57 protein-coding genes, 1 other RNA gene and 1 pseudogene (2 of these 59 only partly in view) are annotated in these 57,671 nt (G+C 35.2%); 6 read left to right on the top strand and 53 right to left on the bottom strand.

Annotation, left to right across the window (positions count from 1 at the left end):
* A protein-coding gene (locus H9D55_RS05080) for an ABC transporter ATP-binding protein (RefSeq protein WP_186077445.1) crosses the window boundary here: on the bottom strand, window positions 1-1,726 show its 5' portion. Its footprint begins 101 nt before the window's first position; only the first 1,726 of its 1,827 coding nucleotides appear in the window; its start codon is at window positions 1,724-1,726; its stop codon lies off the left edge, out of view.
* The gene (locus H9D55_RS05085; protein ID WP_208454735.1) at window positions 1,719-3,920 is read right to left on the bottom strand and encodes an ABC transporter ATP-binding protein; all 2,202 of its coding nucleotides are present in this window, start codon (window positions 3,918-3,920) and stop codon (window positions 1,719-1,721) included. Before H9D55_RS05085 ends, H9D55_RS05080 begins: the two co-directional genes overlap by 8 nt.
* 149 nt (window positions 3,921-4,069) lie before the next feature.
* Between H9D55_RS05085 and H9D55_RS05090 the strand changes: the two genes are divergently transcribed.
* On the top strand, window positions 4,070-5,017 hold the full coding sequence (locus tag H9D55_RS05090; RefSeq protein ID WP_186077446.1) for a MarR family winged helix-turn-helix transcriptional regulator: 948 nt from the start codon (window positions 4,070-4,072) through the stop codon (window positions 5,015-5,017).
* 27 nt (window positions 5,018-5,044) lie between these two features.
* On the opposite strand, the gene H9D55_RS05095 is transcribed toward H9D55_RS05090, so the two are convergent.
* Entirely contained in the window at window positions 5,045-5,938 is an 894-nt protein-coding gene (locus H9D55_RS05095) for a CvfB family protein (RefSeq protein WP_186077447.1), read from the bottom strand.
* A 90-nt stretch (window positions 5,939-6,028) separates the two neighbouring features.
* Between H9D55_RS05095 and H9D55_RS05100 the strand changes: the two genes are divergently transcribed.
* Window positions 6,029-7,633 (top strand): ABC-F family ATP-binding cassette domain-containing protein, encoded by a 1,605-nt coding sequence (locus tag H9D55_RS05100; RefSeq protein WP_186077448.1) that lies wholly within the window; start codon window positions 6,029-6,031, stop codon window positions 7,631-7,633.
* 204 nt (window positions 7,634-7,837) lie between these two features.
* Here H9D55_RS05100 and H9D55_RS05105 read toward each other — a convergent pair whose 3' ends face one another.
* Both H9D55_RS05105 and H9D55_RS05110 read right to left on the bottom strand, forming a co-directional pair.
* A complete protein-coding gene (locus H9D55_RS05105) occupies window positions 7,838-8,038 on the bottom strand; it encodes a cold-shock protein (RefSeq protein ID WP_186077450.1) in 201 nt (66 codons plus the stop codon).
* A gap of 81 nt (window positions 8,039-8,119) precedes the next feature.
* Entirely contained in the window at window positions 8,120-8,440 is a 321-nt protein-coding gene (locus tag H9D55_RS05110; RefSeq protein WP_186077452.1) for a DUF1033 family protein, read from the bottom strand.
* 111 nt (window positions 8,441-8,551) lie between these two features.
* On the opposite strand from H9D55_RS05110, the gene H9D55_RS05115 reads away from it, so the two are divergent.
* Window positions 8,552-9,262, top strand: coding sequence for a 5-bromo-4-chloroindolyl phosphate hydrolysis family protein (locus tag H9D55_RS05115; RefSeq protein ID WP_186077454.1), 711 nt, complete (start codon window positions 8,552-8,554; stop codon window positions 9,260-9,262).
* Window positions 9,234-10,427 (top strand): toxic anion resistance protein, encoded by a 1,194-nt coding sequence (locus H9D55_RS05120; protein ID WP_186077456.1) that lies wholly within the window; start codon window positions 9,234-9,236, stop codon window positions 10,425-10,427. Before H9D55_RS05115 ends, H9D55_RS05120 begins: the two co-directional genes overlap by 29 nt.
* Window positions 10,428-10,460: 33 nt before the next feature.
* On the opposite strand, the gene brnQ is transcribed toward H9D55_RS05120, so the two are convergent.
* From brnQ to H9D55_RS05270, 29 genes and pseudogenes are all read right to left on the bottom strand, one after another.
* Window positions 10,461-11,783 carry a branched-chain amino acid transport system II carrier protein gene (gene brnQ / locus H9D55_RS05125; protein ID WP_186077458.1) on the bottom strand — a complete coding sequence of 441 codons (1,323 nt, stop codon included), beginning with the start codon at window positions 11,781-11,783 and terminating at the stop codon, window positions 10,461-10,463.
* A 111-nt stretch (window positions 11,784-11,894) separates the two neighbouring features.
* On the bottom strand, window positions 11,895-12,095 hold the full coding sequence (locus tag H9D55_RS05130; protein ID WP_186077460.1) for a DUF6501 family protein: 201 nt from the start codon (window positions 12,093-12,095) through the stop codon (window positions 11,895-11,897).
* 63 nt (window positions 12,096-12,158) lie between these two features.
* Complete coding sequence (gene odhB, locus H9D55_RS05135) at window positions 12,159-13,391, bottom strand: 2-oxoglutarate dehydrogenase complex dihydrolipoyllysine-residue succinyltransferase (protein ID WP_186077462.1); 1,233 nt, start codon at window positions 13,389-13,391, stop codon at window positions 12,159-12,161.
* Window positions 13,392-13,402: 11 nt separating this feature from the next.
* On the bottom strand, window positions 13,403-16,189 hold the full coding sequence (locus tag H9D55_RS05140; RefSeq protein WP_186077464.1) for a 2-oxoglutarate dehydrogenase E1 component: 2,787 nt from the start codon (window positions 16,187-16,189) through the stop codon (window positions 13,403-13,405).
* Between the two features lie 92 nt (window positions 16,190-16,281).
* Window positions 16,282-17,643 (bottom strand): sensor histidine kinase, encoded by a 1,362-nt coding sequence (locus tag H9D55_RS05145; RefSeq protein ID WP_186077466.1) that lies wholly within the window; start codon window positions 17,641-17,643, stop codon window positions 16,282-16,284.
* Window positions 17,640-18,308: a response regulator transcription factor gene (locus tag H9D55_RS05150; RefSeq protein WP_186078188.1), complete on the bottom strand. Its 669-nt coding sequence runs from the start codon at window positions 18,306-18,308 to the stop codon at window positions 17,640-17,642. Before H9D55_RS05150 ends, H9D55_RS05145 begins: the two co-directional genes overlap by 4 nt.
* An 81-nt stretch (window positions 18,309-18,389) precedes the next feature.
* Window positions 18,390-19,016, bottom strand: a complete 627-nt coding sequence (locus H9D55_RS05155; RefSeq protein WP_186077468.1) for a GNAT family N-acetyltransferase — start codon at window positions 19,014-19,016, stop codon at window positions 18,390-18,392.
* Window positions 19,017-19,056: 40 nt separating this feature from the next.
* A complete protein-coding gene (locus H9D55_RS05160; RefSeq protein WP_186077469.1) occupies window positions 19,057-19,689 on the bottom strand; it encodes a phosphatase PAP2 family protein in 633 nt (210 codons plus the stop codon).
* Window position 19,690: 1 nt separating this feature from the next.
* On the bottom strand, window positions 19,691-20,761 hold the full coding sequence (locus H9D55_RS05165) for an undecaprenyldiphospho-muramoylpentapeptide beta-N-acetylglucosaminyltransferase (protein WP_186077470.1): 1,071 nt from the start codon (window positions 20,759-20,761) through the stop codon (window positions 19,691-19,693).
* A 73-nt stretch (window positions 20,762-20,834) separates the two neighbouring features.
* Entirely contained in the window at window positions 20,835-22,397 is a 1,563-nt protein-coding gene (locus H9D55_RS05170) for a S41 family peptidase (RefSeq protein WP_186077471.1), read from the bottom strand.
* Window positions 22,398-22,421: 24 nt separating this feature from the next.
* Window positions 22,422-23,135, bottom strand: a complete 714-nt coding sequence (gene deoD, locus H9D55_RS05175; protein WP_186077472.1) for a purine-nucleoside phosphorylase — start codon at window positions 23,133-23,135, stop codon at window positions 22,422-22,424.
* 12 nt (window positions 23,136-23,147) lie between these two features.
* Window positions 23,148-23,369: a YozE family protein gene (locus tag H9D55_RS05180; protein ID WP_186077473.1), complete on the bottom strand. Its 222-nt coding sequence runs from the start codon at window positions 23,367-23,369 to the stop codon at window positions 23,148-23,150.
* Between the two features lie 9 nt (window positions 23,370-23,378).
* Window positions 23,379-23,804 (bottom strand): peptide-methionine (R)-S-oxide reductase MsrB, encoded by a 426-nt coding sequence (gene msrB, locus H9D55_RS05185; RefSeq protein ID WP_186077474.1) that lies wholly within the window; start codon window positions 23,802-23,804, stop codon window positions 23,379-23,381.
* Window positions 23,804-24,325 (bottom strand): peptide-methionine (S)-S-oxide reductase MsrA, encoded by a 522-nt coding sequence (msrA, locus tag H9D55_RS05190; RefSeq protein WP_186077475.1) that lies wholly within the window; start codon window positions 24,323-24,325, stop codon window positions 23,804-23,806. The genes msrB and msrA overlap by 1 nt, the downstream gene beginning before the upstream one ends.
* Window positions 24,326-24,330: 5 nt before the next feature.
* On the bottom strand, window positions 24,331-24,894 hold the full coding sequence (locus tag H9D55_RS05195) for a DUF2140 family protein (protein ID WP_186077477.1): 564 nt from the start codon (window positions 24,892-24,894) through the stop codon (window positions 24,331-24,333).
* A 4-nt stretch (window positions 24,895-24,898) separates the two neighbouring features.
* Complete coding sequence (locus H9D55_RS05200) at window positions 24,899-25,372, bottom strand: dihydrofolate reductase (RefSeq protein WP_186077479.1); 474 nt, start codon at window positions 25,370-25,372, stop codon at window positions 24,899-24,901.
* Window positions 25,373-25,381: 9 nt separating this feature from the next.
* Window positions 25,382-26,335, bottom strand: a complete 954-nt coding sequence (locus H9D55_RS05205; RefSeq protein WP_186077481.1) for a thymidylate synthase — start codon at window positions 26,333-26,335, stop codon at window positions 25,382-25,384.
* Between the two features lie 207 nt (window positions 26,336-26,542).
* Window positions 26,543-26,980, bottom strand: a complete 438-nt coding sequence (locus tag H9D55_RS05210; protein WP_186077483.1) for a BrxA/BrxB family bacilliredoxin — start codon at window positions 26,978-26,980, stop codon at window positions 26,543-26,545.
* Window positions 26,981-28,086, bottom strand: a pseudogene (locus H9D55_RS05215) (virulence factor).
* Window positions 28,087-28,107: 21 nt separating this feature from the next.
* Window positions 28,108-28,278 (bottom strand): zinc-finger domain-containing protein, encoded by a 171-nt coding sequence (locus H9D55_RS05225; protein WP_186077489.1) that lies wholly within the window; start codon window positions 28,276-28,278, stop codon window positions 28,108-28,110.
* Window positions 28,279-28,287: 9 nt separating this feature from the next.
* Window positions 28,288-28,680 carry a ribonuclease HI family protein gene (locus H9D55_RS05230; protein WP_186077491.1) on the bottom strand — a complete coding sequence of 131 codons (393 nt, stop codon included), beginning with the start codon at window positions 28,678-28,680 and terminating at the stop codon, window positions 28,288-28,290.
* Window positions 28,680-29,555, bottom strand: coding sequence for a 5'-3' exonuclease (locus tag H9D55_RS05235; RefSeq protein WP_186078190.1), 876 nt, complete (start codon window positions 29,553-29,555; stop codon window positions 28,680-28,682). Before H9D55_RS05235 ends, H9D55_RS05230 begins: the two co-directional genes overlap by 1 nt.
* Window positions 29,542-30,399, bottom strand: a complete 858-nt coding sequence (locus tag H9D55_RS05240) for a sulfurtransferase (RefSeq protein WP_186077493.1) — start codon at window positions 30,397-30,399, stop codon at window positions 29,542-29,544. The genes H9D55_RS05235 and H9D55_RS05240 overlap by 14 nt, the downstream gene beginning before the upstream one ends.
* A gap of 1 nt (window position 30,400) precedes the next feature.
* Entirely contained in the window at window positions 30,401-33,751 is a 3,351-nt protein-coding gene (locus H9D55_RS05245; RefSeq protein WP_186077494.1) for a dynamin family protein, read from the bottom strand.
* A complete protein-coding gene (locus H9D55_RS05250; RefSeq protein ID WP_186077495.1) occupies window positions 33,741-34,871 on the bottom strand; it encodes a THUMP domain-containing class I SAM-dependent RNA methyltransferase in 1,131 nt (376 codons plus the stop codon). The genes H9D55_RS05245 and H9D55_RS05250 overlap by 11 nt, the downstream gene beginning before the upstream one ends.
* Window positions 34,872-35,021: 150 nt before the next feature.
* Window positions 35,022-35,395, bottom strand: an RNA gene (rnpB, locus tag H9D55_RS05255) — RNase P RNA component class B.
* A 3-nt stretch (window positions 35,396-35,398) separates the two neighbouring features.
* Window positions 35,399-35,719 (bottom strand): cell division regulator GpsB, encoded by a 321-nt coding sequence (gene gpsB / locus H9D55_RS05260; protein ID WP_186077496.1) that lies wholly within the window; start codon window positions 35,717-35,719, stop codon window positions 35,399-35,401.
* Window positions 35,720-35,735: 16 nt separating this feature from the next.
* On the bottom strand, window positions 35,736-36,275 hold the full coding sequence (locus tag H9D55_RS05265; protein WP_186077497.1) for an SLOG family protein: 540 nt from the start codon (window positions 36,273-36,275) through the stop codon (window positions 35,736-35,738).
* A complete protein-coding gene (locus tag H9D55_RS05270; RefSeq protein WP_186077498.1) occupies window positions 36,272-36,598 on the bottom strand; it encodes a hypothetical protein in 327 nt (108 codons plus the stop codon). Before H9D55_RS05270 ends, H9D55_RS05265 begins: the two co-directional genes overlap by 4 nt.
* Window positions 36,599-36,692: 94 nt before the next feature.
* On the opposite strand from H9D55_RS05270, the gene recU reads away from it, so the two are divergent.
* Window positions 36,693-37,301, top strand: a complete 609-nt coding sequence (recU, locus tag H9D55_RS05275; protein WP_245202345.1) for a Holliday junction resolvase RecU — start codon at window positions 36,693-36,695, stop codon at window positions 37,299-37,301.
* A gap of 4 nt (window positions 37,302-37,305) precedes the next feature.
* The gene (locus H9D55_RS05280; RefSeq protein ID WP_186077499.1) at window positions 37,306-39,708 is read left to right on the top strand and encodes a transglycosylase domain-containing protein; all 2,403 of its coding nucleotides are present in this window, start codon (window positions 37,306-37,308) and stop codon (window positions 39,706-39,708) included.
* Window positions 39,709-39,773: 65 nt separating this feature from the next.
* Here the strand turns inward: H9D55_RS05280 and nth are convergent, their stop codons facing one another.
* The 19 genes from nth to aroC form a co-directional block, all read right to left on the bottom strand.
* A complete protein-coding gene (nth, locus tag H9D55_RS05285) occupies window positions 39,774-40,442 on the bottom strand; it encodes an endonuclease III (protein ID WP_186077501.1) in 669 nt (222 codons plus the stop codon).
* A 4-nt stretch (window positions 40,443-40,446) separates the two neighbouring features.
* Window positions 40,447-41,046 (bottom strand): DnaD domain-containing protein, encoded by a 600-nt coding sequence (locus H9D55_RS05290; RefSeq protein ID WP_186077503.1) that lies wholly within the window; start codon window positions 41,044-41,046, stop codon window positions 40,447-40,449.
* A gap of 57 nt (window positions 41,047-41,103) precedes the next feature.
* Window positions 41,104-42,393 carry an asparagine--tRNA ligase gene (gene asnS, locus H9D55_RS05295; RefSeq protein WP_186077505.1) on the bottom strand — a complete coding sequence of 430 codons (1,290 nt, stop codon included), beginning with the start codon at window positions 42,391-42,393 and terminating at the stop codon, window positions 41,104-41,106.
* A 9-nt stretch (window positions 42,394-42,402) separates the two neighbouring features.
* Window positions 42,403-43,596, bottom strand: coding sequence for a pyridoxal phosphate-dependent aminotransferase (locus H9D55_RS05300; protein ID WP_186077506.1), 1,194 nt, complete (start codon window positions 43,594-43,596; stop codon window positions 42,403-42,405).
* A gap of 29 nt (window positions 43,597-43,625) precedes the next feature.
* A complete protein-coding gene (locus H9D55_RS05305) occupies window positions 43,626-46,136 on the bottom strand; it encodes an exonuclease domain-containing protein (RefSeq protein WP_186077507.1) in 2,511 nt (836 codons plus the stop codon).
* Between the two features lie 15 nt (window positions 46,137-46,151).
* The gene (locus H9D55_RS05310; protein ID WP_186077508.1) at window positions 46,152-46,916 is read right to left on the bottom strand and encodes a biotin--[acetyl-CoA-carboxylase] ligase; all 765 of its coding nucleotides are present in this window, start codon (window positions 46,914-46,916) and stop codon (window positions 46,152-46,154) included.
* Window positions 46,894-48,075, bottom strand: coding sequence for a CCA tRNA nucleotidyltransferase (locus H9D55_RS05315; protein WP_186077509.1), 1,182 nt, complete (start codon window positions 48,073-48,075; stop codon window positions 46,894-46,896). The genes H9D55_RS05310 and H9D55_RS05315 overlap by 23 nt, the downstream gene beginning before the upstream one ends.
* Window positions 48,068-49,213, bottom strand: a complete 1,146-nt coding sequence (gene bshA / locus H9D55_RS05320) for an N-acetyl-alpha-D-glucosaminyl L-malate synthase BshA (protein WP_186077510.1) — start codon at window positions 49,211-49,213, stop codon at window positions 48,068-48,070. Before bshA ends, H9D55_RS05315 begins: the two co-directional genes overlap by 8 nt.
* Window positions 49,214-49,301: 88 nt before the next feature.
* Window positions 49,302-49,994 (bottom strand): zinc metallopeptidase, encoded by a 693-nt coding sequence (locus H9D55_RS05325; protein ID WP_245202371.1) that lies wholly within the window; start codon window positions 49,992-49,994, stop codon window positions 49,302-49,304.
* Between the two features lie 63 nt (window positions 49,995-50,057).
* On the bottom strand, window positions 50,058-50,642 hold the full coding sequence (locus H9D55_RS05330) for a DUF1405 domain-containing protein (protein WP_186077511.1): 585 nt from the start codon (window positions 50,640-50,642) through the stop codon (window positions 50,058-50,060).
* A gap of 53 nt (window positions 50,643-50,695) precedes the next feature.
* On the bottom strand, window positions 50,696-51,481 hold the full coding sequence (locus H9D55_RS05335; RefSeq protein ID WP_186077513.1) for a menaquinol-cytochrome c reductase cytochrome b/c subunit: 786 nt from the start codon (window positions 51,479-51,481) through the stop codon (window positions 50,696-50,698).
* A gap of 24 nt (window positions 51,482-51,505) precedes the next feature.
* The gene (gene qcrB / locus H9D55_RS05340; RefSeq protein ID WP_186077515.1) at window positions 51,506-52,180 is read right to left on the bottom strand and encodes a menaquinol-cytochrome c reductase cytochrome b subunit; all 675 of its coding nucleotides are present in this window, start codon (window positions 52,178-52,180) and stop codon (window positions 51,506-51,508) included.
* Window positions 52,181-52,195: 15 nt separating this feature from the next.
* Window positions 52,196-52,699 carry a QcrA and Rieske domain-containing protein gene (locus H9D55_RS05345; RefSeq protein ID WP_186077517.1) on the bottom strand — a complete coding sequence of 168 codons (504 nt, stop codon included), beginning with the start codon at window positions 52,697-52,699 and terminating at the stop codon, window positions 52,196-52,198.
* A 140-nt stretch (window positions 52,700-52,839) separates the two neighbouring features.
* Complete coding sequence (locus H9D55_RS05350; protein WP_186077519.1) at window positions 52,840-53,268, bottom strand: DUF2487 family protein; 429 nt, start codon at window positions 53,266-53,268, stop codon at window positions 52,840-52,842.
* The gene (locus H9D55_RS05355; RefSeq protein WP_186077520.1) at window positions 53,249-53,731 is read right to left on the bottom strand and encodes a YpiB family protein; all 483 of its coding nucleotides are present in this window, start codon (window positions 53,729-53,731) and stop codon (window positions 53,249-53,251) included. Before H9D55_RS05355 ends, H9D55_RS05350 begins: the two co-directional genes overlap by 20 nt.
* Window positions 53,721-54,992, bottom strand: a complete 1,272-nt coding sequence (locus tag H9D55_RS05360) for a tetratricopeptide repeat protein (protein ID WP_186077522.1) — start codon at window positions 54,990-54,992, stop codon at window positions 53,721-53,723. Before H9D55_RS05360 ends, H9D55_RS05355 begins: the two co-directional genes overlap by 11 nt.
* Window positions 54,989-56,278, bottom strand: coding sequence for a 3-phosphoshikimate 1-carboxyvinyltransferase (aroA, locus tag H9D55_RS05365; RefSeq protein ID WP_186077524.1), 1,290 nt, complete (start codon window positions 56,276-56,278; stop codon window positions 54,989-54,991). Before aroA ends, H9D55_RS05360 begins: the two co-directional genes overlap by 4 nt.
* Window positions 56,275-57,318, bottom strand: a complete 1,044-nt coding sequence (locus H9D55_RS05370; RefSeq protein ID WP_186077526.1) for a 3-dehydroquinate synthase — start codon at window positions 57,316-57,318, stop codon at window positions 56,275-56,277. Before H9D55_RS05370 ends, aroA begins: the two co-directional genes overlap by 4 nt.
* Window positions 57,318-57,671 carry the 3' portion of a chorismate synthase gene (gene aroC, locus H9D55_RS05375; protein ID WP_186077528.1) on the bottom strand. Its footprint extends 813 nt past the window's final position, so only the last 354 of its 1,167 coding nucleotides appear in the window; its start codon lies off the right edge, out of view; it ends in the stop codon at window positions 57,318-57,320. The genes H9D55_RS05370 and aroC overlap by 1 nt, the downstream gene beginning before the upstream one ends.

Raw genomic sequence — 57,671 nt, forward strand, 5'->3', positions numbered from 1 at the left:
CCATTACTAGAATCACATCTGCATTTCTAATTGTAGATAGTCTATGGGCAATCACAAAACTGGTACGGCCTTCCATTAACTTATCCATCGCGCGTTGTATTAATATCTCAGTACGTGTATCCACGTTACTCGTAGCTTCATCTAAAATTAAGATTTTTGGATCAGACAGAACTGCTCGCGCAATCGCCAGTAATTGTTTTTGTCCGAGTGATACGTTAGATGTTTCTTCGTTGATGACCATATCATATCCATCTGGTAGTGTACGTACAAAGTGATCGACTTGAGCGTCTTTTGCTGCTTGGATCACTTCTTCATCTGATGCTGTTAAGTTGCCATAGCGAATATTTTCCATGATTGTACCGTTAAATAACCAAGTATCTTGGAGAACGATACCAAATAATTTCCTGAGTTGATCGCGCTTAATGTTACGGATATCCATACCATCTATTTCAATCGATCCTGTAGTCACATCATAAAAACGCATTAATAATTTAATCATCGTTGTTTTACCAGCACCTGTCGGTCCAACAATTGCGACTTTCTGACCCGGTTTAATTGTGGTAGTGAAGTTATTGATTATCATCGTAGATTCATCATAACCGAAGTTTACGTGGTTAAACGAAACCGTACCATCAAAGTATTTTTTCGTCTCAGAAGCATTCACTTGGTTGTACGCGACATCAATCGCTTCTTTTCTATCTTCAACTTCACCAATCTCATCAATAATTTCAAATACACGCTCAGTTGCTGCGCCAGTAAGTTGTAATGTGTTTGAAATACTCGCAAGTTGTGAAATCGGTTGGTTAAACGTTCTGACATATTGAATGAAGGCTTGTATTCCACCAACTGTCATATTTCCTTTAACTGTATAGTAACCACCTAGGATACAGATGATTACGTATGAGATGTTACCAACAAACATTGTGACTGGCATGATTAGACTCGATAAGAAGTTAGCTTTCCACGCTGATTCATACAGCGTGTCACTATATTCGTTGAAGGTTTCAATAGAACGCTTTTCTTTGTTATATGCTTTAACTACCATATGGTTGGCCAGCATTTCTTCAACGTGACCGTTTACGTCACCTAGTGATTTTTGTTGTTTTTTAAAGTGGACTTGCGATTTTTTCATGATAAACACAACAGCTAGCATCGAAAGAGGTACCGATAGAATCGTAACTATCGTGAGTTGCCAACTGATCGTTAGCATCATTACTGTAATACCGATGAGTGTCACTACAGACGTGATAATCTGAGTTAAGCTCTGATTCAATGTTTGAGTAATCGTATCAATGTCGTTCGTGATACGACTTAAGATATCCCCTTGTGAATGCTTATCATAATACGATAAAGGTATATTATGTAGCTTGCTATAAACATCTTCACGTAGTTTATACGTTACTTTTGCGGTAACACCTGACATGAAGAAGCCTTGTAGATAAGTGAATATACTACTAATTACATATAATGTGAGCAAGATGAGTAACGTTTGTGATATCCTTTGATAATCAATTTTACCAGTACCCTCAATTTGAGCGAGAACACCACTAAAGAGGACGTCGATAGCTGTACCGAGAATCTTAGGACCAACGATCGCGAATATTGTTGATACGATTGCCATGAGTAATACGAACAAAATCATTGGCTTATAAACTCCTAGATACTGAACTAAACGCTTCAAGGCCTTCAAAGTGTTTTTTGGTTTGTCTTGAATCGGTCTAGGCATCTAATTCCTCCTTTGTCAGTTGTGATGATGCGATATCGTAATACACATCACAATTTTTTATTAATTCGTTATGTGTTCCAAGACCAACAATTTCACCTTGGTCTAGTACGATGATTTGGTCTGCGTTTAAAATTGAAGTTACACGCTGTGCAACTATGAATGTAGTAACGTCTTGACCATTCAATAATGAGTTTCTAAGCTTACGTTCAGTAGATAAGTCTAGTGCACTAAAGCTATCATCAAAGATTAAGAACTCTTTTTCTTTTAGGAGTGCACGAGCGATAGAGATACGTTGCTTTTGTCCCCCGCTTAAATTACTACCACCTTGTGAAACGTGTGATTCAATGCCATCTTCTAACTTATTCACGAACTCCATTGCCTGAGCATCTGTTAAAGCTTCGATCACTTTTTCATCGGATGCATCTTCATTACCAATACGAACGTTTGAAGCGATTGTACCTTCAAACAGTGATGCTTTTTGTGGAACAAGTGCAAATTTATCACGAAGTGTGCCAATATCAGCATCTCTAACATCTAAATCATCTACTAATACTTCACCACTACTCACATCGTAAAGTCTTAGTAGTAGGTTTACGAATGTAGACTTACCGGCACCAGTAGAACCAATCAATGCTGTTGTATGACCGGGTTCAATCGTTACATTTATATCTTTTAGTGCATATGCTGATGCATTTTCATATCTAAATGAAACATTATTGAACACGATTTTACCATCAGTATTATTGAAGTTTTTCGTTTTATCTTTATTTTCAATAGTAATATTGGTATTTAGAATTTCTGAAAGCCTACTTGCAGATACTGCTGCTCTTGGGATCATAATAAAAATCATAGACATCATTAAAAATGCCATAATTATCTGCATCGTATATTGAATGAATGCCATCATGTCTCCAACTTGCATCGATGCACCAGCAATTTTATGAGCACCAATCCAAACGATTAAAATAGAAACGCCATTCATAATGAGCATCATGATGGGTGGCATTAAAGCCATCGTTCTGTTGATGAATCGTTGTGTTTTCGTAAGATTGTTGTTTGCTTCTTCAAAGCGTGCTTTTTCATGATCACCTGTTCTAAATGCACGAACGACCATGAGACCACTTAGATATTCTCTAGATACTAAATTAACTCTGTCTATTAACTTTTGAATTATTTTGAACTTAGGAATTGCAATAATCATGAGTAATATGATGAGTAATAGTAAAAATACTACTGCCAAACCGATGATCCAGCTCATTGAAGCAGCTTTGTTCATCGCCATGATTACCCCACCAACACCTATAATTGGTGCGTAACACAACATACGAATACCAAACATGAAGAAGTTCTGGATTTGTATGATGTCGTTCGTTGAACGTGTTATTAATGAAGCGGTTGAGAATTTATCTATTTCGTTAAATGAGAACGATTCAATTTTAGTGAATACATCTTGTCTGATATTTCTTGAAATACCAGCTGCGATTCTAGATGATAAAAAGCTGACCATTATTGTTGCGAAACCTCCGATTAGTGTAATACCTAACATGATTAGCCCCATTTTAATAATGTACTTTGTCTGAGTAGTCGTGATATCAATACCAAGTTCTTCCATAAATGATTTATTTATGGAAATCCCCACTTGGTCTTCAGCGATTTTATTTTCATCACCCATTAAATTGTTTTTAAGGAGTTTATTTTCAGGCATTTCATCTAAAATAGGTTGAAGTTCGTAGGCTTTTGCCATATCGAGTTTTGTTCGTTCCACAGGTTCGTCTATACTTTTTGCATCCTTATATAATATTGATAATAAACCCAGCATATCTATAGATGCTTGGTTAAAAATAGAATCAAGTTTGGATAACTCATCAGTATTTATTTCTTTTAATACATATAGTCTACCTGCTGATTTAGGATATGCATTCTTATATTCACCGGTAGGAACTACAATTTTGAATTTTGATTCTACATAAGCTTTGTCTTTGTTCGTCATGAACGTAGTAATAAACCTAAAACCATCCTCACTTACGGCGTTTGGAGTCGAATGATTTACACCATTTTGTTGTATTCCGACGTCGACAATATCAGACATATAATTAGGTAAGCTTAAGTCACTATACGCTTGTACAAATAACAGTAGAATTGCGAGGATTAGTGGCATAATAAACGCCTTTAAATATATAAGTATCGTTCTCAATCGTGTCCCTCCCTAGCACAAAATTAATATTAATATATGATGCCTAAATAGCATTTTATTAATGTAAAATAAGATAAACTATATAGTTGATACATGCAACTAAAAAAGGATATAATTGCCTTAGTCAATCATTTAGAAAAGGTGATTATATGGACAAGTTGCAATCGTTATTAGCATTCGATATTTTTTACAAAGAACAGATGACGCTGGATATGAATGAACTGTCTTTATCTGAGGCAGAGTGCGATGTACTCTTACTTCTAGATCAACACGAGTCTTTAATTGCGCGTAAAATTGAATCGTATTTAAAAGTTGACCGAGGCTACTTAAGTAGAATTCTGAACCGTCTAGGTCAGCATAAATTAATCGAACGTATTCAAGACAAAAAAGATAAACGTGTATATCATATAAAGCTTACTAAAAATGGTAAGGAAAAGCTAAGCGAAGTTGAAGCTGAACTATTTAAAAATATGGAAGAAAAGTATGCGCATTTAAGCAGAGATGTTATTGTAGCCATCTCAGAAAAACTTGAACAAGTCATGGATATTTACAATAGGAATACAGTAGAAGATGCATTTATTAACCAAACAGCTGAAAACATAAACAATGTTGAAACTTTTACTGTTAGACCAGGAACAACTGGAGATGCCGGCTTTGTACTTACTACTCATAGTGATTATTATCAAGATGTACACGACTTTAATGATTTATTTGTATCGCGTTTATTAGAAGAAATATCAGAGTATAATAAAGGTAGATTTAACTCAGAGCTATTTATTCTTTGCAAAGGAGATAAACGTATCGGTTCGATCATTGTAGTGATTGATTCATATAACAATGCACAGCTCGGGTGGTTCATTGTTAAAGATGAATATGACACTATAGAAAATAAAGAAAAGTTACTCAAGTATGCGCTTGATTATTGTAAAGAAGTAGACGTGAAGCATATTTTTACTACCCTACTCATTGAATCACCAGAACTAGAATCATTACTTAAATCATATGACTTCACACTAACGAGTAAACAATTCAGTAAAAAGTGGAAAGAAGCAGGCACAACAATTAAGAGATTTGAAACGAATTTAAAAGTACAATGATAAGTATTGCATGAAAAAAGCACAGAATTAATTCTCTGTGCTTTCTTTATCTTTCTTTTCTATTATATACGTACCGTTTTTGTCTTGGGTAACTAATTCTTTTTTCATTAGACCACCAAGTGCTCGTTTAAAAGATGCTTTAGACATATTAAAAGTCTCACGTATATCATCTGCTGCTGATTTGTCGTTAAATGTCATCGTTCCACCGTTCAGTAAGAGATACTCATAAATGTCGTCGGCGTCATCGCCACGCTTTTTATAAGCTTTTTCAATGAAGCTACCATTTATTTCCCCTTTGTCATTAAATCCTATAACGCGGAATTTAATTTCTTGCCCAAGTCTTGGCTCTTCTGTGCGTTCTGATTCGTGTACAAAGACTTTGTATCCTTCTTCTGTAATTAGGAACGTTCCTACTTTTAGTAAGCGGTATGGTCTACCGATAAGCCATGTATTACGAATCTTTTTAAATGTTTCTTCATCTATTTTTTCAGTAAATGATTCCACTTCTGTTTCAGAAACTAATTTACCAAATAATTGGTTATCACTTTCAGCACGTAAAGTAGCATAAACTTTGTCACCGACTTTTGGCCATACAGATTTTAATTTTGGTAGATCAATCCATGGAATTAAAAATTCACGTGGTGCGCCAATATCTATATACGCGCCATCTCTGTTTACATCACTTACAGTTGCAAATCCAAATTTGTCTCTGTTAATTGGTGGGATCATTGGTGTAGCAAAAAGTTCTCCACGTACGTTTGGATATATAAATGCTGGAATCTCTGTACCTACTTTATATTCATCGTCTGCTACCGAACGGTTCATTCTAATCGTGTCACCATCGTCTGTTTGGAAGATATATGTTGAGCCTTCCATCTCTTTTAATATTAGAAACTGTGTAGATCCTGATATATTATTCATAATTTCACCTTTGTCCATCTATTTCATATGTTAATTTTACCATAAAAAATGGTATAATCGATAAGGAATATAATTAGAGGAGAAATGACCATGTTACAAGTTAGTGACGTGAGTTTACGTTTTGGTGATCGTAAACTTTTTGAAGATGTCAATATAAAATTTACACCAGGTAACTGTTACGGCTTAATAGGGGCAAATGGTGCTGGTAAATCTACATTCTTAAAGATTTTATCAGGTGAAATTGATGCACAATCGGGCCACGTGTCTATGGGTAAAGATGAACGGTTGGCTATCCTTAAACAGGACCACTTCCAGTACGAAGATGAAACAGTACTTGATGTCGTTTTAATGGGACACGAAGATCTATGGAATATCAACAAAGAAAAAACTGAAATATATATGAAACCAGACTTCAGTGATGAAGATGGTATTAAAGCAGCAGAGCTTGAAGCACAGTTTGGTGAAATGGGTGGTTACACTGCTGAACTAGACGCAGAGAGCTTACTTAACGGTCTAGGTATTAAGAATGAACTACTTCACAAAAAAATGAGTGAGTTAGAAAACTCACAGAAAGTTAAAGTGTTACTTGCACAAAGTTTATTTGGGTCTCCTGACGTATTATTACTAGACGAGCCTACGAACGGTCTAGATATTGAAGCAATCCAGTGGTTAGAAGAGTTCTTAATCAACTTTGAGAATACAGTAATCGTTGTATCACACGATAGACACTTCTTAAACAATGTATGTACGCATATTGCGGATTTAGACTTTGGTAAGATAAAAATCTATGTTGGTAACTATGACTTCTGGTATCAATCAAGTCAACTTGCATTACAACTTGCAAGTGAGCAAAACAAGAAGAAAGAAGAACGTATTAAAGAACTTAAAGACTTTATAGCACGCTTCTCTGCGAACGCTTCTAAATCTAAACAAGCAACGTCTCGTAAGAAGATGTTAGATAAGATCGAATTAGATGATATTCAACCATCATCACGCCGTTATCCATTCGTTGGATTTAGCCCCGAACGTGAAATCGGTAATGAACTACTACAAGTTGTCGGATTAACACATTCAATCGATGGTGAGAAAGTATTAGATAACGTAAACTTCACATTAAATCCGAATGATAAAACAGTCGTTGTTGGTGAGAGTGAAATTCAAAAGACTACTCTACTTCGTATATTAGCCGGAGAGATTGAACCAGATGAAGGTGAAGTAAGATGGGGAGTAACAACAAGCCAAACATACATGCCTAAAGATAACTCTGATTACTTTGAAGGAGTAGAACTACCTCTTGTAGAATGGTTACGTCAATATGCACCACCAGAAGAGCAAACAGAGACATTCCTACGTGGGTTTTTAGGTAGAATGTTATTCAGTGGTGAAGAAGCTAAGAAACATGCGAACGTACTCTCTGGTGGAGAGAAAGTACGTGCAATGCTCTCCAAAATGATGTTATCTAAATCAAACGTTCTAATCTTAGATGAGCCTACAAACCATTTAGACTTAGAGAGTATCCAATCAGTGAACGATGGCCTTAAGAAATTCAAAGGATCTATTATCTTTACTTCTCATGACTTTGAGTTTATTAACACGATTGCAAACAGAGTATTAGAACTCCGTGAGTCTGGTGCAATAACAAAAGAAATTTCATATGAAGAATACCTTATCGATAAAGGTGTACTTAAAGCATGATAACTTAAATAATATCTGTAAAAAAGTCTGAATAATTTCAGACTTTTTTATTTTAGGAGAATACAGCATAAGTATATTAGCGTTAATTGACGTATCTGTTAATTATCAGGTCGCTCCAATAAATGAATAAAATAAAAAAGCAGATCGTTTGATCTGCTTTTTTCGTGTAACTTATATCGTTAACATTTAGTTTTTAGTCAGAAATTATAGTTTAACAACGTTTGTAGCTTGTGGGCCACGGTCGCCTTCAACGATTTCGAACTCTACTTCTTGCCCTTCTTCAAGTGATTTATAACCTTCTTGACTGATCGCTGAGAAGTGTACGAATACGTCGTTCTCTCCTTCGATTTCGATAAATCCAAATCCTTTTTCTGCATTAAACCATTTTACTGTACCTTGTTTCATTGATGAATCCTCCAAAAATCTATAATTCAATATAACCTATTGATACCTTTATTATAGAACAATGAAACCGTTTTTTCAAATTTATTTTAGAAAATTTAAATATTTTACATGTTCTTCACATAGTTTACCATCAATAAGCATTAACGGTGTGTGATAGATTTGTACATCGTCATCACAGTCATCACAATATCTAATATCACATGTATTATAAAAAGAAGTGATACCGTATTTTCCAGTCTGTTTTACCTTATACTTTTGATCGAGCAATTTGCACATTTTAATATACTGTAGTTCCATTTCCTTATATGATTCGCAGTTAATTGTCACTTGAACATGTTCTTGCCAATCTGAAAAGAACCACCATCCTTCATAATCGGCAGTTAATAAGACAACTTTAAACATTAAAAAGCCCCATTCCCTGTTACTAATGGAACTATTATAGACTCGCATTGCTTTTAATATCAAGTATAAAGATTTATAATAAAGGTATTGAAATTAGAATGGAGCATTCATATGAAAGATAAAATATCCCATCTCTACGGTTCGTTGATTGCAGGTCCCATCAGTATAATTACGTGGATCGTTTCCATGGGAGTATTCGATTTAACAGCCTTACTTTCAATTGGTGCAGCTATTATTGCATTCTTTATTTCTTATATTCCAACCCAGCAATTATCGTATCAATCGATATTAAATAAATATGGTCTTACGCGAAGTGAACATAAGTATATAAGCAGTGAATTAAAAGCGGCCAAGGAAAAACAGAAACGTTTAATTAACAGTTATAAAAACATTCGCTCAATCAACGATATAAAGCTTCTATTTGAAATAAATAGAGTTGTTAAAGCGATTATTAAACGTGTGGAAAACGAACCTAAGTTATTTTACCAAGGCCTTCAGTTTTTCCATTCAAATCTAGACTCAGCAGTAAATATGACAGAGATGTATTTACACCTATTTAAACTACCAGGAAAGTCTAAAGAAGAAAAAATAGAGCTTCACACTACTCGACTACGCCTCGTTGATCTAAAACGTAGCCTCGAGTTGGACTTATCAGAAATAAATAAGAGAGATTATGATAACCTTAGATTTGAAGGCAAAGTATTGAAGGAGACAGAAGCTAGACGTAAGGGACAAATGAAGTTAGAAAATAAGCTAGAATCCGAAAAAATCGGTAGAATAAAAGTAAAAGAACATGAAGGTGAGACTATTGACAGAAACTAATAATATTAAAGATCAGTTGTTATCAGATCCATTTAAAGAAATCAACGAGTTAGAGCCGGAACAAGAATTAGAACGTGTTCCGTCAGCAAAATCAGAATCAGTTCTCTCGACATATGAAAATGAATTTAGTGATGCAGATTTAGAGAAAATACGAAATATTAAAGAACAAATTAAACCTTTAGATAACGATGCACTGATAGCGTATGGTTCAAACGCCCAGCTTGCCCTATCTAAGTTTTCACATCAAATGCTAAATGAAGTACAGTCTAAAGACGTAGGTCCTATTGGTGACACTTTAACTTCACTCATGAAGAAGCTTAAAGAAATCGATCCGGACGAACTCACAAAACAAAATAGGAATGTATTTACAAGGCTATTTGGTAAGGTACGGAGTTCAGTAAATGAATTAGTTGCGAAACATCAAGGTGTAGCGTCTCAAGTAGATAGAATTAGCATTCAGCTTGAACACGCTAAAGAAGTACTTGTAAGAGATGTGAAATTGTTAGATAATCTTTACGATGAAAATAAGGATTACTTTGAAGCATTAAACATCTATATTGCTGCAGCTGAAATGAAAAAGGAAGAGATTGAAAAAGTAGTTCTTCCCGATTTAAGAAGTGTTGCTGAAAATAGCAATAATCAAATGGCTACACAAGACGTCAACGACATGATGCAATACGTGAACCGCTTAGAGAAACGTATTCATGACTTAAAGCTATCTAGACAGATTACTCTACAGTCCGCACCTCAAATTAGAATGATACAGAGTATTAACCAAACACTTGCAGAAAAAATTCAAAGCTCTATTCTAACGTCAATTCCGTTATGGAAGAATCAAATGGCGATTGCACTTACTTTACTTCGCCAAGAGTCAGCCTCTAAAGCACAACAAGCAGTCACTAATACAACAAATGAATTACTCACTAAGAACAGTGAGATGTTGAAACAGAACGCTCTACGTACTGCAGAAGAAAATGAACGTGGAATTGTAGATATTGAGACACTTAAACTCACTCAAGAGAACCTTGTACAGACGATAGAAGAAACGCTTAGAATCCAAGAGGAAGGATCTACTAAACGTAAACAAGCTGAAGCTGAGTTAATTACAATGGAAGCAGAATTAAAAGATAAATTACTAAACTTAAAAACTAGATATAATAAATAAAAAGCTGACTCCTAGGAGTCAGCTTTTTATTTATTATGTGTATGTTACTTTTTCGCCTTTAAGTCCAATGATATAACCAAGTACAAACCCAATAATCATAATTGGAATCCATTCAAATTGTGATTCATATAAAGGAAGGTTCTGCAAAAATGAAAGTGCTGATCCACCAAAGAATCCGTTACGCTCTATAACAGTTAAAATAGAAACAATCGACACTACATAAACTGGTAGTTGTAATGCAAGTTTCGGACTTCTTACGAAATAAGTAACGATGAGTAACGTTAGAACAGTCATTGCGATTGGGTAAAGTACAAGCAATACTGGTACTGAACCTTTAATGATTGTGCTTAGACCTTGGTTCGCAAGAACAAGTGATACGAATGTAAAGATAAACACCCATGTACCATAATTCACTTTTGGAATAAGTTTTGAGAAGTGTTCAGAAACTGCTACTATGAGCCCTACTCCAGTTGTGATACATGCAAGAAATACAATGATACCAAGTAAGTAACCACCGAAACCGCCAAGTGTGTCATTAGCAATAAATGTTAATAAGAATGTACCAACTTCACGGTCACCTATTACAGAATTTCCGATGTCTACTTTATTGCCTAGTACTCCAAGCGCAACATAGATGACACCAAGTAATAATGCAGCGAGTCCTGCTGACTTCATTGTTCCGAATAATAAGTCACGTCTGTTAGTAATTCCTAGACCACGAATAGAGTTAAGAACTACTACACTAAATACAATTGCTGCGATTGCATCCATTGTAAGATAACCTTCAGTAAATCCTGTCGAGAATGGTGATGCACTGTTAAACCCTTCAACCACAGGGTTACTAGGATTTGAGTTATAAGCCACGATACCTACTACAATAAGAAGTAACATCGTTACGAGTAGCAATGGTGTTAAGATTTTACCAACACTGTCAATGATGTTTCCTGGTTTAATACTTAAGAAAAATACGATTAAGAAATACACGACACTAAAGATCACTAATGATACTGTACCAGGTCCTTCAATGAATGGAAGAATTCCCATTTCGTAAGCGGTAGTAGCTGTTCTTGGAATGGCAAAAAACGGACCAATCGTTAAGAAAATTGCTACTAAGAATACAACTGAAAACCATGGACTAATGTTTTTGAGTGATTCACTGTAACCTTCTTTAGATATTGCACCAACGATAACACCGATTAACGGAAGACCTACCCCCGTGATTACAAATCCTAAGATTGCGAGTGGGAAATATTCACCTGATGAGAATCCGAGTGCTGGTGGGAAAATTAAGTTACCAGCACCGAAGAACATCGCGAATAACATAAACCCGACTATAAAAATATGCTTTGTTTTCATATAAAGATGCCTCCAAATATCTGTGTTATAAATTTAACATAAATCATATATTACACGATAAGGAGGCATACGTCCACATAATTTTTAAAATTATCAGAAAATATAGAAAATCTATATTCTTTCGAAATACGCTTTGTAATAGCCCCCTACTTTACCTGAATTATCAATTACAAAAATGTATTCTTCAGTTTCGTTTACGATTGTATAGGTTTGATTAACTGTAAGCATATCAGACACTTTATATTTTTTTGCATCTACATTTACTACTTTTACTTCACCTAGATTATTGTCTTGCCAAGTTTCATGTAACATACTTTACACTCCTTTAAAATAAATAAAAGATAGGTGGATACCACCTATCTAATATCATATAATTTAACCTTCAAGAAGTAAATCTTCAGGGTTTTCAATTAATTCTTTAATTGTCTTTAAGAATCCAACTGATTCAGAACCATCGATAATTCTGTGATCATAGCTCAATGCAACATACATCATCGGACGAATTTCAATATCGTCACCGATAGCAACTGGACGACGTTGGATTGTGTGCATTCCTAAGATCGCAGCTTGTGTACCATTGATGATTGGTGTTGACATTAATGAACCAAATACACCACCGTTAGTGATTGTAAATGAACCATTTGCCATCTCATCTAATGTGAGTTTCTTTTCGCGTGCTCTTGTAGCAAGATCCGCGATATCTCTTTCAATCTCAGCGAAGTTCTTTCTGTCACAATCTCTTACGATCGGTACAACGAGACCTTCATCAGTTGAAACAGCAATTGCGATATCATAGAACTGTTTGTAAACAAGATCAGTTCCATCAATCTCAGCGTTAACTGCTGGATATTTCTTAAGAGCTGCAACTACAGCTTTAGTGAAGAATGACATGAAGCCAAGCTTAGTACCATCATTACGCTCGATGAAAGCATCTTTTTTACGTTTTCTTAAATCCATAACTGCAGTCATATCAATTTCGTTAAATGTTGTAAGCATTGCAGTTGATTGTGATACATCTAATAGACGGTTAGCAATTGTTTGACGTCTACGAGACATTTTTTCACGAATCACTGGTTTTTCAGGTTTTGCATTAGTTTCTTTAACAGCTGGCTTATCTTGATTTTTAGCTGCTTCAGCTGGAGCATTACCATGATTATTTACATCATGTGAACGTACAAGTCCACGTGGATCTGCTGCATTCACATCTTTAAGGTCAATTCCTTTTTCACGAGCTAATTTGCGTGCTGATGGCGTTGCAACGATCATTGATTGCTCAGTTTCTTCATCGTTTGACTCGACTGCAGAGTCTTTAGTAACTTCAATCGTTTTCTCAGTCATTTCTTCTTTAGGAACATCTGTTTTTGGTGCTTCAGCACCTTCGCCTACTATAGCGACTACTTGCCCTACCTCAACAGTGTCTCCTTCTTCTGCTTTTTGTTCTTGTAAAGTTCCGTCTTCTTCACTTACGATTTCAACGTTTACTTTGTCAGTCTCTAGTTCAAGAACTGCCTCACCTTTTGATACACTATCCCCAACTTGTTTAAACCAAGTCGCGATAGTACCTTCGGTAATTGATTCAGCTAATTCTGGAACGATAATTTCAGCCATTGTGCTGCCCCCTATTTTTTGAATGCTTCTTCTAAAATATTTTGCTGGATAATCTTATAAACCCCAGCGTATCCTTCTGCAGGTGAAGAACTTTCTTGTCTTCCTACGAAAGTGAACGATTGATTGTCTGCTTTCATTTCTAAGAACTTAGGTAATACGAAATGATATGCCCCTTGGTTTTTAGGCTCTTCTTGTACAAAACGAATTTCCTCTAGGTTTGGTAGTGTCTCAAGAACTTCAGTGATATTACGTTTAGGGAACGGATAGATTTGTTCTAATTTAATTAATAGGAACGAATCATCTGGTTCTTTAGCAAGTTTCTCTTCTAGTTCGATTGCCATTTTTCCACTCGCAACTAATACAATTTTTACTTTTTCTGGTGTATTATTGTTGAATAAAATCTCGTGGAATTTACCACCAATAAATTCAGATAAAGGTCTAGATGCCGTATTATTTCTAAGAAGACTCTTAGGGGAAGCAAGTACTAATGGTCTCATCTTGTCCGTATTTAAGTTTTCTGCTTGTCTTCTCAGTAAATGGAAGTAGTTTGAACTCGATGATAGATTAGCAATTGTCATGTTGTTTTCCGCACATAACTGTAAAAAACGTTCAATTCTTGCACTTGAGTGTTCCGGACCTTGTCCTTCTTGAGCGTTTGGTAATAATAATGTTAAACCAGTTTGTTCTCCCCACTTCGCATTTGAAGCAGCCATAAATGTGTCAAAAATTGGTTGTGCCATATTTGCGAAGTCACCATATTGTGCTTCCCAAATAGTTAATACTTCATTGTTTTCGACGTTATATCCATATTCATAAGCAACAACTGCGAGCTCTGATAATGGTGAGTTATAAAGATCGAATGATGCTTTAGCAGTATCTAGGTTCTTAAGAGGTGTGTACTGTTCTCCTGTCTCTGGGTTATGAAGGACTGCGTTTCTGTGCGCAAATGTACCACGCTCAGCATCCTCACCAGTAATACGGATAGGTACTCCGTCTTCAAGCAATGTAGCAAAAGCTAATGCTTCAGCATGCCCCCAGTCTATTCTTCCATCTTCATCTTCAAACGGTAAGTAGCGTCTATTTAAAACATTACCAAGACGTTTGAACACTTTGAATGACTCAGGATAATTTAAGAGCGCATCATTAATATTCTTTAGTCTAGCTTCAGTGATGTTTACTTCTACAGTATTCGCTTGTGGTGCTTTTGTATATTCAGGAATATCGATACGATCAGAAATGATCGTGTCATTTTTATCGATTAAGTCATGTGAAGCACGTAGTGCTTTTTCTACTGATTCAATCGTTTCTGCTTTTTCTTCAGCAGTGATAACTCCTTCTGAAACTAACTTTTCACCGTATAAGTTTTCAATCGTTGGATGTTGTTTAATTTCATTGTATAGCATTGGGTTTGTCGTCATAGGTTCATCCATCTCGTTATGTCCCATACGACGGTAACCGATTAAGTCAATTACAATGTCTTTTTTCCAAGTCTGTCTGTAGTTAAATGCTAGTTCCATAGCTTTAAGAACGTGTTCAGGCTCGTCTGCATTCACGTGTAATATTGGAATATCAAACCCTTTTGCAATATCACTTGCGTATAGAGTAGATCTTGCGTCCCACTCTTCAGTTGTGAATCCAATTCTGTTGTTTGTAATAATATGAACTGCGCCACCTACTGTATAACCAGCTAGGTTTGAGAAGTTCATTGCCTCTGGGTTAACACCTTGTGCAGGGAATGCTGCGTCACCGTGCACAATTACAGCAAGAGATTTATTAGTGTCTTGTACAGGCGTATTTTCACTCTTCACGTCTTCTTGTTGAGCACGTGCTTTCCCGAGAACTACTGGTCCTACAATTTCTAAGTGTGATGGGTTATTAGCTAAAGTAATTGTCTGTTCAATACCATATTCGTTTAAAGTTTTCTTCCCACCTAAGTGGTATTTAACGTCTCCCATCCATCCAGTTGTCTTTTCTAAAGAACCATCTTCAGGTATAAACTTAGCTGGGTCTGTAGACATGAATTCACTTAACATCATTGTATAAGGCTTTCTAAGGACGTGAGTCAACACGTTCAGACGTCCACGGTGTGCCATACCAATCTGTAAGTTTTGAAGCGCGTTGTTTGCCATCAGCTTTAACAGATGATTCAACATTGGTACTAAGCTGTCTACACCTTCAATAGAGAATCTTTTAGCACCAACAAAATTCTTCTGAAGATATTTTTCAAATCCTTCAGTCTTTGCAAGTTCCATAAATAGCTCTTTTTTCTCATCATTTGAATATGAAATATCGCCATATACTTCAATATTTTTCTCGAACCATTCTCTCTCTTCTTGGTTGTTCATATGCATGTATTCATATGAGAGAGGAGCTGAATATACATCTTTAAGATAGTTGACGGCATCTAATGCGTTGTCAAACTTGTCTGTCAAATGAGTACTGATTGTTGCCACATCTATAGATTCAAGATCCTTTTCAGTGAAACCATAATCCTCAAAGTTAAATGTTGGAGCATTAGAGATTGTCGGTGGGTAAAGTGGGTATACTTTAGCAACTAAATGACCGTAAGTTCTAATATCCACGAGCCACTTTAAAATCCCCTTTAATGTTGTATTATTAGTGCTACCTGTTGTCCCCAGATTTACCTGATCTTTTGAGTCTAAAATAGAATCAAATAAAATTCTCATTTCGCTTGAAACACTTTGTTTATCTTCGATATACATATCGTAATACTCTAAGATTAAACCAAGGTTTGTACCGAAACTAACAGGCGCATTTTCGAACGCCTTTTCTTCCATTGACTGCCACCTCTTTGTTAATTTTCACTTGTATTAAGTTTACCATGTAAAGGCTTTATGATAAAGAACTTCATGATTAGTAAAAGTTATTACTATCTAGGCGGAAAAGTAATACGAATGGTAGTATGCTCGCCTTCAACGCTTTCAATCTTTACAGATCCCATGTTAGACTCAATAATTTTCTGTGCGATAGAAAGTCCGAGACCATTTCCACCTTGTTCTCTACTCCTAGATTTATCTACCCTATAGAATCTATTGAAAACCTTGACTTGTTCATCATCAGGTATTCCAATACCATAATCCGTTATAGAAATATGTCTGTGCTTGTATTTATCTAAAAACGTACTGACTTTTATTGTCTTATTTATGGTGTCGTACTTAATAGCATTATCTAAGAAAATGATTAAGATTTGTTCAAATTGGTACTGACTCATTTTAAGATAGATTGGTTTTTTAGATAGATCGAGAATAAATGTATAATCTGGATGAATCTTTTTCATTGCTTCAATACGTCCTTTAATATCTTCATTGACATCAAATTCTGTCAGTTCAAGAGGTTCTGTTTTTTCACTCTTTGTGAGTTGCAACAACTCTTCTACTAGTTTTTGTATTCTATTCAATTCTACAATTGAAATATTTAAAGATTCCTCTAATACATCAGGATTATTTTTTCCCCATCTATTGATGAGGTTGAGGTGACCCTGTACGATTTGTAACGGTGTTCTAAGCTCATGTGACGCATCTTCAACAAACTGTTTCTGTGAGTTATAAGAAGACTCTAGTGCTGTCATCATCTTGTTAAATGACTCTACCATGAGGTCTATTTCATCAATATTAGTCGTTAAGTTCAACCGTTCAGAAAAACCATTATTTTCGACATCCTGCAACTGTTTTGTAAAGCGTCTGATTGGCCTTACCATTTGATTAGAAAAGAAGAAACTGATCACTGATGTGATTGATATAGAGATAAATCCAACTAGTGTAGCAATAATTACGATCATCTGAAGTACTGTGAAATACTCTTTCAACGGATGAATCACTGCAATGTAACCGTTCCAATAATTAGACTGAACACGTTCGGTACTCACTAAATATTTTTCATTATTAAATTCGCGTGTCATAGTACTGCCACTTGTTATTTCTTCTTGTGTAAGTTTGAATGATGCCTCATCACGAATTGGCCACTGATACACCTCGTCCCCATTAGCTGTAAATAATATAAAACGCTGGTTATCAAAGAGGTTCGAGTAAATTTCTCTTTCAGAAATGTTGTTAATCGGTGTGGTTTCATACAACATCTTCATTTCTTTCACACTACGGTCTGCTGAACGGTATTCTAAATCTTTAAGATAAATACTTGTTGCATAGATTAAAAATGTACTAAATAGTATAAATGAGCCTGTGATAATCAGTATAGAGAGTCGCATCCATCTTGTTCTTAATGACTGTTTCATGAACGTATCACGTAACCGACACCGCGAACGGTTTCAATGATTTTATCTTTCTTAAATGGTTTAAGTTTGTTTCTGAGATATCGAATATACACATCTACTACATTCGTTTCAACTTCGTTTTCATAGCCCCAAATATTGTTTAAAATAGATTCACGGCGAAGAACGATATCCTTATTTTTTATTAACATAACAAGTAATTCGTATTCCGTCTTTGTTAAATCGAGTTCTGTATCTTTAACGAATACTTTATAAGCAGTTGGATCTATCTTGATGTCGTGCAGAGATAATACGCGTTCATTCGTACGTTTTGTTCGTCTCATTATGACTCGTAGACGTGCGAGCAACTCTTCGATTTCAAAAGGCTTGACGATATAGTCATCGGCGCCATAATCAAGGCCAATTACCTTATCTACTGTTGAATCTTTCGCTGTAATCATGATGATTGGAGTATCTTTAACTTTTCTTATCTTTCTGCAAACTTCTAAACCGTTTAGTTCAGGCAGCATGAGATCTAGTAGAATACAATCATATTCTTGTTCTAGTGCTTTTTGCAGCCCTTGTAATCCATCGTGTACTTGATCGACAGTATAACCTTCATGAGTTAGCTCTAACTCTATAAAACGTGCTAAGTTTTGCTCGTCTTCTATGATTAATATTTTTGCCACTGTGTCACCTTCTTTATTCATAATAATACCAAATATTAAATACAAAATAAAAAGAGGACCCTTTTAATTGGTCCTCTTCTCTCAAGTATTTGAAGCTAATGTGTCTGGTGAATCTTGAGCATAACTTTGTTGTTTGATTAATAAGTTCTTTTTAACATCTGGCCATTCTTCGTCGATGATTGAATATACCACAAGGTTTCTAGGGACACCATGCAAGGCGCGTTCTTTTCTTAAAACACCTTCTTTTGTAAAACCAAGTCGCTCGATTGCTCTATTCGAGCGTTCATTTCTTTCATCAGCACGAATCTGTACTCGCATCATATTCATAGTTTCAAAGCAGAACTCTAGTAATAAGAATTTTGAGTCTGAGTTTACAAAAGTACGCTGTGCACGTGCACCAAACCAAGAAGCTCCAATTTCACAGCTATTTCTTTCGTAATCAATGTGTTGAATACGTGTACTACCCATGACCTCGCCAGTTGATTTTAAAATTACAACAAATGGAATAGACTTCATTTCATTACGAAGATCAATTGCACTTTGAACCCATTCGTTCATTAGGTCGGCGGAGGTTGCTTGGAACAACATATATGTCCAAATGCTCTCATGGTTAATATTGTGCAAATCCTTTGCATGAGAAAGTTGCATTGGTATCAGTCGAATTCTATCATTCTCTAAAGTGATTTTTTCATATAAATTTGTAATCAAGTGACTCCACCTACCTATATTATTTGTCTTAGTCAATCATTCATTTATTTTTATGTGGTGAGGGTATTTCAAGCTTGTTGTGTAATAGTGCACTCACACCAAATACAACCGCTGTACCAATCGCCATTCCAGCAAGCACATCTGTTGGGAAATGGACACCAAGATAAACTCTTGATGAGCATATCATTAAAATAAATGCGGCACATAATCCATACATTACCGCTTTGTGATTTAAGTTTGTATGTTTTATGATAACCATCAAGCTTCCGAAAAATATTGTTGAGCCGAGGCTGTGTCCACTAGGGAAGCTAAACCCCGAAATATCAATCAGTCGTAAGAATGATGGACGTTCTCTATCAAATGAATGTTTTAATACGGGAATTAAAACACTAGAAGACATCATTGAAATGAGCATGAATAATGCATGCATATTTAAGCGATATAACATGAGAATCGCGATAATAATCATCGACATGACAATCATGGAAATCACTTCACCGAGTTGTGTAAACCCGAGCATTAATGCTGTCGTAATAAAGCTTTCAGATGAATAGATGAACTCATATACTTCTCTATCAACCCACTTGCCGAGTCTTGATTCGTGGAAGAGTGCAATGACACCAAATATTAAGGTGAAAACAATAAACAGTGAAAGCTTTTTTGTTCTACTCATACTATTCCTCCGAAACTAATTTTTCGACGAGTTCTAAAGAAGTAATGCCAACATCGAAGTTATCCATGCGATCGACATATGATTGACGTTCTTTATTAATTTTTATTAAAGCATTTTTTAATGTATCCATGGTTAAATCGTCTTCATCCAATTTTATAGCAAAACCTTGCTCTTCAAAATATGTTGCGTTTTCGATTTGATCTCCCCTACTTTGACTTAATGGTAACGGGATTAAAATCATCGGTTTTCTCAGAGCTAAGAATTCATAAATAGCGTTTGAACCACTTCTTGAGATGACTGTATCTGAAATTGATAACAGATGCGCGAGTTCACTTTTAACGAACTCGAATTGTTTATAATGACATGTTTCAATAGAATGGTCAATGTTATTTTGACCAGTAATATGAATGACTTGATAATCTTTAGTTAATTCATCAAGGTTTTCGCGTACAAATTTGTTGATATGCTTCGCACCAAGTGATCCACCTATAATTAAAATGGTTTCTTTACTTGAGTTAAATCCTGTTAGTTCATATCCTACAGATTCTGAGCCGCGCTTTAATTCATCTCTAATAACTGGACCAATGTACTCGGCTTTACTATTATCCACATATTGCATTGTTTTCTCAAATGTCACGAATATCTTGCTTGCAAATTTACCAGCAATTTTGTTCGCGAGACCTGGTGTAATGTCGGATTCGTGAATGTATACTGGGATATTTAGGCTCTTAGCAGCTAATACTACAGGTACAGTTACGAATCCACCTTTAGAAAACACAAACTCCGGTTTAACCTTTTTTAAAATTCTACGTGCATCAAATACACCTTTCATTACACGGAACACATCTACCGCATTCTCTAATGAAAAATATCTGCGTAACTTACCGCTAGAGATTTGTTTATATGTAATTCCAGTTGTACTGATGACTTCTTTTTCAATACCTGTTTTAGAGCCAATGTAAACAGGTTCAATATTTTTATTGATGAGCTCTGGTATAAGCAACTTGTTCAGTATAACATGTCCTACTGTGCCGCCGCCTGTTAATACAACTCTTTTATGTTCTTGACTCATTTGGTACCTCTTTCTAAATTTCATTTTGATACAAAAAACACCCGTACAAAGCGAACTTTGTACGGATTTAATACTATTCTTCAGACTCATTTTCGTCAAGAGAACGATTGTTATTTACTGGAATGTGTTTCGAATTCTCTTTCATTTCTTTCGTAATTTCTTCTTTTGTTTTGTCACCTTTAATATAATCAATTAATTGATTTAACTGTGTATCATTTTCTTTGATATGTTTACGTAAGTCAATCATTAATTGTTCAGTTGTCTCACCAGTGACAAATCCTGAAGCATCTATTTTATTTTTGTTCTGATATTTCATGACTTCAAATTCTAAATTCTCATCAAAAGTATTATTAAACTTATCAACGTCGTATCCTAATGCATCAAGTGCAACTTTAATTGATAAAATATCATCGTTTTCTTGACCAAGGACATATACTTCACTTGAATCTAAATATTTAACTCTAGTATAGTCAGGTGTATTGATAACAAAGTCTGGTTCGATGCCTTTACCATGTACCCATGTTTCATTAGGTGTTAACCATTTTGAGTTGGTATATTTCACTAATGATCCATCTTTGAACTCGCTTGTTGTCTGTACGATACCTTTACCAAATGTCTTATTACCAACGACCTCAGCGTCTGTTAAATCCATTAGTGCTCCTGTGAACACTTCTGAAGCTGATGCGGAACCTTCATTCACTAAGATATAAATATTATCGAATTTCTTGGTACTTGGGTTTAGTTCTCTCTGTGCTTTGACTACTTCACGAGTTTTGCCTGCATATTCAAGATAAAGTAATGTTTCCCCTTTAGGTACAAATTGGTTAATCATAGCGAGCGCTTCATTTAAAAGTCCACCCGGATTATTTCTAAAGTCAATAATAATGTCTTTAACATCTTCTTCTGCAGCTTTGTCTAAGAACTTCTGTAATTCATCAGTTGTGCCCTCTTGGAATCTGTTAATGCTCACATGTCCGATGTCATCTTTGTTTTCATATGTGACAGAGTCAATGTGAATCTTGTCACGTTTGATCATGATATCAAAAGGCTTATCTGAGCCACGGATAATCGTAAGAGTGACTTCAGTTCCTTTTTTACCTCTAATCATAGCCGCAGCTTCAGATGTTGACACACCTTCGATTGATTTGCCGTTCACTTTAACAATCTTATCACCAGTCTGGATTCCGGCAGCTTCTGCGGGAGAACCTTTAATAGGCGATGAAACGACAATGACATTGTTTTCTTGCATAATCTCAGTACCAATACCTTCGAATTCACCAGTAATTGACTCTTCGAATTTTGCTGTTTCATCAATCGACATGTATTCACTGTACGGGTCGTCTAAACCTTCTACCATTCCTTTAATCGATTTCTCAATCAAGGCTTCTTTATCTACATCAGTGTAATACTCTTTTGTGATCGTATCATAAACGTTATAGAGTTTTGCAAACTCTTGTCTAGTGTCTGTACCAACGTTTACTGCACGTTCAGTACGTCCATCTAGACTGAGCGCAGTAATTATTGCAGTTAGAATGATTGTAGAAAGCAAAATAATTAGAAACCAAAATATATTTAGATTAACGCGTTTAGGACCACGTTCTTTTACTTCATGTAATTCATTTTGTGACTCGTTCAAAATCTCACCTATTTCTAATTGGGATTAGTTGCCAGCGAATGGAACAGCAGCATCTAACGCAATTTCGATCATTTCGTTAAACGTAGTCTGTCTCTCTTCAGGTGTAGTAATCTCACCAGTTAATACGTGGTCAGATACAGTAAGAATGCCTAAAGCTTTTGCATCGTATTTTTTAGCAATTGTAAATAATGCACTACATTCCATTTCTAATGCAAGTACACCATATTCTGCTAATTGCTCAATGTCTCCATTTTCATCATAAAACGAATCTGCAGTAAATACGTTACCCACTTTTACTTCTACACCACGTTTTTTAGCCTCATTATATGATGATAACAATAATTCGAAGTCTGAAGTTGGTGCATATTCCGCATTCTTGAATAATTTTCTATTTTGGAATGAGTCGGTAGATGCACTTTGAGCAATGATAACATCTCTCACTTTAACATCTTTCTGAATAGCTCCACATGTACCTACACGAATTAGGTTTTTAACACCGTATTCACTCATAAGTTCGTTAACATAAATTGAAATTGATGGAACACCCATGCCTGTTCCCATTACTGAGATTTTTTTACCTTTATAAGTCCCCGTATATCCAAACATGTTTCTAACATCGTTAAACTGAACAGCGTCTTCTAGGAATGTTTCAGCGATATACTTTGCACGAAGTGGATCTCCTGGTAGTAAAATAGTGTCGGCAATTTCACCTTGTTTTGCATTAATATGAATACTCATTTTTACAACTCCTTAATAATTTAACCAATTTTCATATTCTGAAAATGATTTATCGAATGTATCGAGTTTAACATTTTCATAAGGATTTTTCTCTAAATAATCCGAAATTTCATCATAATCTTGTGAAAACTTAGGGTAACCCAAGTCATTTATGATGTGATTAGCTAAAATGCTCACATCTGACTTCTCTTCTAAACGTGTTTTCATGTATTGATAGAAAGACGCGTCTTTCATATTTCACCTCTATTCAAAAATCGAAAGATACTCTTCATATCCACTCGTTTTTAGGTCTTCTTTAGGAATAAATTGTAGAGATGCTGAGTTGATGCAGTAGCGCATGCCACCGAGCTCTTGTGGTCCATCTGGGAATACATGTCCGAGGTGTGAGTCTGAAGTTTCACTGCGAACTTCAACACGTCTCATACCATGCGAATCATCAAAATGCTCTGAGACAGTGTCTGAGATAGTTTTTGAAAATGATGGCCAACCGCACATAGCATTAAATTTATCTTTGGAACTGAATAAAGGTTTTCCAGATAATTTATCAACATAAATACCTTCTTCATAATGAGCGTCATATTCGTTTTGGAACGGACGCTCTGTTCCGCTTTCTTTCATGACGTAATATTCTAATTCTGTTAACTCATCTACTGATTTTTTATGTGACATTAATTTTCACTCCAATGATTTTCAATAAACGCCTTTCTTCCAGAACCCTTGTAGAAGGCATTATAGTGTGCTTTGTTTTTATCGTAAAAATCTTGGTGATGTTCTTCCGCTTCGTAGAAATTCTTGAACGGTAATAAAGGTGTGTTGATTGGTTGACTAAAAATTTTTTGACTATCAAGATCTTCAATTACCGATTCTGCGATTTTCTTTTGTTCATCGTCATGATAGAAGATAGCAGGCATATACATGCTCCCTCTATCTCCAAATTGCCCTTCATTATCTGTTGGGTCAAATGTCCTAAAGAAGATATCTAAAATTTCTTTAAATGTGATGATACTTTCATCAAATGTGATTTGTACCGATTCTGTGTGTCCTGTTTTTCCTGTTGCGACTTGTTCATAAGTTGGATTTTCGACATCTCCGTTTGAATAACCTGAGATGACAGATTTGATTCCGTCCCATTGGTCAAATGGTTTAACGAGACACCAAAAACATCCGCCTGCGAGTGTTGCTTTTTGCATATAAATCAGTCCTTAAATAAGTTGTTTATTGAAAAATACCATGCATCTTTTTTGTAATCGATGTTATTAATCGTAACATCCATATCCATTTCTTTCGTAAATATTGAGCTATCAACTATGATTGCTTTCGAGTTTTCACTGTACGAAAGCCCTTCTTCAAGTAGAATGTACCTTTTCATAAAAGCATATATATAATCTACATTAATTGGTAAATTCATGATTTCTACTTTAGCTAAGTTGAGTATGATTTTATCTTTATGAACAAGTGGTTCGACTTGAATATCAATGTCAATATCTTTACCAAGAACGGGATATTTTGTGTTAAGTAACACACCGCTTTCATCTATTTTAATAGAAAGATCATCTGTATCAATATACTGATTAATGATACGCTCTATCATTTGGTTATTAGTGATAACTTGAATCTCTGTTTGTGATGATGTTATTTCAGGGATTTCTTCATCAAATTTAGGTGAGAATAAAATGGCAATAAAAATACTTAAGATCATTAAAATATTCACAGCTAATAGACTTAAAAAGAGAAACTTCCATTTGTTTTTAAGATTCATTCGCTCACTTCTTTACGAGATGTAGATATTCATACGGGTAAATATTTTGAGCGTCTGGCTCGAAATATTCACGAGATATAATATCCCATTCATTCAAATCGTAATCTACAAAGAAAGTATCGCCTGCAAAAGTTTCATAAATTCGTGTAATGTACATTTCTTCTACGATGTTTGTCGTTACATCGTACAGTCCACTTCCTCCAAAGATAAACACCTTGCCATCTAATGATTGAATTTCTTTAAGATCATGAATGACAGTCACGCCTTTAGGCTTAAAATCTTTGTTGCGAGTCAGCACGACATTTTTACGGTTTGGTAGAGGACGACCGAGACTTTCATATGTCTTTCTACCCATAACAATCGTATTACCTGTTGTGAGTGCTTTTACTCTTTTTAAATCTGCAGGGAGATGCCATGGCATATCTCCTTTAAATCCTATTACATTTTGATTTGCGTGAGCTACGATTAATGAAATCATTTTATTCTCCTATACAGCAATTGGTGCTTTTATTGATGGATGACTTTCGTAATCGATAAGTTCAATATCTTCATACTCAAGTTCAAACATTGATTTGTCACTATTAATTTTAACAGTTGGTGGTGCAAAACTTTCCCGTTCTAATTGTGTTTTGATTGCATTGAGATGATTTTGGTAGATATGTGCATCTCCCATTGTATGAACAAAGTCCCCGACTTCAAGTCCTGTCTCGCGTGCAACCATTATAAGTAATAGACTATATGATGCGATGTTAAATGGGACACCTAAGAAAATGTCGGCACTGCGTTGATAAAGCTGCAAGCTTAATTTGCCATCTTTAACGTAAAACTGGAATAGTGTATGACATGGTGGAAGTGCCATAGTTTCAATTTCTGCAGGGTTCCAAGCTGAAACAATATGTCGTCTTGATGTCGGATTATTTTTAATTGAGTCAACAACATTTTTCAGTTGATCGATTACTTCACCTTTTGGTCCAACCCAATTTCTCCACTGCTTACCATATACGTTACCTAAGTCACCATATTTCATTGCGAAAGCATCGTCAGAAAGAATTTTTTCTTTATATTTTTTCATTTCTTCTTGATACATATTGTTAAATTCATCATCAACTAATGCCCTATTTCCGAAATCTGTCATATCTGGTCCACGGTAGTCCACGGACTCTACATATCTCTTAAATGCCCATTCGTTCCAGATATTGTTGTTGTATTCTAGTAAGTACTTAATATTCGTATCACCACGCATGAACCATATGAGTTCTGTTGCGATCAATTTAAAAGAAGTTCTTTTTGTTGTTAAGAGTGGAAATCCTTCACTAAGATCAAACCTCATTTGGTGTCCGAACAATGAATAGGTACCTGTATTTGTTCTATCATCTTTGTATGTACCTTCTTTAAGTACTTTCTTGGCAAGGTCATGATATTCCTGATCAAATGTATTCATATAAAATCTATCCTTTCTTTTGCTGCTGAACTTTTATATAATATAGATAATCAATTGATTACGTATAAGGGGTGTTGTAAATGGAAGCAGCAATGTTCGTTGGTCTTACTTTACTTGCATTTTACATGATTTCGATGTGCATTTACGAATAAAAAGATTATTACCATTGTAACAAGTAAAGAGGAAAGGATAATCCTTTCCTCTTTTTTATATGCAATATTCGTCAAATGCGTCTTTTAAATCCATCATGATATCTTCGATGTCTCTATTCTCAATATGTTCACGAGGAATAAAGTGCTTTAACTCATTACCTTTAAAAACAGCCATTGATGGGCTCGAAGGCATTTGGCCGATGTATTCACGCATCTTGTCAGTAGCTTCTCTATCCTGTCCAGCAAAAACTGTAACAAGGTGGTCTGGCTTAATTGGATTTTGAAGCGCAACAGTACGCGCTGCAGGTCTTGCGAGTCCAGCCGCACATCCACAAACGCTATTTATTACGACAAAAGTACTTTCATCATCTTTTACAGTATCCATGTGTGTTTCGACGTCTATTGGCGTTAGAAGTTCTTTAAAATCGTATTCTGTCAGTTCACGACGCATACCCTCAGCCATTTCTTTCATATATGCTTCATAAGGATTCATTTATAAATTCCTCTCTTCCATTTGTTTCCACACGCTCCCAAGCGCAGCTTCACCATTTTCTATTCTAGATATAGCAAGCTCAACTTGCAGTCTAACATCATACTTTTCGTCATTTCTCACTTCGATTAAGTATGGCAGACTCTTTTCGTTTCCTACTTCATAGATAAACATCGCAGCACGCCATCTGACAATCGGACTCTTATCTTTTAACAAAGGATAAATGTCTTTAAGACCTTCTTCGTAGCCGAGATCACTATACGCGTCTCCTGCAGTACGTCTCACTGGGATTGATCGGTCTAAAGTTGCCTTCTTCAAGTATTCTAACGTTTCTTTATCTTCAATCATTGCAAGTAAAGATACGCTCATTCTTCGTACTTGAATTTTTTCATCTGAAAGCGCATAGTCGAGCAATGGATAGTCCTCTTTTGTTGGCGTGTCATAATGGTCAAGATAGAATAGTCGTTTTTTCCAATCCAGTTCATTCTTAAATGTTTCTAAGCTGACTTTTCTATAAACCTTTGGCTCTGGCGGGCGCTTATTTTTTGCTTCGTTAACAAGTGAATCGAGTCTATCTTCGGGATATAAAGCATCAATTTCGTCGAAAACTTCTTCTAAGATGTCCTCTACTTCACCGTAACGTGTACCATAGCTGACCCACTTTCTGTTAAAGATGATATTATCCTCTTTAAGAGTTGCATCAGTCATAGCATTAATAAAGCGATCATCTAGTTGCTTTCTATGTTCACCGTTAAAAAGTATTTTGATTTGATATGGAATGTCTTTGAAAGTGAGTACTTCTACTTCTGCTGCACCGAAGTTATCAGGAACGTGTGTTAGTTCTTTTTTATATCATGTCCTTCAAAAGTCGCTTCGATTTTAGGGACAACTGTTTCCCAATTTGCAGCTGGATCTTTATCTACAGAAATAAAGTCTAGTGCGTAGAACACACTCTTAACTTCATCAATTTCTAATACGCGGTTAATGAACTCTGGGTTTTCATCAGACACTTTATTGTGTGTTGAAGATTTCATTTCTTCTTTATGTTCATCAAGAACAACTTTCATTGTGTTCGGGTTTGGTGTTGGTTCAATTCTCAAAATTTGCATATATAATTCTCCTATATAATATTATAAATTGTTTCCGTGTGATTTTATCGTTATGCCGACTGAGCACTCATTAATACAAAAATGATGTGCATATGTCTTACTATACTTATCACGATTGAATTCTTTTAGAGGGCAATTTTTACAAAAGCGAGTTTCAAGAGTAGTGATCTTCTTTAATACTTCTGTATTCATATGTCCTCCTTACTTTGATTCTTTATACAACCTTGTTTTTGCTAAATGATCGGCGTGCTTGTTTTTCTCCCTAGGGATTAATGATACGACGAATAATAAGAAGTCCTGTGATTCTTTCATAATACAATTATAATACGTTTTAAATCTCGTGTCTTTGACATAATTTTTCATGAAGGTATCTACAACTATTTTTGAATCAGTGTATATAATCGCGTTGTTAATCCCTAATTCTACAAGTCGTTTTGTAGTTTCTAATAACGTTGCCCATTCGGCCTCGTTATTATCTATATTACCAAGAATATACGTTTCTTCAAAGGTTTCTGAATCATTTTTGATTACAGCGGCACCGACTGAAAAATACGGATTCTGTTTTGTTGCCGCATCGATATAAACAGTCGCCATCACAGCTCAAGTCTTTCAATATATTTTCTTGAAATAGTTAAATCATGTTCGTTAAGAACATCCATTGTTAACTTTTCATCATATCTAAATGGACTCAAAGTTAGTGCCTCTTCGATATTAAACGGTACATCTGTAATAATGCGTGCGAGTTTTTGACTCATTAAGAGATGTTCCATATCATTTTCGATATTTCTCTTCTGAGAAGGCGTGCATGTGTCTAGGTTTTCTAGCAATTTCTCAATGCTACCATGCTTCTTAATAAGGTTTAATGCAGTTTTTTCTCCGATACCTTTAACTCCGAAGTATCCGTCACCTGAGTCTCCCATGAGTGCCTTCACATCAATGAACTGTTCAGGTGTGACACCGTACTCTTCAATGAAACGCTCTTCAGTATATTTATTGTATTCAGTGTAACCTTTTTTTGTGAGCCATAACTTCACACCTGGCGCTAACACTTGAAGAAGGTCTCTATCCCCAGAAACGATAGTAATGTTGTCATGATGTTTTGCTAAAGTACCTATGATGTCGTCGGCCTCGTATCCGGTAACTCCAATTTGGAAGAAACCGAGCTCCGCAAGAACTTCCTTCACGTAATCAAATTGAGGTCGAAGTTCTTCAGGTGGTGCCGGTCGATCGATTTTATAATTGCTAAACCATTCGTTACGCACAGTTTTTGAACTCATGTCCCAAGTAACAATTACATTTGTTGGTTTGTCCATCTCGATGATTTTGTAGATGTGACGAATCGTTCCTTGAATACCGTTTGTTGGAATATTATTACTGTTATACATGAAATGATTTCTGAATGACGTCGCAAAAAAGTGTCTAAATAATAACGCCATTCCGTCAATAACTAATAATTTACTCAATACAATCTACTCTACTTTCCAGTGTGTTGATTTTAGTTTCTACTGTATTTGAATCATCAGTAATCCATTCTGAAAAGCTACCGCCGAATAACTTCACAGGTACTTTATGGTAGTCTAAGAATACGAACATAGGCGTTGCACTCATTCCTGATCCACAAGAAACTGTGACAGATGTAAACCTTTTGATAAGTTCTAATTCTTCAGGAAGTGAATTTAAGGATAAATTTCCGTCTACGTATAGTTTTGTGTTCGGTATATTAACTGCAGTAGGAATATGACCACTCTTTGGATCGAGTCTATCTCCACCACCGATATATCTATCATGTGCACGTACGTCTATAAGCAAATGATTTGGATCATTAATAGCAACTTGCACTTCGTCCATCGTCATATATATGTCTTTATTCATCTCAATTTCATACTTATTGAACTCAGTGCTTAGCTCTATTTTTTCAGTCGTTACATTCTGTAGAAATGCTTTCAAGGAATCTTTCTTACCGATATAAAGATTAGAGTCTAGGCCATAAAGTTTAAATAAATAATAGAGTCGTGTATGATGAAAACTATTATCAAAAGAAAAAATCACAATCATCTGCACATCTGTCATTAAATCTTTGTACAAAGATTTAATGACATTCCCATATGGCATAGGGCTACGGCCATTGTTATAGCCGTCATTCTCTGCTGCCACCATATATGGTTTTTCAGGAACGTGTGTTGAATTCATAAATGGTGATTTAGATATTAACTCTTTAGTCGCTTCTTCATTCATAAAAATGTTTCTTGCATCAACGAAACGAGTTTTATTTGGATTTAATTTTATTAATGATTTTTCATTAATAATTGTCATATTATGCACCTAAATTCTGTTTGATTTTAGATAATAACTCTTTATCCTCTTTATAATCAGATTCATTTAACTCTTTAACATCTTCTCTTAACTCTTTGGTAACTTGTGATAGAGAATCAGAAGATTTTTCATCTACACTGGTTAAGAAAGCATTGATGTTGTCTTCAACTTGTTGTTTCAAAGCACTAAGATCTATAGAATCAACAATTGATTCAGAGAATACGAGTAGCTCTTCTTTCAAGAGTCTTGGCGTTTTATTCTTCTTCTGGATATTTGTTAAAGCAACCTTAAATATATTTTCATTTAATGAAACTGAAAGTTGGTTCTTTTGTCCATCGTAAAGCATTAGGTCACTTAAGATGTTCGCTTCCATGAGACGTGTGTTTTCTGTCTGATAAAGAACCTCTAATTCCCTGTATGCTGTTCTGTATAATACGTTGAAAATAGTTGAGAGTTCGATATCTACAAAATGATTGATGTTTTCTTTCAGCTCACCAGCACTATTCTTTATAAACGATTTATCTTTTGCTTCGTTCATAGTAATCATCGTCGAAAGCTGTTCATAAATTTTAAGCACAAGCTGCCTTCTTAAAAATGAGAATAAGTTTTCTTTTTCAACGTTTACTTCATTAATTATCTTTCTGGCAGTGAAGTTATCGACTTCAGATTGCATTTCTTTACGTGCGCGAATCGTATCCTCGATATGTGATTTCCCCTTTTCAAATTGTGCAATGTTTGATTGAATACGCTGAACCAAGTGTTTTAAGTTTTCATTAATACTTGCCTCAATCATTTGACCTGATTCAATTTCGATTTGTTTTATTAACTCAACTTTTGCTTTGTCAAAGTATGGCTCTTGTCCACGTCTCGCTTCTCTCGAAGAAACTGGATAAATTCTATGCTTGATTTCCAGTTCATTTAATGTATTAGACATATAATTAACAACGTCTTCTAATTCCTGATCATTACTTCTTAAGTCAATTGCGTTTATAACAACTGTAATCGCGAATCGTTGTCCTTTTACTGATTGTAGATACTTAAGGAACTGTTCATCTGAACGTGTGAATATATGGTTAAAATAAGCGACATAAATTATCATGTCACTATTTTCTATTATATTGATCGTTTCATTTGTGTGACGTTGGTTAATTGAGTTTATTCCTGGTGAATCGACAATCGTCACTTGTTGTAGAATCTCATTTTTTAAACCGATATATGCTTTTTGTACATAGAGTGCATGTTCATCATTACTTGTTATAAAGTCAATTTCATCGTTACTGTATTCAATTTTTTGCCCCAGTTTATCACGATACTCATCATAGTTTTTGATTAAACCTTTTACGAATGGTTTGAATACTTCGGGAACATCTTTTTTACCTTTTAATAATTTAATTTGAGTTGAAATCGATTCTGACGATTTACCCGTAATTGCAATACACGTTTTAAGCAGTACATCTTCAGTTTTAAAACGAATATAACTACTGTCATTATTTGATAGCTCTGTGATACTTGCTGTTGTTGGGTTTGGGCTAGTTGTAAGTACATCAGAATCTACTAATGCGTTTATGAAGGTACTCTTACCCGCACTAAAACCACCAAACACACTCAGATTACCATGATTGTTTTTTAGACTATGTAGCTTATCGTGGAATAGTTTGTAAGCTTCATTGTATCTAGGATAACTTTTCAACTCTTTAAGAATGTTTTCAATTTTATCAATATCTAAGTTAGAATTGGTCTCTTCAACAAGAAATTCATTCTTGGAGAGAGTTTCTACGCTTTCCTTAATTTCTTCCATCGGCAATTCGATGTTTTCACTCAGCTGTTTTAGTTCATCATCCATGTGTATGTAGAGGTTTTTATAACTTTCACTTTTAAACACTTCTTTTAAATCGATTAACTTTAACGCATGTTCAAGCTTTAATTTCTCTTCAATTAAAGGCTCCAGGTCATTCGTATCTGTGTGTGTTTCGTGAGTTAAGTTTAATTTAAACTCTACCGCTTGGTTCTGGATATCTTTACTGAGTTGTTGTTTTAAATTATCCATATAGAGCTTAACGAACTTATCATTAGACTCACTAGTGTCTGTTTCTGTGATATAAGTGTCAGTCCAATTAAAATTAAAGTAATTTCCCGCGAGACTGAGATCTTTAAACATCAAATTCACTTGAGTATTTATTTCTGAATCGATCGTCTTTTGGATTTCACGCCCTAATTCTAGAAGGGTATTTTTACGCATTTCAGCAAGTTTCTTTTTTTTACCAAAAAAACCGAGATTTGGTACATCATTGGTTTCAATTTTGAAGAAAGATTCAATTTTGGATTTTACATCATACGGATAGAGATAAGCATTTTTCACAATTGATTTCACATTGGATTTGATGTATTCATCTAATTTCTCTTTGTCTTGAACAATATCTTCTTTTTCGTTGTCATTGATTTGCTCGTTTAAGTATTCAATTTGCTGTACAACTGAAATTCTATCTTTGTATTCAAGGGTGTTTAAATCGATCTGATCATCTAAATAATTAAGATGCTCTTCTTCTATATTCTCGATTATGCGCGTATGATACAAGTTTTTGAATGAGTTCTTCTTTGATTCAAGACATTTAATATCCTCAATCAATAAGTCGTTCTGACGATATTTTGTTTCGAAAATAGAAGTCGTATATACATTTTCTGGAGTTATGTGCCAATTTTTAAGTGTTGATTTCACTCGACTAAGAAATGTATCATATGTGATTTCTTCTTCATTGTGTTTATCGATTTGGTTGATAATTAATGAATATGGTATGTTTAAATTTTCAATTTCTTTTAGCATTTTGAGGTTCGTTTCACTCTCAATGTGGTTGTACTCAACAGTAAAGAAAATATAGTCACTACCAAGTAAGAACGTATTCGTACTATCTTCATGGGCGCGTGTAGTCGAGTCCACTCCTGGCGTATCTTGGAATACAGTCTTTAAGTTGAAACGATTGGTCTGATGTCTAAGTTTAATATATTCGATATCTACATCCGTTTTATTGATCGTCTTTAATTCATCTATCGTATTAATTTTTACAAAGTGGTTTAAATCAATAAAGGCCTCGATTTCATCGATATTACTCATCTCAACCTGAACAGTCTTTGTCGTTGTAGGGATCGGTGATGATGGTAAAATATCCTCACCAAGTAGATGGTTAATCATGCTAGATTTGCCTGCTGAGAAATGGCCAATAAAACTGATTACGAATAAATCCTCATATGTCTTTTTAATTGTATGGTTGATTTGATTTAAAAGCTCTAAATTGTCTGATTTCTGAATCTCTTTTCTAATTTTATAGAGCGTGAGAAGTGTATCATTACTTTCCATTTCTATTACCCCAATACTGATAGTAAGTTGTTTCAATATAGCCGTTAAATAGCTTTCTACGATGTGTTGCTCTCTTTCCAATAATCAGTTCAAACTCTTTGTTCGATGTCATTAAATAAACGTTCAATGTATCGTCTTTTTCCATGAGATACCCAACTTTACGGTACATATCCTCCACCGCTTTCGCTTCACCGATACGTTCACCATATGGTGGGTTCGTAATGATTTGAGCATTTTTATGAGTAACTTCTAATTCATGTACATCTAAAGTTTTAAAATGTATATCATCTAAGAGTCCCACTTCATCGGAGTTACGTTTAGAAATATCGATCATGCGACTTTCAATGTCTGATGCGTAGATTTCAATTTCTTTATTGTAATCAGCTTCATCCTCACAAGCCACGCGTACTTCTTCCCACAATTCTTGTGGAATGATATCCCATTTTTCTGAATCAAAATCTCTGTTAGATCCTGGTGCAATGTTTCTTGCAATCATTGCGGCTTCAATTGCAATCGTACCTGATCCACAGAAAGGATCATATAATGGGTTTTTACCAGTATAGTTTGCAAGTTGTAGCATAGCTGCGGCGAGTGTTTCTTTGATCGGTGCATCCCCTTGTAATACTCTGTAGCCACGCTTATGAAGCGCATCACCGGAAGTGTCAATAGTTACTAATGCCCGGTCTTTTAAAATGTTGATGTCTACTTTATAACGTGCACCAGTCTCAGGTAATTTACCTGACATATTAAATGATTTCTTTAAGTTCTCTACTATCGCTTTTTTTGTAATTCTTTGGACATCTGGAACTGAAAACAGTGTACTCTTGTGTGAACGCCCTGTAACAGGAAACTCTGAGTCTGGTCCTAGGATATCACTCCAAGGCAGTGCGAATACTTCTTCGAATAAATCATCAAATGTTGTGACGGTGAATTCACCGACGATTATTCTAATACGTTCTGCTGTACGCAGTTTCATGTTTGTTTCGACGATTGTTCGCTCGTCTCCTTCAAAATATACGCGGCCGTTTTCTAGACGTGTTTCAATACCAAGTGCTTCTAGTTCGTTAGCGACAACTCTTTCGAGTCCCATCGGTGTATTTGCTAGTAATTTAAATTTCATATATGACATCCTTAAATAAAGTATTATCTCTATTCTATACGATTTTTGTTCTAAATTCTTATTAAAAATGATTTTAATTAATAGATAAAGATAATATAAAATAGTAATAAAAAAAGCTCTCCAAATTGGAGAGCTTTACTAGTACGGTTTCTCTGTAAGCCATGTTCTGTACTACCGTGTTGAACGTGCACTAGTTTACACTCACACAGCAGTGATAATCATCTGTCTATATTACTATCGTAATATCTCTTTTTTGAGTTCATTTCCTCGCAAAGAGTGCTCCTACCTTGTTTGGATTGCTCACTCGAGGGGTTTACCGCGTTCCACTTTACATATTTCTATGTAAACTCGTCTCTGTGGCACTTTCAAGCACGATTTCATATACGAATACTTAGAAATCGACGCTGCCGTCAGCTTATGCTGCCTTGACTTATTATTTCGTCAAGCACGAACACTACAGTCATCGCAGACTGTGTGAGCATGGACTTTCCTCTCGGACTATATCCGAGCGATTACCCGATCCACCGTTATTTTGTGTTACCAAACACTTTCTTTTCCAAATTAGATAACCGTTTTAGAATATCAATGTGTTGGTTTTGTGACTCAGAAACATCACTGCGTCCACGTGTTGCCACGCGAATGCGTAGTTCTTCAATTTCTTTTTTGAGCTTTTTGTTCTCTTCTTCTAAAAGTCGAAGATTTTTGTTCATATCTGCCATTCTTTGATAATCTGCAATGACATCGTCTAAAAAGGTATCCACTTCAATTGGACGATAACCTCTTAAAGTTTTTTCGAAATCTTTTTCAAATATATCTTTTGCAGATAGGTTTAGAGAAAATTCGTTCATCTGAACCCCACCTTAACTAAAAGTCACTATTTATAAAGTCATTGATTTCATCAAATTGAATTCTTTCAATATTATACGGATGTTTTGACGAATATTCAAGCAAAACATTATAAATGTACTTTAAGTTAGACTCCTGGGCATCATCATAGAGAAGGAGTGCTTGCGTACTATTTTGAACAAGAAACTTGTTTATTGCTCTAAACATTGAAGGTCCTTCATATTTGCGATTGAAAATGTAACTAGAAAACGCACTCCCCTCTTCTATTTTACGTAGGATAAGATTGTCTTCATCTTTAAAACGATCATCATATTCTATAAATGGCTTTAATACTATGTATTTAAAATCATACTCACTTTCTTTTTGTAGCTCAAGCAAAACTTCCCCAGCATACATATCGATTCCTGGTAGATTTTGTAAAATAAACCATTCAGCACCCTGTTCTAAGTACTGTACAATTTTGTGTTTAAGAAATCGTTTCAATACATTTACTTCAGGTTGTGAATGTTTGAATATATTCAATTCGTAGTTTCTATAACCTAAAATAAGCACTCTCATGTATAATCACGCTCTACCAGATAAAAGAACCAATGTGAGATGTATTTGTACATTTCATTAAATAGCTTTTTACTGAAACGCTCGACGTGTACACTCATGGCGAGTTCTGTGATTGTATTCATGACCTTGTCTTTTATCTTGTAAGTAAAACGTGTATCTAGATTGCAATTGTCGATGCAATCTGCAATATTCTTCGAGAGTAATAAAAATGGTTCTATTTGAGTTTTAAAATCATAGGTATAGCCATTTTTAACATTTTTGTAACGGAGTTTTAACTCGTCTAAGAATTGTTCGTAATTGTATTGTGTGCAATTATTTGACAAAACACGCTCTCTCCCTATAATTATCATTAGATTACTATGCAATTTTTATTGTATAATAGTTTAGTATGAATGAAAATGTGAAGGTGTGATTCTGTTGAAATATCCTTCTGGAATTAAACGAGGGACACTGAAGACAACAAATCCGATAAAGTCATCAAACCGTATCAAATATGGTTCACGCGGTATGACTCTAGAAAAGGACTTAGATCAGGCAAACACATACTATTTAAAAGAAAATATAGCAGTAATACACAAGAAACCTACTCCTATTACGGTAGTTAAAGTAGATTATCCATCTAGAAATAAAGCTAAAATTAGTGAAGCATATTACAAGACACCATCAACTTCAGATTATAATGGAATTTATAAAGGTAAATATATTGACTTTGAAGCAAAAGAAACTAAAAATAAAACACGGTTTCCATTCATTAACATACATTCACATCAAGTCGAGCACATGAGACAATGTCATCAGAATGGTGGCATTGTATTTTTAATCATACGGTTCAGTGCATATAATGAAGTAATGTTGTACCCAATCGAACGTTTTCTCGTTCATTGGGATCAGTATAAATTACATGATGGCAAAAAATCTATACCCTATCAGACTATAAAATCTGAGAGTATTTTAATCCAAGAAAAATTCACTCCGAGATTCGATTATTTAAGTGCAGTGGATGAATTTTACTTAAAAGAGAGGTAACTTTATGACGAAATCAATGTCCAGAAAAAAACAGAATGCTTCGAGTAGGAGCAAGAAGACGATTGCAAAACAATTACTATTATTCGGTAGTCTACTATTTGTAACGTTTCTTGTCATCGGCGCATTAATTTTTGCCTACTTTGCTTCGACGGCACCTGCTTTCAGTATGGAGAAGCTTAAAGACCCTGTTCCATCTAGAATTTTCGACAAAAATGACGAACTCGTTACAACTATATATCAAGGTGTAGAACGAGAATTTATTAATATAGAAGATACACCAGAAATGGTAACTGATTCAGTGCTTGCTGTAGAAGACAATAGATTCTATGAACACGGTGCAATTGACTTTAAACGTCTTGCATCAGCAGTTGTAAGCAACGTAACAAGTGGATTTGGTTCACAAGGTGCAAGCACGATTACTCAGCAGGTTGTTAAACGTGCATTTTTAACAGAAGAAAAAACGATCAAAAGAAAAGCCCAAGAAGCTTATCTATCATATCGTCTTGAACAGGAGTATTCTAAAGACGATATCTTAGAAATGTATTTGAACAAGATTTATTATTCAGATGGTATTTATGGAATCAGAACTGCAAGTCTTTATTACTTCGATAAAGAGTTAGAAGACTTAAACTTAAAAGAAGCTGCGTATTTAGCAGGTCTCCCTAACCTTCCGAACGTTTATAACTTATACATCGATAAGGAAGCAGGAAATAAGCGTGCAAACAGAGTATTAGAGCTCATGTTACACCACGAACGTATAACTCAAGACCAATATGAAGAAGCAGTAAATATTGATTTAGAAAACAACTTAATTGCAAGAACCGAAGAAGACAGAGCATCTGACAAGCCTAATGATCCAGAATACGCTTCGTATATTAATGTTGTTAAACAGCAGCTTACAGAATCAGATGAACTTAGAAACACAGACGTATCAGAACTACTTGCAAGTGGTATAGATATTTACACAAATATGGACAAGGATGCACAAGAGTACCTACAAGGTGTTGTAGACAATAGAGATTACTTCTATAACGATAAGTTCAAGAGTGATGATTTCAATATTGCATCTACAATCATCGATACAGAAACAGGAGCTTTAAGAGCGATTTCTGGAGGTCGTGAATATCAAGAAGTCATTAAAGAAAACTTAGCTATAACTCAGCACAATACTGGTTCAACAATGAAACCAATTTTAGCTTATGGTCCAGCTGTTGAAGAATTAGATTGGCGTACAGATCAAACGATTAAAGACGAAAAAGAATATACCCCCAAAGAATTTACTGGAAACATTTACAACTATGACAATGAGAATCACGGTACGGTAACAATTAGGGAATCTCTACGTAGAAGTTTTAACGTTCCAGCAGTGAAGACATTCGAAGAAGTCCAAAGTGAAGCTGGAAGAGATGCTCCAGAAAAATTTTCTAAGAAACTGGGCTTAGATTACTCTAAGAAACTAGATGGTGACTATACAGTTACATTCAACGACGTACTTGGTGGTTATGAATCTAGATTCAGTCCACTCCAGATGGCACAAGCGTACGCTGCATTTGGTAACGGAGGTACGTTCAATGAATCAGGAACAGTTCGTTACATTATTGATTCAGAAGATGAAAGAATCGACTTCGATTATGAGTCACATAAAGCGATGGAAGACTCAACCGCATTTATGATTACTGATATCTTGAAAGGTACGTTTGAACCTTGGGGATCAGCAGACTATATTAAAATCCCTGGTCTAAATATTGCCGGTAAAACAGGTACAACATCCTACTCAAATGAAACAGTTGACGCATACAACTTACCAGATAACTCAGCAAAAGATGCTTGGATTGTAGGATACACACCGGAATACACGATGAGTATTTGGACGGGATTCACTCAGACTAAAAAAGATGGTAAAACATCATTTGTAGGTTCAGATGAACACATCACTCCACAATGGTTATTCAGAGATATCATGACAAAAATCAGTGCGTTTAACGGACAAGACTTTGAAATGCCAAGTTCCGTGGAACGAGTGAATGGTAATGAGTTAGCTAAAAAAGGTCAATACGAAATTTTTGATCTTGGCCAAGGAAACGTAAATACAAATACAAACACTTGGAATTCACAAAACTATCAGTATAATCAGAATCAAAATCAAAACCAAAATCAGAACCAAAACCAAGAACCTGAATCAAAGCCTAATGAAACGGAAGATGAAGCAGAGACAAATTCAGATTCTAACACTAAAGAAGACAGTAAGAAAAACATAGAAGCAACTGAAGAAAAAGAGCCTGAAACAGAATCTGAAAATAATTCTAATCCAGAAGATAGTACAGAAACACCAGCTGATAATTCAAAAGATAAACCTGGCACAGAAAGTCCGGAAAACTCAGAATCGGATCCAAACTCAGGTGAATAGCAACAAAAACAAACTCTCATTCGTAGGGATGTTATCCCTACGAATGAGAGTTTTTTAATTGCTTATTATTTTATATTCAACAAGCGGTCTTCTGCACGTTTACGTTTCTGTCCTTCTCTACACATGTATAGTAGAGGGCATTCTCCACATTTTGGATTTCTCGCTAAACAGTGATATCTACCAAAAAATATCAATTGATGGTGTGCGATACTCCATCTCTCTTCTGGAATTTTTCTCATCAAGGTTTCTTCTACTTGAAGCACACTATCTTTGTATCTCGCGATGCCTAATCGTTTTGATACGCGCTCTACATGCGTATCTACAGCAATTCTTGGAGTGTTAAAAGCAACGGAAAGAACCACGTTTGCTGTCTTTCTACCTACTCCAGCTAACGTAATGAGATCATCATAATTCGCAGGTACTTCACCATTAAAATTATCAATTAAGTCTCTACATAGCTTTTGGATGTTTTTTGCTTTATTTCTGTATAAACCAATAATCTTGATATCATTTTGAAGCTCTTCCAAAGGCACATTTAAATAATCTTCAGGTGTCTGATACTTTTGAAATAAAGTATCAGTTACTCTGTTTACCATGATGTCTGTTGTTTGTGCCGATAAAAGTACAGCAATCGTCAGTTCGAATGAATTCGAATAGTTGAGCTCTGCTTCAGCGTCTGGGAACATATCCGCGATGATATCAAGCGCTTCAATCGTCCTTTTTTTACTTAGCATTTACTTATTCTCCATCCAACCAATTTTTAGGTTTTAAATAGTTACCATCTACTTCTTTTTCTTTTTTCTTCAACGTACTTAATATACGTTCTACATATTGAAGAGAACTTACATCATTTTTAAATGCGATGTCGACGCCTTCCTTAATAGTTTCGGGGTCATAGTTATCCGTGCTTAACCATTCACTGATACGCTCAAATTCTGCAGGTGTTAAAGCACGTCCATATAACCCTTCAATATATTGGAAAACTTCGCTTATCACTTCTTTGCTTGTTTCTTTTGATTCAACTGAAGGGGATAAAAACTGTTCAAGTTTTTTATAGAGCGTATCAAACGTATACTTTTCAACCCACTTATTATCTATTTCCTTTGTTTCAATACCAATTAAATCAAGTTGAATCAAGTCTTGGATTATACCAACTACTTCTTGCTTTGTCATAGTAGTACCACTGATTAGAGAATCAAAGCCATTGAATTCTTCTTTCTGTCTCTCGATTAAACGTAAAAGTACTACAAGTGACTTTTCATTTAAATCTAGTTCAGCATAATGATCAAAAAGAATCTTATTTACAGGCAGTTGAATATACTTTATATAATTGTCCATAATACCTCCTATAAATAAAGAGATATTAGTGAACTAATATCTCTTTAAGTGTAAGTCTTAAGGTTCTAATCTGTTTAGTAATCTTGGGAATGGTGCAGTTTCTCTCACATGCTTCACTCCACTTAACCATGCAACAGTTCTTTCAAGCCCAAGACCGAATCCTGAATGTGGAACAGAACCGTAGCGACGAAGATCAAGGTACCATTGGTACGTATCTACGTCCATATTTAATTCTTTAATACGCGCAAGTAACATATCGTAATCAGAAGTACGCTCTGATCCACCGATGACTTCACCGTAACCTTCAGGAGCAATTAAATCCGCACACAATACAGTTCTTGGATCTTCTGGGTTTTCCTTCATGTAGAATGATTTGATTGCTTTTGGATAGTTTACGATGAATACAGGCTTGTCAAAGTGGTTTGCAATCGCAGTTTCATGTGGTGCGCCAAAGTCATCGCCCCACTCTATATCGTCAAATCCTTCTTTGTGAAGGAAATCAATCGCATCTGTGTAAGAGATTCTTGGGAATGGTGCTTTGATTTTTTCTAAAGCAGTGATATCTCTATCTAACGCTTCTAAATCAAGTTTACAATTCTTTAAAACTTGTTCTGCAAGATATTGAACATACTCTTCTTGAAGTTTTAAGCTGTCTTCGTGATCGTAGAACGCCATCTCTGGTTCAATCATCCAGAATTCAATTAAGTGGCGTCTAGTTTTAGATTTTTCAGCTCTAAATGTTGGACCAAATGTAAACACCTTACCATGAGCCATTGCAGCAGCTTCTGCATGTAACTGACCACTCTGTGATAGGTATGCATCCTCTTCAAAATATTTCGTGTGGAAGAGCTCTGTAGTCCCTTCTGCTGAGCTTGCTGTTAGAATTGGTGTATCGATTTTTTTGAATCCATGGTCAAAGAAGAAATCATATGTGCTTTTGATAATCTGATTTCTAATGCTCATAACAGCATGTTGTTTTCTTGAACGTAACCATAGATGACGATTGTCTAATAAGAATTCAGGACCGTGTTCTTTAGGAGTAATTGGATAGCCTTCAGCAGCTTGAATCACTTCTATAGCAGTAACTTCCATTTCATATCCAAAACTTGAACGGCCGTCTTCTTTAATTTTACCAGTAACAAACATTGAAGTTTCTTGTGTTAAATGTTTAGCTGTTTCAAATAAATTTTCGTCGTTAGCTTTAACAACTACTCCTTGCATAAACCCTGTCCCGTCTCTTAATTGAAGGAATTGAATTTTTCCGCTCCCTCTTTTTTGCAGCAACCAACAACCAATAGTTACTGTTTTACCATTATGTTTTGGTACTTCGTTAATCGTAATCTTCATGAAATAATCCTACTTTCGTATATTTTCTAGTTTTTCATTAATAAATATTTTGAGACGATTCATTGCCTCATTCAGCGTGTCTTCATCAACTGCATAACTCAACCTTAAATTGTTTGGGTATCCAAATGCAGATCCCGGAACTAAAGCCACATGTTTCTCGCTGAGTAATGCTTTTAAGAAGTCATCCACTGTATTAAATCCACACTTTTTTGCAGTATCTTTAAAGTATGGGAAAAGGTAAAACGCACCCTGCGGTTTAATGCACTCTACATAAGGTAATTCTACCATTTTTTTATAGGCATTATCGCGTCTTTTTCTGAATAATTGATTATATTCATCTAAAAATGTGCGTTCCATATCGTATGCTGCAACTGCTGCATATTGTGCGGGTGTTGAAACGCTTGACACGAGTTGGCTTTGCAACTTCGTAATTGCGCTGATTACTTCACGGTCACCACACGCGTACCCTACTCTCCAACCTGTCATTGCATGTGATTTACTGACACCATTAATGACGATTGTTTTTTTCTTCATTTTCTCTGACATTGATGCGATAGAAATATGTTCACCATCGTAGACTAATACTTCATATATTTCGTCCGCAATCACAATGATGTCTTTATCATCTAAATAATCGGCAAGTGCTTTTAATTCCTCTCTTGTATAGACAGACCCTGTGGGATTATTTGGTGAGTTTAGTACAAGTATCTTTGTTTTTTCCGTCATAAATTGATCGAGAATCTTTGGGGTTAACTTGTACTCATTTTCTGCCGTTGTATGTGCGATTACAGGTACCCCTTCAGCTAGCTTCACTTGCTCTGTATATGTCACCCAAAACGGATTTGGAACTACAACCTCGTCACCTGGATCTAGTAGGGCCATAAATATGTTATAAAGTACTTGCTTTGCTCCAGATCCGACAAAAATTTCGTCTAAATCATAACTAAGTGCATTGTCTCTTTGCATCTTTTCTTGAATCTTTAGTTTTAATTCCGGGAGCCCATCCGTAGCGACATACTTGGTATTACCTTGTTTTGCCATCGTGTTTGCATAATGTATAATCTCTTCTGGAGTTGTAAAATCCGGTTCTCCCACAGAGAGACTAATAACGTCTATACCCTCATTTTTTAGACATCTAGAAAGGTTTGTTATTTCGACTGTTTGACTTCTTGATAGTGTTTTAATTCGTTTGGAGATTTGCAAACAAGTCACCTCTTTTCGTATTTACTTAATTATAGGTCGGATAGCCAATCATTAAAAGAATATCTATCTTGGTAAGTAATATTATCCTTCTCGAAATATTTTAAGAAAGCATTACTATAATTCTTCGTCAATAATCTCTCATCAAAGAGAATGAGCTTACCTTTATCCCTATCTGTGCGTTTTAGACGGCCTAATATTTGTCTAAAGATAAAGACAGCTTCTGGTAAATCTTTTCTATAAAAGTTTTTAAAGTTATCTTTTTCAGGTACAGGAAATGGAAGTTTAGTTAAGAACATGATCTTTTCATCAGTGTTTTCTATGTTGACCCCTTCTGTAAAAGATGACGTTGCTAGCAGCAAGCAACGATTCAATTGATTGTATTGAATTAACAATTTGTCTGGTGGAATTTTAGGTGTCTGTTTTAAGACTGGAATGTCGTTAAATAGACCTGTATCCATCATCATTTCGTATGTCTCATTCAGTTGTTCATAATTTGTGAAAAGAATAACGGCTTTTTGATTCTTGCTTTCAAGCAGAAGTGTCATATAATCAATCAAATCAAGCATGAAGTTATCTTCATTTTTGTAATTTGAGATATCATTTGGAATAAATAGTTCGACATATTTAAACAAAGATTCAGATCTGATGATATGCTCCTCAAATGAAGATTCACCGAACCATTTCTCTAGATGCTTAAATTCCCCTTTTACTTCTAAAGTTCCTGAAATGAGCACTTGGGAATCAATCTGCTGTGCTTTTTTGTAAAGGGCATCTTTGGAATCTTTCAAAACAATAAATTCTGTCTTAGTATGATTTTTAGCTCGTTTAATTTCGAACGCATTCTTATTAATTGCATGTAGAATCTTAGAAAGCTTTATTTTATAGTTGTGAAGGTAGTTAAAGAGATTCTGAAACTCTTTAGTACCAAACAACATGTTAATAAACATATTAACTTTCTCTATTGATGTATTGATATATTTTTTTGCAAGTTCAATATCATGGTTATTGAATGCTTGATAGATGATGTCGATACATTCACTGATTTCGGAAATGATTGTATCAAAATAATGTCCGTTTTGAGATTCGTTGTGTTTTAAGTAATCCGTCAATAACTGGTCTTTTTTATCCAATCCAATTTGACTCATTAAGAATTTTAAGTCTGGATATTTAAAGGTCTCCTTCAGACTTGTCTCTAGAGCACTTTTAAGCTGATGTGCCTCGTCGACAACAATATGTGCGGTAGGAATTGCCTCTAAGCAATTAAACAAATAATAATGGTTCGTAATGACGATATTAGAGTTTTTAGCACGCTTCAGGGATTCTTGGTAAAAATAATCATTTGAGGTACTGTTTTGATTCAATGCAGATATATAATACATCCGTTCTGGTCCCCTAAGATCTATTTCTGATAAATCACCAGACAGGGTCTCTTCTAACCAGACAAGTAACTTTAGTTTTAGCATCATTATCTCTTGATTGTCATTACCGAGCTTCATGAGCGTGTTTACTGCTTCTAGGTCAACATAGTTGCCCTTACCTTTCAGCATTGAAATATTGTAGTTTTCAATATTAGATGATTTTAATAAATCTTGTACAGAGTTAAAGAACAGCTGGTTTTGTAAGAGTTTCTTACTCGTTGAAATGAGTACTTGGTTCCCTGTCTCATCACTATAAACGATGCTTGCGATTAGCATGGCTTCGCTCTTACCAAGTCCTGTATAAGCTTCAATCGCTGCTTTCTTATTATTCTTTAATGCATCATAAATAATATAAATCAGTTCAAGTTGTTCATCTCTATGCTTAAAGTTTTTGTACGTTAAGAAAGCCTGGTATAACGACTCAATCTTAAAATTATACGTATCTTCTTTATAAACATCTAGTTTACGGACCAATATATCGTCTATGCGTATTAATTCATCATTGCTGATCTCACTTGTACTTGAAATAGATGAAAACAGAAGACTCGCAATGTCATCATCTAAATATTTTGCGATCTTATACATCCTGATTTGTGTGTGACGGTTTATGTTTGACAGCTGACTAAAAATGCACAACAAGAGATGTGCGGTTGCCTTAGCATCATCCAACGCACGATGTGCGCGAATGAGTTCAATACCCAGTGATTCGGTCAACGGTGCTAATTGATATGTACGCTCCATTGGATATATGATTTTAGATAATGTTACTGTATCGAGTTTTTGAATCGGTGTATAATCGATACCTTCATTTTTAAAAGCGTTTCTTAAAAATGTGAGGTCAAAACTCACATTATGTGCAACGAATGTACAGTCCTTAATCATCTCGTATATTTCACGAGCCTTAGATTTAAATGTCGGTGCATTTTTTATCATATCGATAGTGATATCTGTCAGCTCAGAAATAAATGGAGATATGTAATCCGTGTCACAGAAAAAAGTGCTGTACTCATCAACGATTTCTCCGTTTTCTACGAATACAACACCAAATTCTAATATTTTATCAGTATTAAAGTTGTTACCAGAGGTTTCTAAATCTATTACTGCGTATCTCTGATTTAACATAGTTTTTCACCAAATTTATATATTTAAGTCTGCACTCATAATAGTTCTTATTTTACCCGATTCGTCATAAACTTTCAAAAATCCACGATCATCAATATCAACTGCTTTTCCCTTGAATTGTTCGTCAAGAGTCGTGAAAGTAAATTCATTGCCAAGGGCGTTCGAATATTTGAGGTACTCTTCTCTCACTTTAGAGAATGGAACAGATCGGTATAGACCATAATAATGATTTACTTTTTTAAGCAATTGATGTGTAAAAACCTGGATGTTTACCTTAGATTCAAAGACATCTGAAAGTGTGATGGCAGTCTCAACTAACTCATGTCTAGTAGGGTTTAGGTTGATACCAATACCTAAAATAATACCTTCCTCATCGCCAGAGTTATAATACTCGGTTAATAAACCACTTACTTTTTTGCCATTTAAATAAACATCGTTCGGCCATTTTAAAACGATTTCATCGGTATAATATTTAAATGTCTCTACTAGAGCGAGTGAGATAAATAGATTAAAAGCAGATAGCCTGTCTCTATCGACATTGTCTTTAAAGACAAAAGATCCGTAAAAACCACCATTGATTGGTGATTTCCACTCTCGTTTAAAGCGACCAACTCCATTTGTCTGTTCTTCAGCAATAACAACAAAGTTCTTGCTTTTTAAAGAAAAATATTCTTTAGCACGAGTCTGTGTTGAATCCACAGATTTTTCAAAAATGACTTCATTAATGTATTTTAGGTTTATTTCGAAATTATCTATATTATGAATAGTTTTCTTGCTCATATTTAACCCACTCTAGAATGTCTTTTTCGTTGTTCATTAAGCGTCCCATAATGACTTCTCCTTCGATTTTCGAAAGGAGTTCTTGTAACCATGGGCCACCGCGTTTATTTAACTTTTCCATTAATATTCGACCATTGATTTTAAGTTCAGAACGCTTTTTTATTGGTAATTTCAGCTTTTCGTTTTGTGCATCCTTTAACCTTTTAATTAATGATTCATCAAGTATTGGATTCAATTCTAACAATATTAAAGTGTTATCTAAAATTTCGTCAGAATATTTATATGCAATCCTTTTTGACTCTAAATTACCTCTAGCTTCATCTAATAATCTGAGGGAGTTATTAATATAACGTGTTTCTTTATTAGAAAGCTTTAAAACGTTCTTATAAGCCATGGTTCTATCTTTGATATGCTGTACGATAATTTCATCTTTTAGACTATGTGCGTTTGTATTTATAATTTCCGCAGCAGATAATGAATTGAAAAATGGAATCTGCATATACATATTTGTATTTACAAAAGCTTTTTTAGCTTCATTAACATTCTTACCTTCGTATAGTTTTTTTAACTCTTTAACGATGCGTTCGATTGATACATGCTTGATTAGAGAGATATTTTTTCTAATTGCGTTCTCAGTTTCTTTAGTTAAAGTGAAATCAAGCTGCGAGATAAACCTAACGGCGCGTAGCATTCTGAGTGCATCTTCATTAAAACGCTCGTCAGCAATACCAACGGTTTCTATACGTTTATATTTTATTGCAATGTGTCCATCAAATGGATCCACGATATTCATATTCTTATCCATCGCAATAGCGTTCATTGTAAAATCTCTTCTAGACAAGTCTTCTAATAGAGATGTCGTAAAACTAACTGAATCGGGTCGTCTATGATCAGTATAGCTCGTTTCTGTACGATACGTCGTAACTTCAATTGGTTCATTATCAAGTAATACAATTACAGTGCCGTGTTCAATACCAACATCTATAGTTTTTTTAAAAAGATCTTTAATTGTATCAGGTCGTGCATTGGTCGTAACATCCACATCATGGATTTCACGCCCCATATAAAAGTCTCTGACAGAACCACCAACAAAATACGCGTCAAAGCCATGAGTTTCTAGAGTTTCTAGGACGAATTTTGCATGGTCAAATTTATTCATTATCATTCACCGTTAGGAGTGACTGATATGTTTCTAAATATTCGCCTACAATTTTTTCTTCGCTAAATCGTGTTTTGATATCTTCAATCATCGCTTTTTGGAATTTTTGGTATTTGTTTTCGTCAGTTAAAAGATCTATCGCGTATTGTCCAGCAGCTTTATAGTCACCAACTTCAACTATCATTCCTGTTTCACCATGCTTAATGACCTCTTTTATACCACCAGCACTTGAACCAATTGGTACACTACCACAGTTCATTGCTTCTAATAAAGCGAGTCCAAAGCTTTCTTTCTCGCTTAATAGCATAAATAGATCACTCATCTTATAAAGAGATACAACGTCTGATTGTTGGCCAACAAGCAATACTTTGTCTTCAATACCGAGAGATTTGATGATGTTTTTCACATTGATTGCTTCCGGTCCATCCCCTACGAGTACGAGTACGGCATCAACGTGCTTTTGAACTTCACCAAAAGCACGAACGATTGTATCAATACGTTTTATTTTTCTAAAGTTGGATGAATGCATAATGACTTTAGTATCCTCGTGGATACCATATCGTTTTTTCATCTCTCTTTTTACTTCCTCGCGATTATCCATGTTAAACTTGTCTTCATCAACAAAGTTATAAATAGTGATAATGTCTTTATTTGGATGCAAGATATCTAATGTCTCTTGTTTCAGGCTTTCTGAAACAGCTGTTGTAATATCCGACTTCTCGATTCCAAATCGTATTGCTCTTTCTAGCGATCTATCATGTCCTAAAACAGTAATATCTGTTCCATGAAGTGTCGTTACTATCCCAACCTTACGCTCAGCCATATGGTTAGCGAGAATTCCAGCAACAGCGTGTGGAATCGCATAGTGCATATGTATGACGTCAAGTTCTTGTGTATCTATTACATCTGCAATTTTAGAAGCTAATGTAATGTCATAAGGCCTATATTTAAATACATTGTAGTCATTGATTTCGACAGTATGAACATATATGTTTGGTACGTTTCCTGATAGGCGGAACGGTACACTGGAGGAAATGAAATGGATTTCATGACCGAGTTCAGCCATCTGTAATGCGAGTTCAGTTGCAATAATACCACTACCTCCAACACTTGGGTAACATGTTACTCCAATTTTCATAAACCATACCTCCCTAAAGTTATATAAATATAAGTATAAATGTAATTTAATCGTTTGTGAAATTAAAAAACCGCCAATACAGGCGGTTTTAGTTGTTTCTTGCAATTAATATTAGACGGAAAAGCTCAGCAACTGCAACTGCTGTTGCTGCGACATAAGTCATTGCTGCAGCGTTTAGTACTTTTTTTGCATGTCTATATTCTTTTTCATCGACAATGTTTAATTGTTGAATCTGTCTCATTGCTCTGTTAGATGCGTCAAATTCTACAGGTAAAGTAACTACTTGGAACAACACTGAGAATGCGAATAACGCAATCCCACCCCATAGTAGATAAGTACCTAGTGTTGGACCTGAAGTTTGTATACCGACAGTTAGTACAATACCTGCCATGATCAGAATAAACGAAAATTTACTTCCGATATTCGCGAGCGGGAATAAAGCTGAACGGAAGTTTAAGAAGTGATATCCAGTCGCGTGTTGGATTGCGTGTCCAACTTCGTGAGCTGCAACAGCAGTGCCAGAAACACTTGGTTTGTCATAGTTATCAGGAGATAATACAACAACTTTTTTACCTGGATCATAGTGGTCAGTTAAACGACCTTGTCCTCTTAATACTTCTACATCATAAATACCATTTTCTCTAAGAATCATTTCAGCGACTTCTTTACCGGTAAGTCCACTTGTAGAACGTACCTTAGAATACTTGTTAAATGTTGAAGTTACATTCGCTTGAGCCATCATCGGCACAATCATTAATATAACAAAATAAAGAATATACATTAACACTATAATCTCTCCTATCTTTCTAATATGATTTTACTTTATGTGACAATTTAAAGTCAATCATAATGGTCTTTCTCTTGGTGATACGAGTATAAATAAAAGTACTAATACGATCACAGTGAGCCAGAAAGAACAGTATCCAATGTGTTCAGCAAATCTATCTAAACTACCGTACTTGGGATATTGCATATAGACGTAATCTATGACGTCGTTATGGAACAGCCAGATTGCTGTTATAAATAGATCCCTCATCTTAATGTGCATATGTGGAACAAAAAGAAGCGCTTGGACTGCCATTAAGCTGTGAGAGCATATGAGCATGAGACCAACGTTCGTTACATATCCTATTTCAATGAAGTATAAGAAGTTCATAATGACTGCCCAAACACCGTACTTAATTAGCGTAGTAAATGTGAGTGCATCGATTAGTCCCGAATGTTTTTTTATGAGGATTAACACAATTAATACACATAAGAACAGAGTTGCTGTGGGACTATCAGGGACAAAAGGCCAAAAATACCACGGCGTATTGGATAATTGTCCTTTATACCAATAATATCCATATATTGTGCCAAGGAAATTGGCAACTAATAGAAGCATTAAGAAATGTTTATTGAACAATAGTCTATATATTAAAGTAAACATATATTCACCTATTAAAAAACCCTCAAGCACAGTTGTGTTGAGGGTTATATGATTTATTCTGCTTTGTCTGTAAGTTCAAGTTTAGAGATGAATTCAGAAATCTTTTCAATTTCCTCATCAGTTAACTGATCTTTAAATGCTGGCATTGAGCCACCACTATCAACCGTACCATTCTCTACAAAAGCTTGTACGTGCTCTTTAGTTAGGTCTGGTGTAACTAAGTCAGGTCCTGAACCTCCTGTAAGTTCTCCGCCGTGACAGCTTGTACAGTTTGTTCTTACTAACTCATTGAACACTGGATCTGAATCATCTAGATTAGAAAATACGATTTTACCTTGAGCTTTTTGTGCATCCCAATCATGGTATGCAACAGATTCCCAAGTTGCGTAGAAAATAACACCTACTGCAAGTAACATCATACCAGTAGCAACAGGACGTCTTTTCCAATCTCTGTGTTTGGAACCATCTAACCAAGGTGCAAGCATTAATGCTCCAATTGCAAGCCCTGGAATAATGATTGCTCCAATCACGTTAAATGGACCAGATGCATATGAATACTTCAGAATTTGGTATAGGAAAAGGAAATACCAGTCTGGAAGTGGAATATAGCCAGTGTCAGTTGGATCTGCAATTCTTTCGAGTGGCGCTGGATGTGCAACAGTTAAGCACAAGAAACCTACTAAGAAAATTGCTCCAATTAACCATTCTTTCAATAGAAAGTCTGGGTAAAATTCTTCAGTACGACCAGGAAACTCAGAATAATCTCTGTTAAGTTTTGGTTTTTCGTACTTTAATACTCGTGAGTCTCCAACAAATGTTAGACCTTTACCGCGTTTCATTTTTTCTACCTCCCCTTTAGTGTCCTATAATGGACCTGCGATTCCTTGTCGACGTATTAAAATGAAGTGGATTCCCATTAATACAAACAACGCTGCAGGTAGGAAGAATACGTGAATCGCAAAGAATCTCGTTAGCGTTTGAGCTCCAATGATTGTCGCATCTCCTGCGAGTAATGTTTTAATCCATTCTCCGATAAATGGAACTGATTCAGCAATATCAAGTCCAACTTTCGTTGCGAATAAAGCTTTCATGTCCCAAGGTAATAAATAACCTGTGAATGCAAGTCCCAGCATTACACAGAAAAGTAATACTCCAACAACCCAGTTTAATTCACGTGGTGATTTATAGGCACCTGTAAAGAATACTCTTAACGTATGTAAGAACATCATTACAACTACTAAACTAGCACCCCAGTGGTGCATTCCGCGTACAATCATACCAGCCGCAACGTCATTCTGTAAGTAGTATACAGAATTCCACGCGTTTACAATGTCCGGTACATAATACATTGTTAAAAACATACCAGATAAAACTTGGATAACAGTAATAAAGAATGTTAATCCACCAAAACAATATACAAATGCTGAGAAGTGATAGGCAGGGTTTACGTGCTCTGGCACTTCATGGTCAGCTATGTCTCTCCAGATTGGTGTGATATCGATTCTATCGTCAATCCAGTCATAGATACGGTTAAGCATTGAACTCCCTCCTAATTACTTCACTAACTCGTTTTCAAATCTTTTACCAATTGTAACAAAACCATCTTTATCGCCAACTTCATATTGGTCTAATGGTCCACGTGGTGGCGTACCAGGTACGTTGTTACCGTCTTTCGTGTACAGGCCATTGTGACATGGACAGAAGAACTTATCTGGGTTACCATCGTCTCCAGCCCAAGTAACTGTACATCCTAAATGCTTACATACAGGAGAAAGCGCGATGAGTTTATCTCCATCTTTGTAAACCCATGCGAACTCTGTAACTTCGCTTTCATACCATGCATCTTTTTGGTTATACGTGAAATCAACCTTCGTTGGTTCTTCTGTTATCTCACTCACCTTGATGCTCGTTTGAATATCAGACCCGGCTGCTGCATCTTTGAACAGTGGATCAAGTGCGAATCTACCCATAGGTAAAATCATTCCGGCTGCCATAAAAGAACCGACACCCATTAATGAATAGTTTAGAAATTGGCGTCGTGTAACTTTACTTGACATTCCTTTTCCCCCCTCGAACTCTACAAACTTTTTACATATTTATAACTAAGACACATTAAGTTTATCCTATTAAAACAGCACGGTCAACATGACAATTCACTTTTTAGACAAACTTTTTAATTTTTTTATAGAACGACTACTTAACTATTCCAAATACGTATAATTTCTTTTAATACTATTGTCATTTCATCTTTGACCATAGATTCTAGAATATCCTTATCCATATCGCTAATGGGTACGTGATTTATTTTAATTACTGGTATGCCTTCTAATGAGAGTTCTCTAAATGAAAGTACGATTGTATTTTTAAATCCGTATTCTTTCAGTTGATTATTAAAGACTTCAACTTGTGAAGCATCTTCCCCTACTACAGTGAATAAGGGTGTAATTAGTAGTCTACCTTTTAATTGTTTTTCAAGCATCATGATGATAAGCTGAATGAATTCAATGTGTTCCGCTCTATTCATGCTCAAGTTATCCATGTCGATATCGACAACAGGTATGATCGCAGTATCGATAAATTCAATCTCATCTTTAATTACGTTTAAATCATTTTTTGTGTAGAGCATTTTTATTCTCCTCATCCAGTAATCTTAACTCTTTTGTAAGTGTTAAAAATGTATCCTTATCTTTTGTTAGTAAAGCACTCTCTATTTGATTATGAAGTAATTCCCGTTCTAACATCTGAACAGTATTCAAATATTGCTTTTCTCTAAAAGCGACTTCAGTATATTTTGATTCGAAGTGATTGAAATGAAATTCGACAAATATCAGACAATCAGTTTCCTCGATTACTGTGAAAATATCAAGTGCTGTCAGATAAATTTTATCTTCATAACGGCACATCATGTTATATGTCGTTGTACTCATCATAGAAATAGTCAGAATCATCGGTGAATCAGACTTAACAAGCGAGACCCTTGAATCGAAGTTCTCGATTGTCTTCAAAAAGTTTAAAACGTATACAGTGTCTCTCTCTTTAAAATCATAAGTAAAAAGAATATATTCTAAAAATTCTCTTTTAAAATCCATCCTCTTCACCACGCAAACGTTCGAGCTCTAGCGCGAGGTCTGTGTTATTTGGATCGAGTCTAATTAATTGTTTTAACAAAATTAAATATTTTGGATCTCTCACTTCGAGTAAAAATTGATAATAGTCATACAAGAAATCAGTATCCTCATTGAGATATGCGTATGCTGTTTCGTAATACTTACTCGCCTCTTCATCTTCTTCATTCAATGCTTCGATATTAGCAAGAAGATGAAGAGAGTGTGGCGTTAAGTTTTCCGTACTAATGTGCGGCAGATAATGTTTAATCTCTTCAGGCTTGTCATCCGTCAGTAAGTTTTGGAATAGAATTCTATACGCATCATCATAAGTCTCATCTAAAGTAGTTGCTTTAGTAAAGAATTCATTTGCTTCCTCGACTTTACCTAGTCGAATCGAAAGACGACCTAAATGATAGAACACATTCGCATTTTGATTATCTAGTACAACATAGTCTTCAAGAAGATCATAAGCTTTATGGTATTCATAGTTTTCCTCGTACACTTTCATAAGTAATACGTATGCATTTGTGTAATACGGTTCATTTGATATGACCTTCATTAAAGTTTTCTCACTCTCGTCGTATCGTTCTAAGTAGTAATAGATAATCGACTTAAGATAGTAGTCGTCATTTGTGTACTCAGCTTCATCTATCTCGTTTAAATGAGACAACGCATGATCGAAATCCATCTGGTTAACATAGATATCCGCAAGCCTTTGATGGATATTAACATTGTTGACTCTGTCAAAATTATGTTCAATTACGTTTTCATAAAATCTAACAGCATCACCAATATCTCCTAGGTAATAAAGGAGCTCTGCAATTGCAAAATCAATAACAATATCATCGGATAATTCTCTTGCTTCATAAAGTGCTTTTAATGCAACATCGTTTAGGTTCATCTGCTGGAAGATTTCTGATTTGAGCATGAGCACAGTCGGTGTTTTTTCTACATCGTTGATGAGTAGTAATGCATCATCCAGTCTGTTATCTACGATATATATTTCTACAATGTAACTCAGTAAGTTATCGTCATGTCCGACTTCAGAGTATAAATACTCAAAAATATTTAATGCATGAATCGTATCACCAAGCTGCATTAATATATCACCTAATACAAAGAGTAATTCTAAATCACTCTCTTTAGTGTATTCATGTAAAGTTTCAGTGAAGGTATGGATTTTTTCGATATCATATTGGCCGACTTTTAATTCATCGATTAGTTTTAATAGTGATTCATTCACGATATCTGCTCCCCTCTCAATGATTTAAGATCTTTAATGAAGTTTGGATATGATATGTTGATACACTCGATGTTATCTATTTTGATATCATGATTCATTTTAATTGCCATAATAATTAACATCATTGCTATTCTGTGATCATGATAGCTCTTAAATTCTTCGTCTGGAATCTTTAAATTTCCAGGAATCACCATAAATCCATCTTCATAAATTTTAAAATTTGCACCATATTTTGATAACTCATTTGTTACCGCCATGATTCTATCTGTTTCTTTAACGCGTAATTCTTCTGCATCCTTTATAGTGCTATTTCCGTCAAGAAATAATGAAAGGACGGTGAGAATTGGAATTTCATCGATTAGTTTTGGAATAATATCCCCACTGATATGAAACGGTTTTAAGTTAGTTTTATAACTAACAGTGATATTTCCGCGAGCTTCAAGAGAGTCATCGATAATATCGATTGTCATATCTGCACCAATTTGTTTAAACACATCGATGATTCCGTCACGTGTGTCATTTAAAAGAATATTTTTGAGAGTGACCCTAGAACCTGGGATTATCGCTGCTAAAACCATTAAGAATGCAGCTGATGAAATATCACCTGGCACTGTGACATCCACTGGAGTAAGTTTCTTTCCACCATTGACTGTAATTGTTGTGTCATCTACCTCGATGTCTCCACCAAATGCTTTTAACATGAGCTCTGTGTGGTTCCTTGATTTATTATTTTCGTGAATTACAGTCGTAATTTTGCTATGTAAAGAGGCGAGTATTATAGCGCTCTTTACTTGGGCACTTGCAACTGTCATATGATATTCAATGCCTTTTAACTCACTTTCGAGAATCTCTACAGGGGTGAATTTATTTTCGAAGAGATTAATTTTTGCATTCATCATTTTAAGCGGTACTGTCACACGATCCATCGGGCGCTTTTTAATTGTTTCATCGCCATCAATAGTAGCTTTAAGATTCAGACCAGCAACTAGACCCATTAATAGACGTGTAGTTGTTCCACTATTACCAGTATAAAGTAAATTTTTTGGTGATAATAGATGTTCTGCACCTGGGCTATTGACGATAATTTTATCTTCTGACACATTGATATCTGCACCGAGCTTCTCCATGCACTTCACTGTGTCTAACGTATCTTGAGAAAGGAGTGGCTGATATACATTCGTCGTCCCTTCAGAAAGTGTGCCGAGCATCACTGCTCTATGCGTGATGGATTTATCACCAGGAACGGTTACTTCACCTTGGAAGCTACCGTTTAAAAGTTCTCTCATACTATCGCCTTCAATTCATTTAAGAGTGTTTCTAAATCACTTGTACTAATTTCAATTAATTCTGGCTGACCAAATTCCCGTAATACAACGTAACCAATATATGACTTACGCATATTTTTCTTATCACTCGACATATAACGAATCATCTCTGTCGCATTCATGTTTTTAAGAGGTGAGAGATCATAACCAATATGTTTCACGTAATTTATAAATGATTTAATATCAAAAGTATCATCGTATCTCTTATTAGAAATGTAAAGCGCGCCAATGATACCTAATACTACTGCAGCGCCGTGCTTCAGTTTAAACGCATACTCTAAAGCGTGTCCTAGAGTATGACCAAGATTTAGAAACTTTCTTAAATTATCTTCTTTCTCATCCACTGAAACGTAATACATCTTTGTTCTAATCCCATTTAAGATAAAAGCATTGAGATTTTTAATATCTACACCGTTCTTAGTTTTTTCCAAAAGCGCATCGATAGATTCTTGTCCATCAAGCATTGCATGCTTAATGACTTCACCAAACCCACTTAATACTTCTTCTTCTGGAAGCGTCTCTAAGAAATCAAGGTCATAGATTACTGCATTCGGTCTATAGAATGTGCCTACTAGGTTTTTACCTTGTTTACGGTTAATAGCGGTTTTACCTCCAATCGCCGAATCATGAGCTAGAAGTGTTGTTGGAACATGAATATAGTCTAAACCGCGCAAAGTAATGCTTGAAACAAATGCACCTCCGTCACCAGTTGCACCGCCACCAATAACAACCATAAGATCATTTCTCTTAACATTCTGATCGAGCAATTCATCGATTACACTCATCGTGTTTTCGATTGTTTTGAAAGATTCCCCCCTAGGAACTTTGATGACATTGTTAAAATCTTTAAATTTTTTTTCATGCAAATCATAAACATGTGAGTCTATGATATAGAATACTTGTTCATATTGATTTGTATACTTTAAAAGTGTTTCTTTTAAAATTCCATTATTTACATAGATTGTGTAGTTGTTTTCACTATAAGTCGTATGGAATTCCATTAGAATTCACCTAGACGTTTATTGTATGCATCGATTGCATTTTTTAAATCACCGAAGTCATCTGAACTGAATTTATCTAAGATTGCCTTGGCAATTTCAATTGCAACCATATGTTCAGCAACAACAGATGCTGCTGGTACTGCACTTGGATCACTACGTTCGATTGTTGCAGTGAACGGGTCTTTAGAATCGATGTCAACACTCATAAGAGGTTTATATAGTGTCGGAATAGGTTTCATAACACCACGAACGATAACTGGCATTCCTGTTGTCATGCCACCCTCAAATCCACCGAGGTTATTTGTCTTTCTAAAGAATCCATTCTCTTTTGAGTACATGATTTCATCTTGTAC

This window comes from Phocicoccus pinnipedialis (genome assembly GCF_903994035.1).
Taxonomy (GTDB): Bacteria; Bacillota; Bacilli; order Staphylococcales; family Salinicoccaceae; genus Phocicoccus; species Phocicoccus pinnipedialis.

Bases quoted from the DNA above. Each gene is read 5' to 3' on its own strand.
- H9D55_RS05090 (WP_186077446.1), top strand. From the start codon at position 4,070: ATGGACAAGTTGCAATCGTTATTAGCATTCGATATTTTTTACAAAGAA.
- H9D55_RS05095 (WP_186077447.1), bottom strand. From the start codon at position 5,938: ATGAATAATATATCAGGATCTACACAGTTTCTAATATTAAAAGAGATG.
- H9D55_RS05100 (WP_186077448.1), top strand. From the start codon at position 6,029: ATGTTACAAGTTAGTGACGTGAGTTTACGTTTTGGTGATCGTAAACTT.
- H9D55_RS05105 (WP_186077450.1), bottom strand. From the start codon at position 8,038: ATGAAACAAGGTACAGTAAAATGGTTTAATGCAGAAAAAGGATTTGGA.
- H9D55_RS05110 (WP_186077452.1), bottom strand. From the start codon at position 8,440: ATGTTTAAAGTTGTCTTATTAACTGCCGATTATGAAGGATGGTGGTTC.
- H9D55_RS05115 (WP_186077454.1), top strand. From the start codon at position 8,552: ATGAAAGATAAAATATCCCATCTCTACGGTTCGTTGATTGCAGGTCCC.
- H9D55_RS05120 (WP_186077456.1), top strand. From the start codon at position 9,234: ATGAAGGTGAGACTATTGACAGAAACTAATAATATTAAAGATCAGTTG.
- brnQ (WP_186077458.1), bottom strand. From the start codon at position 11,783: ATGAAAACAAAGCATATTTTTATAGTCGGGTTTATGTTATTCGCGATG.
- H9D55_RS05130 (WP_186077460.1), bottom strand. From the start codon at position 12,095: ATGTTACATGAAACTTGGCAAGACAATAATCTAGGTGAAGTAAAAGTA.
- odhB (WP_186077462.1), bottom strand. From the start codon at position 13,391: ATGGCTGAAATTATCGTTCCAGAATTAGCTGAATCAATTACCGAAGGT.
- H9D55_RS05140 (WP_186077464.1), bottom strand. From the start codon at position 16,189: ATGGAAGAAAAGGCGTTCGAAAATGCGCCTGTTAGTTTCGGTACAAAC.
- H9D55_RS05145 (WP_186077466.1), bottom strand. From the start codon at position 17,643: ATGAAACAGTCATTAAGAACAAGATGGATGCGACTCTCTATACTGATT.
- H9D55_RS05160 (WP_186077469.1), bottom strand. From the start codon at position 19,689: ATGAGTAGAACAAAAAAGCTTTCACTGTTTATTGTTTTCACCTTAATA.
- H9D55_RS05165 (WP_186077470.1), bottom strand. From the start codon at position 20,761: ATGAGTCAAGAACATAAAAGAGTTGTATTAACAGGCGGCGGCACAGTA.
- deoD (WP_186077472.1), bottom strand. From the start codon at position 23,135: ATGAGTATTCATATTAATGCAAAACAAGGTGAAATTGCCGACACTATT.
- H9D55_RS05180 (WP_186077473.1), bottom strand. From the start codon at position 23,369: ATGAAAGACGCGTCTTTCTATCAATACATGAAAACACGTTTAGAAGAG.
- msrB (WP_186077474.1), bottom strand. From the start codon at position 23,804: ATGTCACATAAAAAATCAGTAGATGAGTTAACAGAATTAGAATATTAC.
- msrA (WP_186077475.1), bottom strand. From the start codon at position 24,325: ATGCAAAAAGCAACACTCGCAGGCGGATGTTTTTGGTGTCTCGTTAAA.
- H9D55_RS05195 (WP_186077477.1), bottom strand. From the start codon at position 24,894: ATGAATCTTAAAAACAAATGGAAGTTTCTCTTTTTAAGTCTATTAGCT.
- H9D55_RS05200 (WP_186077479.1), bottom strand. From the start codon at position 25,372: ATGATTTCATTAATCGTAGCTCACGCAAATCAAAATGTAATAGGATTT.
- H9D55_RS05205 (WP_186077481.1), bottom strand. From the start codon at position 26,335: ATGAATACATTTGATCAGGAATATCATGACCTTGCCAAGAAAGTACTT.
- H9D55_RS05210 (WP_186077483.1), bottom strand. From the start codon at position 26,980: ATGAATCCTTATGAAGCATATATGAAAGAAATGGCTGAGGGTATGCGT.
- H9D55_RS05225 (WP_186077489.1), bottom strand. From the start codon at position 28,278: ATGAATACAGAAGTATTAAAGAAGATCACTACTCTTGAAACTCGCTTT.
- H9D55_RS05230 (WP_186077491.1), bottom strand. From the start codon at position 28,680: ATGGCGACTGTTTATATCGATGCGGCAACAAAACAGAATCCGTATTTT.
- H9D55_RS05240 (WP_186077493.1), bottom strand. From the start codon at position 30,399: ATGACAATTATTAATGAAAAATCATTAATAAAATTAAATCCAAATAAA.
- H9D55_RS05245 (WP_186077494.1), bottom strand. From the start codon at position 33,751: ATGGAAAGTAATGATACACTTCTCACGCTCTATAAAATTAGAAAAGAG.
- H9D55_RS05250 (WP_186077495.1), bottom strand. From the start codon at position 34,871: ATGAAATTTAAATTACTAGCAAATACACCGATGGGACTCGAAAGAGTT.
- gpsB (WP_186077496.1), bottom strand. From the start codon at position 35,719: ATGAACGAATTTTCTCTAAACCTATCTGCAAAAGATATATTTGAAAAA.
- H9D55_RS05265 (WP_186077497.1), bottom strand. From the start codon at position 36,275: ATGAGAGTGCTTATTTTAGGTTATAGAAACTACGAATTGAATATATTC.
- H9D55_RS05280 (WP_186077499.1), top strand. From the start codon at position 37,306: ATGACGAAATCAATGTCCAGAAAAAAACAGAATGCTTCGAGTAGGAGC.
- nth (WP_186077501.1), bottom strand. From the start codon at position 40,442: ATGCTAAGTAAAAAAAGGACGATTGAAGCGCTTGATATCATCGCGGAT.
- H9D55_RS05290 (WP_186077503.1), bottom strand. From the start codon at position 41,046: ATGGACAATTATATAAAGTATATTCAACTGCCTGTAAATAAGATTCTT.
- asnS (WP_186077505.1), bottom strand. From the start codon at position 42,393: ATGAAGATTACGATTAACGAAGTACCAAAACATAATGGTAAAACAGTA.
- H9D55_RS05305 (WP_186077507.1), bottom strand. From the start codon at position 46,136: ATGTTAAATCAGAGATACGCAGTAATAGATTTAGAAACCTCTGGTAAC.
- H9D55_RS05310 (WP_186077508.1), bottom strand. From the start codon at position 46,916: ATGAGCAAGAAAACTATTCATAATATAGATAATTTCGAAATAAACCTA.
- H9D55_RS05315 (WP_186077509.1), bottom strand. From the start codon at position 48,075: ATGAATAAATTTGACCATGCAAAATTCGTCCTAGAAACTCTAGAAACT.
- bshA (WP_186077510.1), bottom strand. From the start codon at position 49,213: ATGAAAATTGGAGTAACATGTTACCCAAGTGTTGGAGGTAGTGGTATT.
- H9D55_RS05325 (WP_245202371.1), bottom strand. From the start codon at position 49,994: ATGTATATTCTTTATTTTGTTATATTAATGATTGTGCCGATGATGGCT.
- H9D55_RS05330 (WP_186077511.1), bottom strand. From the start codon at position 50,642: ATGTTTACTTTAATATATAGACTATTGTTCAATAAACATTTCTTAATG.
- H9D55_RS05335 (WP_186077513.1), bottom strand. From the start codon at position 51,481: ATGAAACGCGGTAAAGGTCTAACATTTGTTGGAGACTCACGAGTATTA.
- qcrB (WP_186077515.1), bottom strand. From the start codon at position 52,180: ATGCTTAACCGTATCTATGACTGGATTGACGATAGAATCGATATCACA.
- H9D55_RS05345 (WP_186077517.1), bottom strand. From the start codon at position 52,699: ATGTCAAGTAAAGTTACACGACGCCAATTTCTAAACTATTCATTAATG.
- H9D55_RS05350 (WP_186077519.1), bottom strand. From the start codon at position 53,268: ATGCTCTACACAAAAAATGATTTAAACGTAATTAAAGATGAGATTGAA.
- H9D55_RS05355 (WP_186077520.1), bottom strand. From the start codon at position 53,731: ATGGATTTTAAAAGAGAATTTTTAGAATATATTCTTTTTACTTATGAT.
- aroA (WP_186077524.1), bottom strand. From the start codon at position 56,278: ATGAGAGAACTTTTAAACGGTAGCTTCCAAGGTGAAGTAACCGTTCCT.
- H9D55_RS05370 (WP_186077526.1), bottom strand. From the start codon at position 57,318: ATGGAATTCCATACGACTTATAGTGAAAACAACTACACAATCTATGTA.